Genomic DNA, 44,557 nt, shown 5'->3' with positions numbered 1-44,557 from the left:
CCGGGGCTCGTGCCAAGTTCCTGCTCGTCCCACGGATGCGTGGTGGGCTGTATGTGGTGGATGCCGAGGACGTCGTGCAGGAACTCGTCCAGTTCTGTGTCCGACAGCGAGCGATAGTTGGCGAGTTGTTCGCGGATATGGGGGGCCAGCGACTCGGCGAATCGGACAAGATCAGGGCGGGTGACGCTGATTGTGACGGCATCTTCTCGTCGTCGCGTGGCCCCAGGGACGACGATCCTGACCTTGTCTCCTTCGCAGTGGAAGACCACCCCTCGCCACGCGGGGCGGATGTTGACGATGTCAGGGAAAGCCCCACCGGCGAACTGCACACTGTGGGTAGAGGACGAGAACAGGTTGCGCAAGGTCACGTTGCCGGAGTTGGTGCCCAACGCCGCAGCGAGCGATCGAGTGGGATGTCCCGCGCAGTTCAGGTGCAGCACGTACAGCAGCAGACGCTGATCCTCGCTCAACACCGCCACAGCCGGCGCATCGGCCTCCTCGCCCGCCACGACGGCGGCCGTCGATGATATGGGTGCCTCGGCGGCGCCGACGTTTGCCGCGGGCGGCTCTCGGTGGGAGGCTGCAGTCGCAGCAGCGGACTGATCGCTGTCGCGCTGCGACACAGGGGCAACCGCTGCGGTCGCATCGTGGGCGCTGGTGGCGGTGCGGTAGAGCTCCGCTGCGGCGGCCGCGGTGACCGGCGCACGGTCAAGAACGGTCAGATCCGCCGGTTCGACCGTGAGGACTGGGCCGCTGTGTGTCTCGTGGTCAGCTACAACGACTTCCGCCCACTGCTGGGTCTCGGTGAGCGCGAGAAGATCGCAAACCACGCCCGCGTGTCCGGTGCCGAGGTCGAGAACCCACGCGCCGACAGGAGGTTCGCTGTGATGGCTGCGGCGCAAAGCGTCGCGGCGCCGCGCGCCGGCCTCACTGCAGATCACCTGTCTCGTGGCCGGATTGACGTCCAGGAACCCTGCCCGGCGCAGGTGCTCGATAGCGGTGTGGTCGGCGACGGCTGTCGCTGCGCCGTCGGCGGGCCCGATCAGATACGTGCCAGCACTGACCGTCGCGTGGATCAGGTGGTTCGCCGCCGCGTACAGCAGCGGGTAGTGGTCGCTGACGGTCGGCAGAGCGCTGGCATCGACCTCCGGTGCCGGCTCGGCAGGGCTTGGTTGCGTCTGCGAACCGGCAGAGGGTATGGGCGTGGTGTGTAGGTGTTCAGGCGACAGTGCAAGTGCGGTGTCGTCGGTAGCTGCGTCCAGCAGTTCGTTGATGCCCAGCAGTTCGCGCAGGATGTCTTCACGGGCGCTGACGCTGTCACGGTGCCCCAAGGCGTCACGGGTTGCGCTGGCCAACGTTTCAGCGAACTGCTCGAACTGCTCGCGTGTGATGGTGATCAGCGCTTGCGTGCCGGACGCAGGCTTGCCCTCGCGACGGCTGGACAACTGGAGGACACCCTCGTTGTCGCCGTAGATGTCGTAGCCCAGAGGTTGCCTCGCCCATTCCGGGTGCCGATGTTCGACTACCCCGGGCCGGACAGGCCCGAATGATCGGCCGTCGAACAACTGGGCTGTCGCGTACCCGGGGTCGGCGAGCGCTTCGGTGAGCTTCCAGACCGCGGAGTGATCGCTGATCAGCCACAGCAGCATCCGTTGGTCCCCGGACAACGCCGAGGGGCCGGTGGTTGGACGGTATGGCAGGGTCGATGGCACCGGCGCACCGGCGGCTCTGAGGATCATGCGCCGCACGGTGGCCAGCGAGATGCGTCCGGAGCGGGACGATACCGACGCCTTGATGACGCTGCCTCTGGAGGCATCCGAGTTGTACACGATCCCGTCGTCGCTGGCGTCCCACACCAGGCGCAGGTGGTGGCGGGCGCCGGTGTCGGGATCGTGGTGACGGAGCACGATCACCTCGGCGTGTGCGGGATCGTCGATGCGTTCCCGCGTCCACCGGGTGCCCCGCATCAGGTACATCAGTTGGCCTGCGGTCGTAGGGATCTCCGCGTACTCCGCGTCCCGGTCGAGCATCATCTGGTTCGGCCACAGCCGCTGCGGCTCGGCCTGCACCAGGTAGTGGTCGTCGATGACCTGCGCGAGTGTCCTCGCCTGCGGGTCGCGCGGGGCGAGGTGCTCGGCCGCGGCCAGCAGTCGGCGCGCTGGCTGGGGGTCGTCGGCGATGAGGAGGGCTTCCGCCTGTTCACGCAGACCGGCCGCGGTCGCGGTGCGGGCGGCGAGACGGGCGGCGCGCTGAGCGGGGGTACTGGCGAGGACTTCGTCGCGGCGAACGATTTCCGCCTTCACCGCCCTCCACACCTGGGTGCGTCCCAGGTCCGGGAACAGATGATCCAGATGATCGGTGGTGTAGCGGACGATCTCGTCGTCTGAGAACCGCAGGTGCTGCTGGGCGTAGGTGTGGGCGTGATCCTCTACTGTGCACCGTATTTCGGCACGGTCGGCGATGGTGAAGTCGGCGCCGATCCATGCGCGGTCGACGATCGCGGCAGTCAGAGCGCGTCGCGCGAGATGATTGTCACGTACCGATTCGGCTGCCGCGCACCGCTGTGGGTCCGGGTGGGCGCCGCGCGGTTGGCTGTCGAGAATGATCGCTTCGAGCGTCGAACCGATGGCGTCGGTGATCGGTTCGACGGCACGGTCACGGTAGCGGGTATACGCCTCCTCGACTGCCGCCCGCGGCGGCGCCGCGGTGAGCGCGGCGGTGACCACCTCGTCCAGCACCGCAGCCGCAGTCTCCTGCACCTGCGGAACTTGCGTGCCGACAAGACGGCCGATAGTGACCAGATCGGCGCGGTGTGGAGTGGCCGAAGACTGCTGGTCATCAAACGCCCAGGACTCGCCGCGGCGCTGCCACCGCAACCGGATGTCTTCGATCTGGTGCGCGGGCTGACCGGAGATCACCAGTTCGAACGCGACACCCCCGCGAACGCCTGGCAGGAACCGTCCAGCCACCGACCACCCGCTACTGCGCGCTCGGTCGGCAACGGTGCGGGCCTCATCGAGATCATCGGGGACCAGTGGCGGTGGTGGATACAGCATCGGTCGCCACACGTGCGCGTGTACGAACCCGGTGTCCGACGCCGCGGATTCCCGATACGCGTGCCCAGCGGCCGTTGGCGTGCCCTGTCCTCCGGTCTGGGCATCGACCTGCTGGGGGTTGATGTCGGTCGCTGCGGTGGCAGGTTCGCTGGCAGCGGAGGACGCCTCTGGGCGCGGATCAGTGTGATCGATGATGTCGGACGGTGCCGCCGCAGTAGAGATCGTCTCGCCGCTGGTCAGTTCTGGCGTGGCCTCGCCGCGGTTCGCCGCGACGGGTTCCGCCGCGGCCGGCTCGACGTCGGGTCGGCTCTGGACCGTCGTCACGCTCTCGAGGAGGTCGGTGATCTGCCCTATCGACGGCCCGGGAACTGGGCCGCGGGGAGTCTGCAGTCGCGATCGGGTCCTCTGGTAGACGTACTTGCCGCTGTCGGTGAGTTCCCAGTACAGCTGCGCTTCGTACCCGCCATCTGCGGTCGAGCCGGCCAGGCGCAATTGGTACAGACCGTCGACCGCGTAGCGAGCCTGCTCATCGAGCACATCCCACTGAGCTCGCTGAGCCGCCACAACAATTGCCGCTCCCGACTTCGGCGGCTGCGGCCGGGCCGCAGCGCTGTCGCCTTCCACGGCGTGGACGACAGGCGCCTGGATATGGATCGTGGACCCGCTGCGGATGTCACGGGTGCGGTGGAGTTCTCGGCCCTGAGCCAGGATGACGCGCGATCCGTCGGGAAGAGATTTGTCGTGGATGGTGAACGCGTACTGCTGGCCCTCGTCATCCACCGCGAGATGACGGAAACCGTGACCTCCCCGCAGATCCTGGCTCCAGGTGATCGTCAGTGCTTGAGGCAGCCTCAGCGGGCGCGGCACGCTGCTGCTGTTGTGCGGCGGTTCGTTGTCGGCGGTGACAGCAGGGAGATTTGATACCGGGGCAGTCGGGCGAGGTGCGGTGATTTCGTGCGCTGGCCCGCCGTGAATCTCGGGGATTTCCTCGGCGATATCGTGGTCTACCCCAGCGACGGCATCCACGGCAGGCTCGGTGAGGGAGTCGACGTCATAGTCCAGCGGTGACTCGGTGGATTGCTCTGCATCGTCATGTGCATCCCACCAGCCGTCGAGGAATTCCTGGCGGATCGCGTCACTGGCTGCGGTATCTCCGCACTCGGCGACCGCGTCGGCGACCACAGGGTTCGATTCGGGCTCTGGCGGTTCGCCCGCGGTGTCAGGATTGAATGCCACGTACCCGATTTCGTGGAAGTCCTGACTCGTGGCGGCGTGCACGGTCTCAAGGGCTTGCTGCACGACAGACTGCTGGGCGTCATCGGTCAGCTCGTGCAGTGGTGCCGCCGCGTCGAGGACCGCCTGCACCGCTTCGGCGGACGCGCCGAGGCCCGCGGCTTCTGCGATGCTGTCGGCCAGCTCGCCAACCAGCTGTGATTGTGGGCTGTTGCGCGAGAGTGAGCGCCGCGCCTGCTCGGCGACTTCGCGGGCGAGCCACGATAGACGGGTCGGGTCGGCGAGCAACGCGCTGACGACGCGCTGCAACTGTGCATCGTCAGCGGTGTCACCGAACTGAGACGCTTGGATGGCGTTGAGACGCCCGAGGATCAGGGACTCGGCTATGGCCGCTGCCCTGCTCAGCGACTGCGTACGCTCCTGGTGGACCGCGCTCCTGGTCAGCGCCGGGTTGGTGACCACGCTCGCGGCGACATGGTCGAGTATGGAGGCGCGACGCACTTCGTCGGACACCTCCGGCCCGGGCTGTGGGGAGACGGCGTGGGGCTGCGCATTCTGGATGGGCCCGGTCAGCCGCTCACGGCGCCGCGGCTGGCCAAGCGGCGCGGGCAGGTGTTGTTCATCATCGACGACAGAGGCGGCGTCAGCGGCCTCGGCCGCGGCATCGTCGGCATGCGGTGATGTCGTAGGTGTCGGACGCGCTGGCGGTGTGCGGGTACTCAGCCACCACTGGTAGGTCGGTTCGTCGGCGACGACATCGACGATGCTGCTGAGCACCACCGGTGAGCCGTTGACCTCCTCTACAAGTTCGACGGGCTCACCAGCCAGCAACGCCGATGCGACGCGTTCGAGCCGCACCAGTTTCCGAGGCGGCACCAACTGCGGGTTGGACCGCGCCGCGTGCACGATCTCGCGCACCCGCGCGGCGAGGTCGGGATCCTCCGCGTCGGTGCCGGCGCGCCGGCGCTGGGCGATGTCGTGCAGCGCGAGGTCGATGTCGGTGCTCACCCGGTAGCTGCCGGGTGCTGCACCGTCCTCGACGATGGCGGTGATCGGCGCCAGATCCGGTGCGTCGGCGAAGCCTGTGCCCACGGCGTCACCGAGCACGGCGGCCGAGCGGCCGCGCACCCACTCCGTGGCCGGCGCACTGCGGTGCAGAAGGTTGAGGCGCAGCTGGTCACGTGCGGAGCGTGTGAATTCGGTGGAGTCCTGTTTCCCCGCTCGCAGCACCAGCTTTTGGTTGAGGTGTTCGGGATCAGTGCCTGCGGACCGCAGCTGCTCCTCAAGGGTTTGCAGCTCGGTGTGGAGCTGACTCCAGCGGCTGCGCTGCTGCGTGAAGTCGGAGTTCAACCGCCCCAGGACCGCACGCAGTCGAGTCGATTGCTCGGTCGCACCGCTTGTTTCGGCGTCGGTACACGCCGATTCCGTCGAGGCGATCGACGCCATGAGCGTATGGCCGCTACCGCGAATGACCTCCAGGTCGTGGACGGTGCGTGCCCACCGGTAGATCAGGTCGTTGAGATCACCTGGTTGCGGGCCTGCCACTCCTGGTCGATCTGCGCTTGCAGGCCAGCTGCCAGCGGATCGGCTGAGGTCTTCGGTGTCGGCTCCCCGTCTTCCAGGCATTGCGCGATCCGTGCGGTCGCCAAGACCTGCCAGGTCAACTCCGCGGCTCTGCCCCACACTCTGGCGACGATGTCGGCCGCCAGCGGATTGTCCATCACGTGGCATCGGCGCCACCGCTGCGGATCCCGTGCCTGCGTCGCGGCGGCGGTGTCGGCCTCCACCAGCACCGCCACCGGATTCGAGTCGATGCTGGCCTCCCGGTCGCTGATCGGTCGACTGCTGCCCGGGACCGCGCTCATCGGTTCCATACCGTTCACCAGAATCAACCTCTTCCACGGACCAACCCCTTCGAGCACCACGCCCGTGACGGTCCGATCCGGATTGTCACGGCAAGTCAGTGCCCGACCATATCCACGGAATTCGACCGAAATACCGCCGAACACACAGCGTGTGGGAGTTGGAAGACAGACAGCCTGGGTGTGAGCGCACCATTCTCTGTGCGCTCACACCCAGGCTGTCGAATTTCCTGGCCGATGATCCGCTACACGGACCGCACGGCTGAGCGGATGACGAGTGCTGCGATGATGGCCGGCCACATCACGCCTCTACCGAGCGCCTTCAAGCCGTGAGTCACGCTGCCGGCCAGCAGCCCGGACACCCCCGCGAACACTAGGATCCCGAGGATCCACAGATTTACCACCCACATCATGTCGCCTCCCCTCAGGTGGATGTACAAACCTCAATTCCTCGCCACCGTACAGCATTCGCCATGATCGTCGCGAGCAGGAAACAACTACAGTGCAAAGTAAAACGTCATATGCGTGATAATGCTCGGGTGACGAACGTTGACGCTGAGGCTGCGACACTCACCGCCGCTGAGGCGGCCCAGGTGGCATCGCAGACGGCAGGCAAGCACATCAGCGCGCCCGCGTTCCGGTCGGCGGTCAGAAGGTCCAAGGATCCCACGGTGCAACCGGTGATCCAGGATGGCCAACTCCTGTGGCGGAAAACAGCAGCACAGGCAGTAGGCGCGGCACAGTCGAGGCACAAGGCGGAGGAATGGGGTGCAAAGCATGGCTTCATGACCGCATTCCAGGCCGCAGCCGCAGCTGACATGTCGGTCGGCGCATTTCGCCGCGCGATGGTATCCCCGACCCTGAGCAATCCCCCACCCGATCCACTGTCCCCACAGGAGACAGAGCACCTCATTCCGTCCGAGTTCCGCCGATGGGTCTGGTATCGAGCCCAACAGGTCGAGGAATGGAAGCAGCGAAGGCCCGACCGAGGTAACCGTCTGCCGAAACGAGTCACAGCCGACAAGCTCGGATCACATGAATGGACGGCGCGTGCCTGCGCTGATGCTGCCGGGTGCGACGACGTGTATCAATGGCATCGTCACTGCCGGACAACCCCAGACGCTCCGCGCCCACACCGTACGGAGGGATCAACCTTTCTCTGGCACAGGGAAGAGGTCGAAACCTATCTGAAGCGGATTGGCGGCAGACTGCGCTGACTCCAAAAAACTCCGAAGCTGGGTCTCCGACGAATCCGTGTCGCGTGGACCGTAGCTGTCCCCCTCCATGTCGACACTCGCCGCATGGAGATCTACCGGTCACCCCGTGCTGGGACCTCAGCGCCGGAGCAGGCCGCCGGTGGCACATGCCTGGAAGTACCGATATCGGTTGCTACCCCAAGTACGTCCTCGGCAATACGCGCAGGTGGCCGACATCCATCGGCTGCTGCTCACGGGTAGCTGCACACCATTGCAGCGGACGGAAAAGCGATCCCCCACGTCAAGTCGGAATTGCTGCCGGAGCTGGGCATCGGGGGCTCACCTCAGGCCGAGGGCACCCAGCCAGGCACCTGTGTACGCGGCGGTTATCACTCTAGACATCGATGCCGGCAACCAGTGAGGACGATGCGTAACCAGCATCATGAGAGCAATAGGCTGGTTCATGCGACAGGCAGAACGCTTGGCCGCTTGCCCCTACCCTGCCAGGCGCGACGCTTCAGATCTTCCGATAGCGGCTTGGTCTAGCAGGGTAGGCGACTCACCAATAGGAGATCACACCGCAGCGGCTTGTGCGGTGTTGCCGGTGTCCTGTTCAACTGCCCCGAACGCTGATGCAGCCTCGGCGGCCTCCTCGCGCAAAATCTCCTCGATTGTGTCGGCCAGTTCGAATTTCAGTGCCTGGTCGACGAGTGCGCTGCGGCTACCAGCACCGCAGTCGATCGCAAGTTCATCGAGGCGCTGGACGTCTTCATCGATGATCCCGCTCAATGGAATCTTGACCGGCGCAACTGAATGCCGTCGACGGCGAGGTCGAGAAGTGTCGACTCGCTTGAACAGCCTCCTACCCTTGCCCTCGGATCCGGATTGGTTCTCTTGAGCTGTGAAGTAGCTCTCGATTGCATCCACGTGCTCTTCGATGGCGTCCAGGACCACTTCGCCGTAGCTTCGCCCCTCACCTCGACGTTCCTTCTCCGCGTGAGTAACCCGACGGATGGCTTTTGCCACAACCGGATCGACGTGCGCTTCTGGCGTGGATGGCGCCGAGGCCTTGGCTCTCGTCGCGGCCCTGCTCCGTTTGTTGCCAGCTGCGCCGTCAGCTGCAACCGACCTGGGCCGCTTCGGCTTTTTCTGCGTAATTGAACCGATACTCCGGTCGTCGTCAGCTTCGGTCGTCTCCTGGTCGATGCCGAGGCCGACGTCGACCTCCTCCGCTTCGCGTGCATGTGGCGTGGCCGACTCGGCTGTTGGCGCAGGCTTCGTCGAGACAGGTTTGGGGGTTGCGCCCAGCATATCGCCGATATCGCTGAGGTCGTCAGAACCTTCACTCGTGTCGGCGAATCCACCTCGTCTACCCATCTATGCGTCCTCCTTCGCGCGCTCGCCGGCCGCCAAGCGCCCGACGACCTCTCGAGTTAACTGCTTGTGATCTGAAGCCAGAGGGCCGGGGTTTCTTGACCACATCCTTTTGGGCTCATCGTCATCCTCGGTCTCCACGTCGGGCACCCCATCAGCCTCTACTACGAGCTCCGCCTTGCGTTTGGGACTGAAGTTGAGGAGTTCACTCGGAGTCAAGTGCAGCTTCCGGGCATCAACCGAGGTGGCCTTATCGTGCCGAATCGTGCTTCTGAACGGCTCGATGCCAGTCCCTTCCAGAAGCTCGTGCACGGTCTTAAATGTGGCCTCATTGCGCCTTGTCGCTCGGGGATCGCAGTCGAAAAGCACCATCCCCATCAGCTCGACTACGGCCCCGCGCCTTCGAGCCCGCAGGTATCTTTTGGCGAGCTCCTCAGCACCATCCAGCCCGGCCTCATCCTCTTTGGTAGGGACGATGAGCCATGTCGCGATCTCCAGCAGAACATCAAGCAGTTGCAGCTCTCCGGGCGCTGAATCGATCAGAACGAGGTCGTACCCCTCTGTGTCGACCAGTTCGGTCAGTGAGGTGGACAGGTTGGCCGCTGGGTCAATGCCGTGGTCGCCACTGTTGGTGATGATGGTGGTCGCCATCGAAAGAAGCGCTCCCCCAGCGATAACGTCGAGGCCTGGACGAACGTCACGAACAGGCTCCAGCGCAGAGCCATACTGAATCGCCATCGCCAACGACTTACCGTTGTCGCCGTTCTTGACGCCGAGATCACGTCGGGTGCAGTTGCCTTGAGGGTCGGCGTCTATCACGAGAACCCGTTTTCCTGCCATGGCGACCAACACGGCGATCGCGGCCACGATCGTCGACTTCCCTACGCCCCCCTTCCGGTTCGCCACCAGAATCGTTCGTATCACGGCGTGGATACCGCCGGGCAACCCTCGAGCTGTCACGCCCAGGGACGCTACCTCACTATGGGCATGGATCCAACCACCCCAGCGCGCACATGTCGTGGCAGCTCATATGCGCATGATGCTCCCAATGCAGACTGTCATGCATCCTAGCTCATCAATGACCTATCATAAGCCACGCCAGAGGCCGTTCCAGACGACCTTGTCACTCGTCTTCTACTCGCCCCATGCACCCACCCAGGCTTTGGTCGCAGTGAAGGCCGTCCGATCCACCATTCGCTCGGTGATCGCATCGCCCGTATAAAAGACGCTATCGCGCTCCCATTCAAAGACTCGCCAAGTTGCCGTACCCAAGGGCAGAAATGATGGTGCTGCGTCGAGCCTCCTACTGACAGTTAGGGCCATCGCTTCAATGCCCCCCAAATCGGCAGGCAGGATGGGCGATAGAACGGTTTTCAAGGTGATCGAAGTTCTGGCGTCGTTGCGTGTCATTTCAGCGATCGTCACAGTCGGCCAAGGTGTCCCCTCGCCCAGGGTGGTTACAAGTATCACTCGTCTGATGCAGTAGACGGCCAAAGGACTGCTGTTCCACATGAACCGCGTATTGACCCTTTCACTGGTCGCTGAATGCGGCTTTAAGTAGGCCCTCCATTGAGTGCATAACAGGGTGCAACGCATGACTGTTTCTCTGGGCTTAAGACAAACCATCATTTCGACCCAGTAGATGATCGTTTCTACCGGTAGATGAGGGGTGCCTTGTGCTGCCAGTACGTTGACGGCAGGGAGCACCCTGGGCTCGCTCTTCTTATCGACCTTATGCAGAGTAGTGTCAAGGGCCAGGCAGATCTTCGTATCGAAGGCCATCCAATGTACCAATATTTTGGCATTTGATGTAGGGTCTGGACAGATCAGTAAGCGGGTTTGTTCGCAAACCTTGTACCGGGCGATAAGGTTGCTCATCGAACAGGGAATGAAATAGACCAGATCAGAGGGTTTTGAACCGGCTTTCTGGAAGATCACATGACAGATAATTTCGATGCCCTCGTATGTAGGCGTCAGAAAAGGCCAACAAAGGACGTTGAGACGAGCCTTTTGACCCATCGAGTACATGACCCAAGAGAGAGCTACCGCATGGGTCTTGATGTCACTGTGTAGATGGGGTATCTGAGAGGTCAAAGGTTCGAGTGTCTCTAGTGTCGTACCTACAGTCGCATCTAATGTCGTATGCATGGTCGTAGGTACGACTTTAGTGACGACATGCGCCACCTCTCCATCAAAGATCCTGATCAAGGGGCAAAGCCGAATGCTCCATGCGTACTGCACAGAAGCGGTCGGCACTAATCTTTCAACTTGTGCGACGCAGGACAGCGAGTCCGCTGAGAATCCCCGGCAGCTCGGCGCATGAAGCATCGACTCGCGAGGCGAGTGGAGCTGTACGCCAGCCATGTCCGGCTCCTCCTTCGGTGTCCGCCGCAGTGCGATGATCGGCTCGATCGGGCCGAGCCTTCGTGGTGTGATCCTACGAGAAGTGTGCAGTCTATCCAGTGAAGTTCGCTGTGGTCCCGGAAGGACAGTCACGTTGTGGACCTAGCATGGACGGGCGCAGGAAAGATCGTCGGCACCTGGACTGCGGCTCGGGCAAAGTGCATGCGGGAGCACACATGCGGCTCTGCCGCTGTGGTGCGCGTGACACTCTATGCAGCCCTCTGCTCCATCTTCGACGGGGGCCACGTAGAACGGGCCGACAATTGGGTCGGCAGGGATCCTGCAGAGGGCGAACTAGGCGGCAACTGATCCGAGATGGATCTCAGACTGCTGACGAGACAGCTCGGCCCTTCCGGGCGGTGCGGAATCTCTGGCTGAAACTCGATCCTTCAATTCTCAGGGCGTCGCGCGACACTCCCAGCAAGCCTCGTCTCAACCGATTCGAGAGTCGAACCTGGCTTTGGATACTTGCTTGCCCAGGGGCCGCGGCTTCGCAGTCACGCCACGCATGCGGTGTGTGAACCAACCCGGGTCTCGCCATGTTGCTTCGTTCCCATGAGGCAACCGGATCAATCGCGAGGAGCCAAATTAGTGAGTGCAGCTACTTGCGGTCGGTCGGTGCCCCGCGGGCAGGATTGACCACTGCAGTTAACCGCGGACCGCTCTCGCGCGCTCCTGTGCGGGGTTGCGACAGTGCACAGCAAGTGGCAATGCGCGAGGATCGAAATTTTCGCCTTGTCGTGGATGGTTTCCATGGGGTCTTGAGTTCGGTGATGGGGGCCACTCCGCCAACCATTGACTCGCCTTCCCGCTTCATTTGAGGTGAGCTTCAACCACACCGCAGTGTTGGTGTAGCCGAGTGATTTGGCGGACTTGTCCAACGGAGCGACTTTGAATCATGTCCGCGAGTACAGTGGCTGGCGCCAGAGTGCTTACGGCGGTCGATGAGTCGGGCCGACGCGGCGGGCCACACCCCACAACGCAAGCCGCCGGGAGAGGAAACTACGCGGCCAGACAGCACGGGATGTGCCCGGCGAAAGCTGATGAGCCGTAGGCCGGTGCCTGCCTTGCCACAGTTTGCGCCCGGGTTGCCGACCAGCACCGTTGTAGGCCCAACTGGGCACCACCTACACCCCCCCAATTTGGGTGAAAGACCCGGATTTGGGCCCTAGCGGGCCCACACAGCGACTCACTGGCCGTTCTGCCGTCATAACCTTCGGAAGACTCGAATCGTCGCTCTACGTGGCTGCTAGCCGATGCACCCGCTCTGACCTGGGCTGCAAGTAGATGGAGTTGCATCGGGGTCCGGTTTCAATGTCTCGATGCACAATTCGGCGCGGAGTCGACGCTCGCTCTCTCGCGGTCGGCCGGGAGCGCGCGGGTGAACCCGATGTTGTCGGGTGTGTGCTTCGCCGCGGGTTCGACCAGAATCGCCGAGTCGGGGACACCGAGACGGAGGGCGTGCTCGCGGAAGTGCACAGCTTCACCGCGGGGAAAACGTTCGACAGTGGTCGGTACGTTCGCGCCGGTGAACACGATCAGAGGAAAACATGCCTCGGTGGAAGAGGTGCGCGGCGTAGGTGGCTACGCCCGGGTTTTGTCCGCCGAGGCCGACGTCGACGGGGGCGTACCGGGTGGTCCATCTGGCTGTAGCGCCACAACGTTTCCATGTCGGCGCGCAACTCCTCGGGCAAGGTCGTTGCAGGCATGGGTGCGTGTCCTCGGGGTGGATGGACCGTAAGGTCTGTTGTGTGACCGTGACCTGACGACTGTAGGTGAGAGTTGATGTGGGCGGGCGCATGTTGCGCCGCCGCCGGATACCTGCGGAAGCGCGAAGCGATTTGCGCGACCATCCGAGGTCGCGGCCGAGACGTCGCTGACCAATGGTGGGTAGAGGGGGTGCGGCCCGTCGGTCCAGGGGCGCGCATAAGTGCGGTCACCGTAGGGATTTCAATCCTCCCATGCACAAATCTGTCCGCGTATCGAGCGAGATCCGGAGGAAGCGGCATGCGACGCTCGCATGTTCATGCCCGAGGCATGACCCCATTCCTGGGCGGAGGGGCCCGCAGTGGCCCCTCTAATGTGCTGCACCTGCTGATGCCGATCCGCCGGACGTACCTGTCCGGCTCGGTAGTCCTGGCCGAGACTCAGCCGACCAGACCAGCGGCTCAGCAGTTCTTGCCACTGGCTCACCCAGTCTGGCGAATCAGCTGGTCGACGCACCGGCCCGCACGGCGCATGTTTTCCCCCGTTGGCCAGATCATTGCGCCGCTCGCAGATCACATGTCTCAACGGAACTGGCCAACCTCAGGTCGGAGCGCCGGCCATTGGCCAGATTCATTGCGACGGAACAGTACCGCCCACGCCGCGGCCCCTACTGAGGGCCCGCACTGTCATCGTGCCGGATCCCTCGGCCGGCTGCGCCCCTCAGTGACTCCTCTAATGCGCCGATCAGACGACTCTGGTGATCCCTCTAATGCGCCCCCGAACGAGGTGGGTGACCCAAGTAATGCGTCCCCCAGGCCGAGCTGGTGACCCAAGTAATGCGCGATCAAGCCGGGCGGGGTGACCCCTGAAATGCGCAGAGAACTCCCAGTTTCTCCGTCGGCTCAGGCGCTGTGCGCATGTGGATAACCTGCTGTGCCGATGAGTTATCCACAAATTAGAGAGGTCACCACTGTAATGCCGTTTCTGCAGGAAGCGCCGCATTAAAGAGGTCACCATTGCGCATTAAAAGGGTCACTACGACACGCTGAAAGCGCAGGTCAAAGCCTATTTTTGAAGGCTGCCTGTAGTTCTTTCCCTGTATGAGAATCACCTGTAGTAGGCTCGCTGCGGCTGTGGAAATCACAAGAGTGCAATTCACCAGCACGCAGTCGAACAGGGATCTGGGTCTGGAGACAGACCCGCGCTACCAGCAACCGCGAGCGACAGCCGTTGCCCCCCGGGTTCTTGGCGCTCTCCTGGGCATCGGGCAGCCGTCGAGATCCGGAGCCATCTCGACGGCTATCACGACCAAGTCCGTGCACTCACCGTCCAGGTCTTGATCGCTTCGACTAATCAGTCGAGCGCTCGTGACCCAGAGTTTGGTCAGATTGCATCGACCACAGACCGGATATCTCCTCTAGGCGGCCACAGCCACCGAGTCCTCGCCGACTGCGTTGACGCAGGACCTGAGCTCAGACCGTCTCGCGTCGCGCGATGCGCATTGGTAGGGTCACCAAAAGCGCCGCCACAGACGGGATCACCATAATCCTCTCCAGCCTGGCGGTAGTTGTGCCCTCCGCTGCGGCGTTGGCTCGATAACCCCACGAGCAGAATCGACGGTCGGGGGTAAGTTGATACCCAGTTGGATGGCTTCCGCCGGCCGACTGACAGAGAGGCAGCAGCCTCTCTGGGCAGGGCAGTCGACGCCCTTCCTCTACGTCTGCAGTCGACCTGGTCTTCAATGATCACCTTTTCCTGCCCTGTGCACTTTCACCGTTGCCGCCTTCAGCGATACAGCCACTCACCGGCCACTGCGGCCGCCGGCTCCGATGCTGCCTGCTAGCGGCCTGGATGTCGCCCTCCCAGCAGCTACCACTGGCGTAGAGGCGGAGGCTGCACTCGACTCGGTCTACGTAGTCAAACGACAGTTTTGACTAGCCAGCAGCCTCCTTCGGTGACCCTTGTAATGCGTTGGTCGGTGACCCTTGTAATGCGCTGCACCGGTCACTTGTTCCTGGCTCGCTACGGGGCAAGGTCTCGTGGAAAACTCGCCAGCGGTTCAGCAACTGCATGCCTGGGGCCTAGTGGCCATCGCTAGAACGGGCGGTCTATCCCACTGGGAGGCGGCCATAAGTGAGCAGTTGATCGCATCAACTCCCGAGACACTTGCCCCGCGCCTCATAGTTGGGCGTGGTGACCCCTCTAATGCGTCCCGAAGTCAGCGCAAGGCATCGGTCGCCTCGTTCCGGCCTGGCTCATTCACTGGTCTGCTGCTCAATCTTTGCGGGTCGAGCCCGATGGATCTGACTCGGGAACTTTAGGCGCCGATCGAGAGGCCCGAGGTTCCGCGCGGCCCAGGTTGACCAAGGTACGGAAGCTGTCGCTCCGACTCAACCGATCTGGTCCGGCATAGGTCAGCGATCCAGATCTGGACCAGATCGACTGAGTCGGGCAATACCAGCGACTCGACTTCAACCTGACAATTGATAGTTCCGCATCCGAACGAGTGGTACTCGTCATGCACCTCCCGCGGACACCAAGAAACCGTCGGTGAATTCTCCCAGCTCTGGGCCGCAAGTTCCTGACTCCCATGTCAGCCGAGGACAGGGTCCTGGTCGGTGCGCGGTGACCCCTCTAATGCGCGGCGGCGTGTCGACGGTAACTCGAAGCGGTCGTCGCTGGCATAGTGTCATGCCATGGCGCGCCCGAAACGTGATGAGCTGGCGCTGGCGCGCGCTGCCGAGGCGCTGGCAGAGTCCGCAGCCCAGGAGTTGGCGTTTACAACTGGATTTTTGGCACAGGTGTGCCTCCCATACCGGAATCCCGGCGACGTGCCGGTGTGGCAGCGCCGAAACGGCAATCTCCTGCTCACGGTCCAACCTGGATACACAGACGACCCAGGAACAGGTAAGCCCCGCTCGCTTGGCTACCCATCCGGCGTCATCCCGCGGCAGCTGATGTTCTGGCTGATTACCGAAGCCAAGCGCACGAAGTCCCCGACGCTCGTCCTTGGCGACGGTGTGGTGGAGTTTTTCCGGCAGTTGAACCCGGACGTGAAGGCGACCGGCGGCTCGACAGGCAGCTTGACCCGCTTGCGCACACAGTCAGAACGGTTGTTTCACGCCAAGATCAGTGTGCGGTCCGAGCACATGCGCGCCGACGGCGAGCGGGCTGTACTCACCCAGAACTTGTCGGTCGCCCACCGAGTCCTTCTATGGGGCGCCGAAGACGACGACCGTGCGGTCGTGCAGTTGTCAACCGACTTCTACGAGGAGATTTTGGACCGCGCTGTGCCGTTGGACCTCGGCGCATTGCGCTTGTTCGGCGACAACGCATGGTGCATCGACTTGTACGCATGGCTGACCTATCGGTTCTCCTACCTGCGACATGAAATCACGGTGTCCTGGGACGAGCTGAACGCTCAGTTCGGGTCAGCACGCAAATTGGACACCAAGGAGGCACGGTACAAGTTCAAGAAGGCAATCGAGCGGCACTTGGCGCGGGTGCTGACCGTGTACCGCGACGCCAACGTCGAATCCACCGCCGCTGGCTTGGTACTGCGGCCAAGTCTGACGCATGTCCGATTCAAGGGCCTGCGGGCACTGGAATCCGGGGCCACGGCGAATGGGCAGTTGACGTTGGACGGCAGCGTGGCCTGAGGCGCACCGGCTATACATCGCGGCGAGGGAAAGCTACTGGCGTATGGTTCACCTTGTTCGGCTCGGCACGCGATCGTGAACCTGTGATGCTGCCGAGCGGGGCCGCTGTAGTCGACCTGCGGTCATTCCCTGCCGTAGCGCTCTCCCCGCGGTGTCGCCTTGCTCCGCGGCGGAACCGCAGGGCGAACTGCTGTCGAAGTCTCTGTTCGCATCTCACCCGGTACTCGGCGATGTCCGCGTTCATGCGTGCGATCCAGCAGGCGAGCCGGAGCCCCCATATCCGGACGAGGAGATCCGCCGCCTGCTGGGCGGCCAGGGCCTCTGTGCTCGTTCAGCCCATGTGACGGACCCGGAAGCGGGTGGGCTCGGCGGGGTCCCGGTCGACGACCTGGACGGGCCGACCATACCCCTGTTTGTGCCTCGCTGTGCGATCGATGCTGCGCAGTGTATTTCGTGTTGTAACCCGCTTGCAGCAGCGCGAGGCCCGTTTGCCGCCGATCCGTACACCGCAGTCGTCAAATCAGCTCTTGCGGAAGTGCCAATGACGGGACAAGAGTTGCCAAGTCGATCAATTCGATGCGCTTGCCGTGGACGCGAACGAATTCCGCGACGGTGAAATCAGTTGCGGGTCCGAACCGTTGGTCGAACCGGGCCCTGGTGTGAGGAGACGATCGAGCAAGAGCCCACGCGATCGTCGACGTGGAGGTCTGGAGAAACCGCACTGGCTGTGCACCGACCACGAAGAGCTGAGCACGCCGACCGCTTTCATCGAGCGCCAAGTGAACCAGATCGGAGACGACACCGCGCTTGCGCATAGTGTCGGCGCCCTTCCACTGCGCGACTTTGAACTCGGCGATCCGACGATCCGTTTCCAGATCGAACGGTCGCGACTGATCATTTCCCGCTCCCAGGGAGGGCCGTCGAACGACGACCTCGCCTTCGTCCAAGATGGCGGGTAGCACGCGCGCGATGACGGTCGCGTGAATGACGTCGTTGAGGCGCCCGACATGTCCGCGGACAGCCAGTGCTGCGTCGAGCAGGTCGTCGCTGAAGCCATACTCGATCGTCACCGCACGGCTCGTTGCGGATCCCGCATGATGGAAGGCAGCCTCCGCGGCAGCGAGGTGCGCTGTCAGGTCGTGGTCGGTAAGAAACCGTGACAGCGTCGCGAACGACTCGGCCAATCCATCGTTGCCGAAGGACTCCGCTCCGACAGCTTCGGTCCGCAGCGGCGTGTAGACGCTCGTCGACAGCCCCAACTTGCGCAATTCGGCGAGGGCCCGATGCGATGTGTACGCCGAGCGCGGCAATCCGGTGATCAGTTGATACACCTGCTTGGGTGGATAGCGTTTGTCGGCGACGACCACCCAATGCTCGCGGATCGGCTCGGGTTCGACCTTACCGATCTTCTCGAACACCGAAGACTCGACTACTTCCTCCATGCCCACGAGGTTTCCCTACCGCAGGCGGGCCCAGCAACCACCGGCGGTGATAGGCAGGCCGGAATCCGTTGACGCAAGATGCTCGAGGATTTCTGACGGTCTGACCAGCGGGCCCGCGGCGGGCCTGCTGGCCGGGTACAGCTGCACGCAGTTGCTCAGATCCGGTGACGCCACCGTGAACCCTGGGAGCAAAAGTTCGCCACGGTCGGTCACGATCGCGCGAGGCAGTCCGCATCCGACGGATGCGTCAGCGCGTCGGCGTTCCAGCACTGATCGCATACCGGAGTTCGCAGCGGGAGCTCGTTGCGGACAACGGCGGGTGCAGAGCAGGCCACGCATGTGTCTGTTGCCGCTGTGGCGAGGTCTTCGGACACGCTGGTGACAGATGGCGGGTAGAGGCGATTAGTGCCTTCTGAACGGCCCGCAGCGGCGTGCATCTCACCGCCGGCAGGACGCGCCCAACTGGTCCGGCGCTGTGCGCTGAGCGGCGTCATGCGTGCGCGTCTGACCGATGCAGGCTCGGCTGGGACCTGGTTTGTCCAGTCCACCTTCGCCAGCAAGGAACGCAGGAAGGCGATCGGCGCGCTGATCCGATCAGGCCAATTCAGGCCTCGCTCGATCGTGTAGCGGGTCAACCGCTCAGCGATGGCCTTGCCGTCGAAACGGGTGGTGTCGATGCCAGCCTCGATCAGTGCCTCAGCCACCCAGCCGATGTGCCAGCTCTTGTGGCGAACATACCGTTGGCATCCGATGTGGACCCACTGGCCGCGGTCCATGCCGTGCAGGTGGTGGACGACCTCAGCTGCCGCTCTCTGCAGGTGCATCGGCCGCGGGTCAGCGGTCGTTCGTGGCTTGCATCTCGCTTTCCTGGGAAGTTTCGTCCTCGCGTGCGCGCGTCGCGCGCGCGTTGGTGATTTTTCGCGATCGAGAGACGAGAGATGAAAAGAACTACTTCTACCTACGTTACGTTCTTCCCCTACTCCAGTAGGGGAAGATAGGTGCCCGCTGCGGCCGCGGGCACGACCCTCGGCGACACGCACGGCGGGGGAAGCGCTGGGTGTGTCACGGCCGGTTCTCGTGGACTTCTCGCGGGGAGGCGTCGACGAGAGAGCAGGCCGGGGAGCGGTCAGGTGCCAGACGCTGGCGGCGTTGGTCTGGTGGCCGCCGTGATGGGCTCGGGCAGCGGCAATCTCGACGCCGGACAACCGCCGACCTGTCCGCATGTCCTTGGCGAGGCCGAGGTCCCGCAGGACGTAGCGCACCTTCCGCATCGTTCCGGGCGAGCATTTCGCGCGTCTCGCCATGGTGGCATTCGCCGCGGTGATTCCGCGGCCGGTGGCTGAGTCGGCGAACGACGCCACCGTGGGCGCGTGGTTCAACACGGCCTGGGCGCTGGTCTGGTGTCGAGCCACCAGCGCGCGGCCGGCATCGGTGTCGAGCGCTGGACCCACCAGGGGCAGCCAGTCCTTCACCGCGACCACCGGAACTCGTGCCGCGAGGCCATCCTCCAGCGGCAAAGCCCATGACGCGCCGACTTGGCCAGCGTTCAACCGTGCGATCTTCTCGACGACCTCGGCGGATGCGGCCTCGACGGTTGACGAACCGGTGAACTTTCCCTGGCTTCGCCGACCCTGACGAGGGCATGACTTACCATGGGATCTGCTGTGCAAAGCAGTCCTTTCACAGGGGACATCAGCAGTCGGCTCGTCAGCGCATGAGCATTCAGAGGGCGGTCGGGCCCTCAACATCGAATTCCTTCGGTCGGGAAGGGGTTCGATGCTGCTCGAAAACAGCTGGCCGCTGCTGGTGCGGGTATGGGGTTAGGCAGCCATCAGGCACTCTCGTGCGGCAGCATCACCCCCTTCGCATCGTTCGCGACGAAGGCTCCTGCAGACGGACGGCGATCCGCCCCACAGCAACCGGTCACGGCGCCCTCAAGTCGAATGCCGGTTGAAGCGACCCTGCGGCTCGGCGAAGGGACCGGTCGCGGGCGTTCAGACCTCACCGTCGACTGGAGACCGGGCGGGTCAGCGCGTGAGCGGTTCAACCGTGGGCTGGATGGGGCTGCAGTCGAGGCGATGACGGCGCCACGCAGCTGCCGCGATCCAGGAGGTGACGCGACACGACGAATTCTCACTGCCGATCCGGTGACGGAATCGTCACGAATCGGAGCGAATGGCCGGCCTTGCGGCCGAGCTGTCTGAGGGTATGCAGTAGCCTGGGAGCTGCCCACCACGGCAACACCTTTCTGAGTACGCAACGACATGTCGGGGACCGAGGTCCAGTCGGTTCCCCACGTCGAGCCGTTGAGGGAGTCTCCCTCTGTGCACCGAATCCTCTTTTGCGAAGAGGATTCCGTGCTGCTCGAATGCCGGTGCTCGGCGGTATTGACTTAGCTGTCGGCGCGATCAGCGCAGGCTCCACCACCCCCTTCGGCAAGCGCGCAGGAGTCGCTGAGCTGCGATTGGCGTCCGGTCAAACGGCACGCCGTTGTCAGCGACGGGGAAGTCGGGAGGTAGCAGGATGCGTGCGCGGCCGTCGGCGGGGGAGTGGGCCTTCGGTCGGCCGCAGCCGCATGCGTTGTGGCGCGGTATTTCCGCAGATGGCAGCCGACGTCGAGGCATTGTTGCACGCTGTTTCGGCGCGCTGCCTAGCAGATTTGTCGGCGCATGTTCTACACTCGGGTCAGGCACGAAGCCTCCCGAGGCGTGAAGGGGACATCAGTTCCTTCAGGTTCTCGTTGGTCAGGAAGCGTTGGGCCCCCTACTGTTGGTCGCGGCGGGGGGCCTTCCGCTGTTTCTGGGTCAGGTACCGGTCGGTGCCAGAGGCAACTCCGTTTGCAGTGGAACATTCACGCTCGTGCTCGATTCGTGCGCCAGTCCGCGGTGCAGCATTTCGATCAAGCACTGGGTGATCGAACGAAAGGCTCTCGCGGCCATCAGTGCCTCGATTTCATCGCCGAGAGCGCGCGGAAGATCGATAGGGCCTATGTAGCAGAGCTCGCCGGTGCACATGACACCCAGCGGCTTCTGCGCGCGGTAGGAGTCGAGGCCATCGCGCACCAGTGTGACCACACGCGCCTTGAGTGTGGGAAAACCGTCTGTACCGATGGGTGCCTTGATCAGATTCGCCAGCGACGCTGGGACTTTGGCACCCACGGTGCGATAGTCCGGACCATCTTCTCTCGGTGGGCGGCCAGGACGACGCTTTCGCTGCTCGACCTCCATGGGTGCCATCATGCTCCCGGGTTTTATGAAACGCTCGGCGGCGCGCCGGGGGATGCTGGACACGAACGGGCTCTCGTCGGAGGTCTCGTCGGAGGTCTCGTCGCGATCTTCTGAGTAGGGCAGCAGTGGGGGAGTTGCCTGGATTGCTCGGCTCGCTTGACTGGATGTGTCCACGGCCTTGCCCCCATTCCCTTGTCTTTCTGCCTGGTGTGATCTGTCGTCGGAGTATGTAGTCTTCGCGGTGCACCATCGGGATGTCAATCGCATCCACTCACACCAGATGTGCCAAATACTGGCTGCTCCTGGCGGATTCGGTCTGGTTTCCACGATTCGTGGAAACCAGACCGGGACTGACACCTGATGTGTGTGACGCGCGCCGCTGTCGACGTGGATCTCATGGTGCTGGCGCACGGTGCTGGGCGTGGTGCTGCCGAGAAGTTTCACTCGGACGAGCCCGGGTTGAGTTCGGTCAGTGGGTCGGCGTTGATGTAGGCGCCAGCGGTGTGACCGGCGGCGGGCTCTTTGTCATCAACGTCGGGGCGCGCCAGAGGGTCCTCATCGGGTGGCACTTCTTTTGCTGCTTTGCCGATTGCCTTGCTGTATCCGCTCGACAGGGCGTGATGGATCAGCAGCGCCACACCGATCATGACCGGCGCGACGGAGTGAACAAGGACTTGGAACCCTTCCCTGGCTTGAATGTAGGGATAGGTGTTGAGCACCACGGTGAAGGCGAGCAATGCCCATTCGGCCGCCGTGATGTATTCGGGTTTGACCTTGTACTGTTCCAGCTTCGGTGCACCGATCATGATTGCCAGCACACACACCGAAATCATGCCTTCGAGCAGGTAGCTGAACCAGAACAGTGCGTCTCCGGCGTCGAGTCCGCTCGCGATGTTCTTCTGGACGTTGGTGGCCGACCAGATCATGCCTACGGCAACCACGCTGCCGAGCGCGAGGGTTGTCGCCCATTGGAAGTTGAACAGGCTCGCGAGCTGAGCGTGCGGACTTGTCCGCCGCCGGTGAGCTGCCAATGCCTTCCGGGCGGTTCGCTGGTCCCGCAGGTCGGCCCGCCGCAGCGCACCAGCGGTATGCAGGTCATCTTTCTCCGAGTCCAGCCTCGCCTTCCACGCCCTCTTGCGCGCTTTGCGGCGCTGGCTGCGGATCCATTCTGCGAGTTCGCGCTCTGCTTTTGTCTCCGCCTGGGACCAGTCTTGGAACAGATTCGGATCATTCTGAATCTCGCGTGCCGCGGCTCCCCGCGCAGCCAGCTCGTGTAGTGGAAGCGGCCGCTCAGGCATGTTGTGTGCTGCAGTCACGTCGTCGTTCATCGTGTCCGGTTCGGTCGGAGGTTCGGTCACGCTGGCGGGCGGCGCGTCGACGTGCGCCAGCTGCTGTGCGTCGCCCCTGGTGTGGTGCTGGCGCGGGGAGGGGGCCTTGCGCACGCCGCTGGTTGCGGCGCTGTGCCTGGTGACCTCCCTGGAGGAAAACCAGGGGCTGGTGGTCATCCATGAGGGCAGTTCACGGTGTAGCGAGACCGTGCGATAGACGTCGTCGAGCTCGGAAGCTTGCTTCGGACTGACCTTGGGCGGCATTTCCGAGCCGTCCTTGCGAGCGCTTACCCATTCGCGCCAGATCGCGATCGCTTCGCTCACCCTGTTACGTGGGGGGAGTTCGCCGGTCAGGCGCTGCAGCCACTCCATGATGGGGGCGGGTTTGAAATCCTTCAGCGGCGCTTCCACGTCGCCGAGGACCGCACACGCGTAAAAGAGCTTCGGCTGACGGTGGTCGAGTTTGGCAAGTTCCGCGCGGTGGAAATCATCGTCGCTGGTGCAGGCCGCTTCCTCGTCGATGTCCGAGGCATCGGTGCTGTCGAATTGCTCCTCGCTGTCGGTCGTGTCGTCGTTCTCTGCTGCGACAGCGGGTTCCTCGGCGTGGGTGGTGAACTGGCCGGTGACGAGACGGGGCCCGATGGGCGTGACCGAAGCTGGGGCGGCGAAGACCGCTGGTGTGAGGTCCGCATCGGGGGTGTCGAAGTTGCGTTCCGCGGGGGTGGTCATCGGTTCTTCTCGCTTCTCGCCGGGGTTGGCTGCGGTCGATTCAGCTGCGCCAACGGGTGTGGGGTGAAGCTGGTCATCCCGGCGGCCACCGTGGAATCGGGGTCCGAGAGGAGGCGGTGCAGCCCCACAACCCAGAAGGCTATCATGCGATCATGATAGCATGAGCGGCGTCTGTATCCCCGACGCGTCCCGGTGATGGCCACATCGGCGCAGCCGCTCGACGGCGAGCACCCACCACCCGAGAACCCTCCGAATGGCCACGGCATCAACAACTCGACGACGAGAAGCCCCCGGCTGATGGGTTCATTCGGGGGTGGCAGTGAGCTGCGAGTACGGGCTACTCGTCCGATGGCATGCCACCTTCGGTGAGAGCAGCCAGAAGGAAGGGGCGTGCCCGGGCCAGTTCAGCGCCCCATGCACGCCAGTTGTGGACACCAACCGGAGGGAAGCTGTAGGTCGCGGGAATGCCCAGACTGTCCAGCCGAGCGCGGAACCGGTGCGTGGCGGTTGCCGTGACCGCCTCCAAGCCCATTGCGCTCACGAGTGTCCCGACAGCTTGTACGCTGTCGATCCCATCGTCTGCCGAGGGGATGCCCGGCGCGGCGGCGATGTACAGCGGCAGCCCAGCCAGTAGTGGCGCGCAGGTATAGGGATCCAGTCGGTCCCACGCCGGAGTGCCCGGCACAGCGAGATGATCGAGGTGGTGTCCGGCGTGCCAGGTGGCCACGCGAATCGCTTCCTGCATCTCTGCGGTGTGCCAATCCAACGCGCCGCTGAAGGCGGCGGCCGCGAGGAACTGCGTCCGGTGATGGGCAGCCAGGGTGATCGCGGAGCTGGCGCTCATCGAAAGTCCCACGACGGCGTTCCGAGTCGGGGAGACCCCGTAGTCGGCGAGGAACTGGGGAAGTTCGCTGGTGAGGAAGGTCTCCCACCGATACACGCGACTCCGTCCCCGGTCCAGGACCGGCTGAAGCCAATCGGCGTACCAACTGCCGGGGCCACCGACTGGCATCACCAACGTGACATCGGAGTCGGTGAACAGCTCGAGGGCGTCTGTCTCCGCGACCCACCCGTTTGCATCGCCCCGAGCGCGCAAGCCGTCGAGCATGTATATCGCTGACGAACCGCAGCGCCGAGCCCACCGCACCTGCACGACAACCTCGCCCATGCTCGACGGCACCGCCAGTTGCTCGAAACGCCCCGACGGCATTCGGCACCTACCGTTGTCCGAGACCGCGGCCGCGGGGGATGCGACCCCGACTGCGGTGAACGCAACCGCGAGTGCGGCTACGAACAGGTCTCGCAACCGAAACAGGCAGTCGCGTGGTAGGGGTTGTGGCGTAGAGGTGGCGTACATGGTCCGTATCTCCAAGGCCGGGGGAGGGGTCGCCAGCGGCGGGATCGGAGCCGACGGCTCACTGCCAGAGGCGGAAGATGTCGACACCCGAGGTGCGGGTGCCGGCCGAACGCTCCCGGATTTCGATCTGTATTGAATCCGCCCACGACGGCGCCCGGCGCGGCTTCACCCACAGCCGGTGGCTGCACACGCTGTCAGAGGTGTTCGTATCGACGACTTCTGTTGCTGCAGAGCCTAGATCGAGGCCTGTGACCTGTGGCGGCAGGGCACACCGCCTGTGTGACATCGGCTATCGGCAGCCTGCCGCAGTGGCTACGTTGGCCCCGGGCGGCCGACGGAGCCGCAAACCCGGGGCCGCAACAACTCCGGACCGGGGGCCACACCAACCATTTGGGAGTCAAACCGATGCGTATTCGTACTGCAATCGCACTCGCCGGCCTGACGCTGGCGGGCGTGGCGGTCTCAACGGCCCCCGCGCAAGCGGTCGTGCCGGTCAACGCGCCTGGCGTCATCGTCGGTGTCGGTTTCAATCACGAGGAAACCGTCGCGCTGGCCAACAGCCCTGTGCCCGCGGTGTTGGGGATCGGATTGTTGGCCGGCGCGACAGTCGTCCATGTCCCCTCGGATTCGCCGCTGGCGCAGCCAGGCGGCAGGGTGAACGCTGACATGCCGACGATCTTCCGGGATGCCGCGAACGCCCCTAACGGGAAAATTGTTCTCGCACTGGTTAATCCGCCGCAGTGGAACAACAAAGCCATTCTGGTCGGTTCATTCCGCTGATCGGTGACCCCCGATCGAGGGTCGCGGTTGCCTCCGAGCGTCCGCGCACCTGATCCATGATCGGACTGGGCCCTGAATACTGCCGTTTACGAGGGCGGATCAACGCCCCTAAGGTCACCGGCGAGGCGTACGTCGACTCACAGCTCCATGCCCGCATCTGATCCTGTGAAGTCCAGATCGTGGATGGGAACCGCTGATGCCGGTGTGGTCTCCGGCGCTTCACCGATCTCGTCGCGGAGGCGATGTTCCATCGCGGCAACAGCGGGGTCCAGTCCAGCTCGGCGGCGCTGCTCTTGTACCACGGCGGCGAGTTCCGAGCTGCTGCGCGCCGCGCGGGCCTCAGCCTCTTCCCGCAACTGCTGATCGCGACGGTCAGCCTGTTCCGCGGCGGCGAGTTCGCGGGCCAGGGCGTCGGTGTCGGCGGCGCGCATCAGCAGCGCCGCCCACCGATGCCGGGGTGCGCCGATGGCCGCGGCAGCGGCGACTGCGGCGTCGGCCGCGGCACGGGCGCGGTCGTCGCTGGATTCGCGTTCGGCGGCGGACAGGGCGCGTTCGGCCGCCCGGATCGCAGCGACCTGCTTGATCAGGCGTGCATGCAGACCCCGCACCTCTACTGCATGCGTTTGCGCTGTCTCGATGTGTTCCGCATCTGCGCGGTCCGTCGCCTGCTTGAGCGACTGCGCGAGCGCATCGAGCTCGCTGTCGCTGTGCAGTCGAAGCGGATCCGACCGCAACTGGTCGAGCAGAGACTGCTCGTCGATGACCTCCTGGGCCGCGCCGCCGGCGGGGCGTGAAGTTGCGGCCGCGGCCACGCGGGCCCGATGCAGGTAGGGCGGTAGGCGCCGCAATTCGGCGCGGGCGGCGTTCAGTTCGTCGATGGCCAGCTCGTCACCGAGCAGCCGCATCTGGTGGACGTCGGATTCCTCCACTACGCCGTAGGTACCCGCGGCGGCGTCGAGTTCGCGTTGTGCGGTGTCGGCTTCCCCCCGCAATCGGTCGGCCCACGCGCGGGCATCGTCGGCGAGCAGCCGCGCCTGGGCGATGTCGGCGTCCACTTCCGCGGCAGCTCGCTCGATCATCGCGGCACGATACTGATCGAGCATCTCTTCGAGTCTGGCGCGCATGCCCGGGTCCTCAGCCGCCGCCACCGCCTGACTGTGCAGGAACCCCAAGAACTGGTCGTCGACCTGCTCCGGCTGCTGTTGCAGAGCCTGCTGATAGGCGCCCTCCGCCGCCGCGGCATCCAGTTCGGCTTCTTCGGCGCGCAGCTGGGCATCGCGGAAGCTCAGCAGTAGTGGCCTGAGCATGTCGACGCGTTCACGGCACTGCTGGACCAAGGGAGCGATCGCGAGTTGATGTTTGCTGCGTCCCTCGGCGATGGCCTCCCGCAACTGCGTGACTCGAGTTCGCAGCGCCGCGATGTCGGATTCGATGCGGATCACCCGCGCGAGGGGGTCCAGCTCCGGGTAGAGGTGGTCGGTGCGGGCGTCGGTGACACTGATCCAGTCGTCGCTGTCACCGCTTGCGGCATCACTGTGGCCGGAGTGTGCGCCGCGTTCGACCTGCCACAGGTCGGTGCTCACTGCGGGTGGAAGTGGTCCCGGCACGTCGGCAACGTCGCTGCCGTCGTTGTCGCCGCTGGACAGCAGTGTGGCGAGGCGGGTGGGATGCTGGGGCCTGGCGCGCCAGTCGGGTTCAGTGGCGGGGACGCCCAGCAGCTGTCGCCGCAGCTGGTCGGCGTAGTCCGCGGTCGTGGTGTCCATCCCCGGGTGCAGCGGTGGGATCGGTCGAAGCGCATGTGGTCGCGGCAGATCCCGCAACGTCTGAAATCGGCTGGTGCTCGGGTTGTCCAGCAGCGTGGTTGCGCGGCCGCCGACGGCGGCGTGGATGCGCTGCGCACCGCCGGCGCTTCTCACGGCCGCGCCGAGGTGCTCGGCGATCCACGCGTCCGCGCGAGCACGCAGAACACCAGCGGCGTCGCGCGCATGAAGCAGGCTCACCCAATCACCTGTCGTGATGTGCGTTACCAGGGCAACAGGGTCGAGGTGGTGCCAGTCGGCCACTGCGATGGTGTCCAGCAGTTGCGGCCACGTCCGGCCGGATTGCACGTGCCGCAGCAGCGCTACCGGGAACGCGCGGTCGAGCAGATAGTTCGCGTGATCAAGCGCCAGCTGCCGCGTGTAATGCTCGTAGTCGGCACGCATCCGAGCGTCGGTGTCGGTCGCCACGACGGCGTCGTCGACTTCCTGCTCATCTTCGACCAGGACGCGCGCACCCACGTCGCGCAGCTCGGCGGCGGGGGTGGCCTGCTGGGCGTCCAGCAGGCGGATGCGCAGCCGCAAGGCGCAGTCGGCGAGTTCGGTGTCCATTCCGGGATGCCTCGGCGGAAGCGGCGCCGGCGTGGTGAAGGTGACATCGTGGGCAGCGCGTATCCGGTCACCGGTGGTGGCGATGTGGATGTGCGGATGGTCGGTGGTGTTCGCGCGCGCCGCGGCGAGGTGCTCGGCGATGAGCCGGTCCGCGCGTTCGCACAGCAGGGCCGCGGCGTCACGCGCGGTCAACAGTGTCTCACCACGGTCGTCGGCGCCGCTGTTGGTGACGATGTCGCTGACCAGAGCGACGATGTCCATGCCTGTTTGACCGGCAACGGTGAGCGTGTCGGCCAGCAGCGCGAACGACGGCGCGTTGCGCACCTGGTGGAAGAGCACGGCGGGTAGGGAACGGTCGAGCAGTTCGCTGGCGAGATCGGCTCCCAGTATTCGGCACGCTTCGCTGTAGCGCTCCGTCAACCGTTCCCGGTCGTTGACGCTGTCGAGTTCTCGGCGCATCACCTCGGTCGCGGAGAGGTTGTCGTCTTCTCGCGCCAGTACGCGCGCGAACATCTCGGCGGGGTCGACCGGCTCGTCGGGGGCGCGGTCGAGCGGAGGGGGCTCTGGGAGGGTGTCGGTAACGAGATACAGCAGGTTCAGGTGCTGCCCCCGTGACAGCCCGACATACGCCAAGGCGCGGCCCAGGCTGGTGCCCATCAGCAGGTGGGCGCGGTCCACAGTGAGGCCTTGCGCTCGGTGGACGGTGCAGGCGTATCCCAGCTCGACGTCCTCGGCTACGTACCGTCGTGGAAGGTGCACCCGGCCGCGGTGATCGGCGCCGACGACCGTCAGCGAGCCGTCGTCGTGGACGCGCAGTACGCGCCAGCGGTCGCCGTTGGTGACCGGGCTTCCGGAGCGGCTGCCGCCGGTGATCCGGATGCGCCGTGCGTTGCGGCGGGTGACCACGATGTCGCCGACGTATCCGCGGTGACCGTCAGAGAGGGCACCACTGCTGCCAGCGAGGTCGATGCTGCCGCGTTGGGCGTGCGCGGCTTGCGCGGCGCCGTTGAGCCGGTAGACGTCGTCGACGGTGGCGGCCATCATCAGCGACGACGCGCCCTCGTCGAGATCGTGCAGGTGCGCGGCGAGCATCTGCTCGCGTAGTTGCACCGCCAGCCCTGAGCGGACTCGGCTTCGGCTGTCGTAGAACTGCCAGGCCTGCTTGGGGTCGCCGTTGCGGACGTGCAGGGTGGCTGCGGCTTCCTCCAGGTCGGTGAAGCGCACTACCATGTCCAGCTCTGGGCATTTGGTGTCCGCGGCGATGAGCCGGAGGGCGCCACCTGCTTCCACGGCAGACAGCTGCCACGGGTCACCGACCCAGCGCACTACAGCGCCTGCCTGGTCGGCGAGTCGTTGAAGGGCGGCCAGGTCGGCAGTGGAGGCCATCCCGGCCTCGTCGACCAGCAGCATTGCCCCCGATGGGATCGTGGGGCCGCGGCCGTTGCGGTGCGCCCACAGCACGGAGGCGATGGTGTCGGCGGGAATTCCGATGTCGGCGGCCAGCACGCGGGCGGAACTCTTCTGGGGGCTCAGGGCGATCACGGCGCGTCCTGCGTCGCGCCACGCACGCACAACCGCCCGCAGCGCCGTGGTCTTTCCGGCACCGGCCGGTCCCACCGCCACCGCCAGCCTGGTGCCAGTGGTGCACAGGTGCGCGGCCACCCTCCGCTGGCCGATCGTCAGCCGGCGAGGCGCACCGCGATGGGTGTCGGCTTGTTCGACCGCGGCAATCGCTGCCGCGACTTCGTCGTGCGTCAAGAACTCGGGAGTGGGTTGTTGGGCGGCGTCCTGTAACTGCGCTTCGCGGTCGAGCACGGCGGTGCTGGTGTAGCGAACTGTGGTTGCCGACGGGCCAGCGAAAACGCTGTCGCCGTTGCGGCGCTGCATCGCTGCTGGCACCGGCTCCGGATCGATGGTCAGTCGGATGCTGTGCGCGTCGAGCACCAAAGCCACCACCTGCTCCACTGCTGCCCGATGGGCGGCGTCATCAGGAAACTCGCACAGCGCCAGCCGGTCCTCGGTCTCGGCGCGAACGTGGGTTTCGGTCCAGGTGGTCCGCTGTGCGGACACTCTCTGCACGACCTCGCTGGCGATCCGATCAGCGACGAACACCCGGCGCGTGGCCTTTTGCACCTCAGCGACCACGTTGTCGGGGTGGCTCAGCGACAGCAACGCCAGCGCCTCGCGTTGTGCGGCTGCTCGCGCGGCGGGTGAGTCGAAGCGGAACCGCCGCAGCTCGGTGTCCACCGCGGCGGAGAGAACAGGCAGGTCACCGGCCTGGATCGCAGCCGGTCCGGCGGCCACACCAGCGTGGATGGCGACGATTCGAGGTCGGTACTGCACTACTGGAGAAGACGCTCGCGTCACATCCTCCACGAACTGGCGGCCACTGCGGCTGTCGCCGCCGGAGGCCAGCAGTTCAGTGGCGCGGGCATCCCACTCGTCGAACATCTCTTCCAGCGGGCGAGGCAACGGCTTGCTGCCGCGGGTGGCCAGCGTGGCCTTCTTCGCCAGCTTGATCTGGGTGACCTTGTCCGGCGAGTGCCCGTTGCAGCGCTCGAACTCGAGGACCAGCTGCTCGGTGGCGGTCTGGATTTCCGCGCGCCGCTGGGAGAACAACTGGATCAACTCATCGGGGATGCCGACGATTTCGAGAGTCGGCTTCTTCCCTCGCCCGCGAGAGCGTTCCTCGAACTGCAGCCCCAGCCGCCGTTGCAGCATCCCGATCAGGGTGGCGTTGTATCGGCACGACAACGACACCGCTGCCTGGTGCAATGCGCGGGCGTCGAGGCAGCTCCATCGCCCGTCGACGCCGAGCACCTTGTTGGGGATGACCATGTGGGTGTGCAGAAACGGGTCGCCGACACGGTTGTCCCAATGGGTGAACAGCACCGCCGCGAAACCGTCTGCGTCGATCTTGCGCACACCGCCACGGCCGCGGCGGGTGATGGCGTAGTGCTGTTCAGCGAAGTGCACTGTTTCGCGGATCGCGTCGAGATGTGCCTGCCACAGGACTTGCCGAACTGCTGGGCTGCCCAATCCGAAGAGCACTTTCGATACCGACGCCGGACCGGCGAAGGCGCCCTCGTAGCCTGCGACTGGTTTGCGCATCCGGCGTCGCTCGTCTGCGAGTGCCTTTTGCATCTCTCGCGGGGTCGGCTGCTCGCCGTCCCGTGAAAGATGCTCCAGCGCTGCCGCGCGACGCAGTGCCGCCCAGTCCCGCCGCGAAGGCGCTCGTCCGTTCATGGCCGTGAAGTTCGCGATGAGGCGTGCGTGGATTTCGCTGATCGGTGTCGTCGCTCCGCCGAGGCGGTAGAACGGTGACCCCAGTCGGATGGAGGCCGAGAGTTCCTTGGGCGGGATCCCCGCGGCCGCGCCGGTGGCGAGGATTTCCTGGGCGTTGGGATGGAGGCCTTGGCCGAACAGTGCACGCATCTGGGCGGTGGTCACCTGGCCGGCGACTCCCAGGTGTTCGGCTCCTCGACCGCACCACAATCCGGGCGGTGTTCCTGAGAGGCGGGCGAAGTCGGCCAGGTTCTGTTCACCCGACTGCCGCACGTCAGCGGTGGCGACGGTCCGGGTCAGGTACCGGTATCCGTTGCCGCCGTGCAGCACATGCAGCGTCATCACCGGCCCGAACGTATCTGCCGATCACCGATAACGGGCTGCTGGTCAGACAGGCGGTGTGACAACAATTTTCATGCCGGAACGATCACGGAGGCCGGGTTTCTGTCACCACCGGCCGATACCGTGAATTCGGACAACAGAGGCGTAGGGGACGCACGATGAGCGACTTCCGGACCTGGGTGCGACTGGATGGGCGAGCTGTGCTCTACAGTGCGGTTCGCGACGACCCGGATGGCTATGTGCCGCTACTGTCGCGCGCGTGGGCGGACAAGAGCGCTGAATGTTTGTGCTGTGACAAGCTGTTGCGGCTGGTCACACGCCGCCGCGGTGGCAGCTACTCCTTGGCGGTCTGGCCTCATGGCGGGTATGCCCACCAGGCGTGGTGTGCTTTTCACAGGCTCGATCCGGAATTGAGCGGCCAGAGTGCCTACACCGATGCCGCGATCCGCCGCGGTGAGGACGGCACGACGACGATCCGGTTCGCGGCGCCGCTGGTGAGTTCCCCGGTGCAGGCAGCGAGCACTCCATCCACTGCTTCCTCGGAACCAGGAGTCAACCGCTCACGGCTGGGGCTGTTGGCCCTTCTGCACTTCCTGTGGGAGGAGGCGGCTTTGAACGCCTGGCACGGCGGTACCCGGCGCCGCCCATGGCAGGAGGTCGTGAGCGCGTTGGGTGAACAGCTCGCCGACTGCGTGATCAACAACCAGCCCGCCGCCGAGTTCCTCTACCTGGTGCACCGCCGGTCGAGCATCGGCGACTTCGACCGCTACCTGTCGAGGTTGCGCAGCGACAAGGCACGGTTGCGTCGTGGCTTCGTTCTGGGGGAACTGAAACAGACCCACCTGGCACGCGACGGCGGACGCACGCGGCCAGGCGCCGGCCGCCTCTACCGGTATGAACTCGAACATCAGCGTGCTCGGCAAATCTTCATCCGAGAGTCCCTGCACGAACGCCTGCAATCGTCCTACCGTCATGCCTTCTCGCAGGCGGCCGTGGACGCTGGTGGACGGCGCGTCATGCTGGCCTACATCGAACGCTCCCGCGACGGCTACGCGGTCGCGATCGATGCCGCGGTGATGCTCACCAACAGGGATTGGATCCCCTCGGACTCGTCGTATGAGGTAAGGGCCGCCGACGAACTCGCCAGAGTCGGACGCCGCTACATCAAACCGCTGCGCTACGACGGGAGCGCGGTGTTCCCGGACTATATCCTGACCGACGAAAATCCACCGGCCTACTTCGAAGTATGGGGTAGACCGGGATTGCTGGATTACGAACAGAGGAGACGCGAGAAGCGTCGACATTACCGCAACAGCGGGGCTCGGCTGCATGAGTGGACCGTCACCGAGCCGATGCCGTCACTCGCTCTCTGAGATTCGCCACACCGGTGAATGCTTGTGCCGCCACCTGCGTGTTTCTCCTGTCACTCGATGCTCCGTAGCGGTTCTGCGGTAGCGGATCAGCGTCGCTTTCCCGCTTGCAGCAGCGCCCCCGCAGATATTATCGCAAAAATTACCTTATGCTGTTGCAGGCGTGCGGATCGCGGTGATAGCTTCGGTTGCAAGCCACAGTCCTGCTCCGTGATGAGTTACGCCTCAACGAGTTTCGAGGACATGTGGCCTCCCAGAAATGCCGCGGGCCTCATATCGCTCTCCGGTCAAGAGTCGTGCGATACGAGGCCCTGACCCGCCAGAGAGGACTACATGGAATCCACAACGGGTCGCGCTCAGGATAGCGCGCGCCCTACGAAGTTTCGCAGCGGTATAGCCATCAGGACCCGCAAGCCAGCCGGATCGTGCAGCCCATTGGTCCTGTTCGACGGTGACCCCGTCAGCTGGGACGACATGATCGAGCTCCTCGTGGCCTATGCGGCCGACCCGCGCGTCGGCGCGATGTACTGGTTCGATATCGGCCACGAACGCGACGGCGACGAGTACCTTCCTGGCGTCGAGAAAGCTCACCTGCTCGATCACGACGGCAGCTGGGAAGACATCCTCGGCCAGATCAGAGCTGTCCGTGATCTGGCCACCGCAGCTGCCGTCAACGGAGATCCCGCCGTAGTGCTGGTGATCAACTCCATCAGCCAGTTGTCGGCCATCAACCGGGCCGGTGCAGTTGCGCAAGCCCTGTGCGCTGGCACGACCGCCGACCGACTCGCCGATGACCCGGCCGCCGACATCGAGCCAGCGAGAGGGCACTGGCGGCAGGCAAACGCACGCTGGCAGACCCTGATGGAGCTACTGATGGAGTTCCCCGGCGTCGTGCTGGCCACATCCCGCGCCGAACTGACGGCTCGCAACGGGGCCGCAGACGACGGCGCGACCGCGGTCCCGGTCAAGGACTTCACAGACCCGAGCAGGACATTTCGTCGGCGGGATCTGCCGCTGGATCTGCTGAACCAGGTCACAGCGTGCGTGCAGATGCGATTCGGTGAGGCGCCCGTGCTCGCCGTCGCGCACAATCGACACGCTCGGGGTGGGCTACTGACGACGCTGCCGAATCTGACGGTCGCAGACCTGTTGCATGAGCATCTGCGTCTGAACCACGATGTGGTCGCGACACGGATGCTGCGCACGGCGGTGGACACGATGATCGTGCAGCTGTTCACGACCACCAGCCTCGAGGAACTCGAGATCCTGATGGCCGAATGCACACAGCGACTCGGCGTGCCACACCCCAAACTCGCCTTGGCCTACAAGAAGCGCTACGAGCATATGCGGCTGGTCAGCAGGGCCGACGAATTGCGCACCATCGACGACTTCTCCGAACTGGACCGCCGCTACAGCGAGATCATCGAGGAAGTCGGCAAGGACAAGGAAATCGTCAACAAGGCTTATGAGGCACGCCGCTACGAGCTGCGGATCAACCAGGCGATCTGGTATTTGAACGAATCGGCCGATCCCGACCAACTGACGAGCCGACACGCTGAGGCCACCACCCGGCTCGGTCACCATCCCCGGTTCGATCACGTCGTCCGCCACCGGATGGAGGAGTTGCAGCGACCAGCACCGGGCTCCGCACCGCCGGTCGGCAATCAGCCGTCAGATGCTGCGACCGGTGACGCGCTCGCTCTGTCCGCCACCAGCACATAGCAGCCGACCCCGACGACGGCTGCGTTGCATCAGTTCGAGCTGCCGACTCGGCGAGCCGAGCTGATGCAACGCAGGTCGGGACGTGTTCATATCCGGTCTCCGTGCGAGCGGCGATGGACTCTCACCGCGCCGGGCTACCGGTGTATTCGTCTCCTACATCCCAGCTACGACAGCGGGCTGCGCGAGCGCATCGCTTCCGACAACAGGGCCGGGCTCAGTGAGTGTGTCGTCGGCGGCGGTGGCGACCATGGGGTGCGGCTGTGCGCACGAGGCCGCGGTCAAACTCGCGTCGACCTGCTCGACGGCGTGATCGGCCCCCGCTGCGGGCCGCCGCTGGTCGATCCACATGTCGAAGGATTCGTCATCCAGCGCCATCAGCGCCCGCGGATCGTCGGTGAAGTCGATGCCCCGGTGGGTGTCGCGAACGATCTCTGCGGTGATGAGCAGGGCCCGATCCTGCGCTTCCACCGGCAAGCCCTCGAGGTGGCGATTCATCTCCGACATGATGCGGCTGACCGTGGGGGCCGCCCCACGCTCATCATTGACCCGGTTCGGTAGTCGGCCCAGCCATTCGATCAGCTCGCCCTGCCGTGCTGTGGTGCCCTGTTCACTGGATGCGCGGTCGGTGCCCTGATCTGTGGCGCTCGTGTGGTCCTGGCCCGCAGTGGGGGATGTGTCGACGTGCTCGCCGACCGCCTGGATCGTCGCGGCGCGCAACTGTGACCAGCTGTGTCCAATCTTCAGCCGCAGGGCATCCAGATGGAAGCGCAGCACGTCCATCCGTAGTTGAGGGTCGGGCCGGAACACAAGGCCTGTGGGGCTGTTGGTGTAGACGGCGATCAGCGCCTGCGTTCGGTCGGCAGGAGAAAGTCGGCGATCGTCTCTGATCTCTTGGGCGAGCGCCTCGCGTTGCCCGTTGAGATACTGGTGGTCTGACACCTTGATCCGTGCTGGGACCTCGGGTGTCGTGCCGTCGAGCGCTGCGTTGATGTACGACTGGTCGCGCTCGGCAAGTCTGGTCTCGTACACCATGGCGTGAAAGTGGCGTACTCGGGCGCTGATGGAGTCGCGGGCAGCCGCGCGCTCGACAGCCTGTGCGCGGCTGTATCGACGGAGCTCGCGGCTGATCTGTTGTCGCACGCTTCTCGGTGGGGCATCCGCCTCCGGATCGTCTTCTCGCCACCGGCGCAGGAGCGCCTGAATACGGTCCCGCGCCGAGCCGACCACCAGTTCGTGGTCTTGCCGCAACGCGACGTCGAGCAGACCGGCGGGCCGGGTGGTGGGTTCGTTGGAAGAGGTTGTGTCGTCGGCCATGGTGGTTGTCTCCGGACTCGAGTCTGATGGGCGGTTGGTCGGTTATGGCGCCGCGTCGATGGCAGGGGATTCGTGGAGGGTCGCCTCGGCGGCACCGAAGGGTTCGTGTGGCGCCGCAGCCAGGTGAGCGATCGGGGCGTGAGACACCGATTGGGGGCGGCTCAACACGGCCTCGTCCAGCGTGGGTGCGTCGCCATCTGCGGCTGCTGTCGTCGTCGAAACCTGATCGCTCGCGTGAAGGGCGGGGCCGGCTTGGGCCCACATGGCAAAGCGATGCTGGAAGACGATGAGCGCTCGTGGGTTGTCCGGGAACGGAAGTCCCCGCGCGGTGGCATGCACGGCGGCAGCGACGACGATTCGAGCGCGATAGGTCTCGCTGGGGCTGAGCGCTCCCCGAGCCAGGTGGGTGCGGATCTTCTCAGCAAAGCCGATTGCCGTGGTTTGGTTCCCGGCGGAAACCATAGCGCCGAGGTCGTCGATCCACTGCAACACCGCGGTACGCTCGGCCGTCCGATCGGCTGTGTGACCGGCTGCCCGCGGTAGCCCGGCTGAAGCGATGAGGTTGGCATCGCCTCGAGGGCGCTGATGCCGAACTGGCAGCGACTCCGGAGCTTCGGTGCCAGGGCTGTTGGTGAGCTTGCGCCACCGCGCGGCGATTGATGCTGTCAGCTGTTGCCACAGCGAGGTAGGCAGCGGCTCGAATACCGGTCGTTCGGGGTATTCGAGCCGACGAGCTCGCGCCAACGCCGTGATCGCTTGTTCGCGTTCACGTTCCGACAGGCCTGCGACGATCTGAATCTGTAACTCGAGTGCGCTGTGCTCGCTGTCAAGCCACGCTTCGTCACCGCCGGATCCGTGTGTGGCGGTGTGGGTGTAGACCAACGCGCGGAAGTTGGTGACCCATTCTGTGATCTGCTCTCGTGCCGCGACGCGCTGGCTACGAGGTACCCGCCCGTCCCCGACGGACGGTCGGCTGTCTATCGGAGACCCTGGTTGCCCGGGGGCGCGGCCTGGTTCGGTCATGGCAGCTTCCTTCCCTGATCACAGGCCAGCGGCAGGTCCTGGACCGCTGGCCTGGCTGCCGGGTGGCTGGACTTCGCCGGCGCAGTCCTCGGTGCCTATGGCCTCGCGAGGCTGGTGGCGCCCCTGCGCGGCGGCGTGCAATCCGTCGCTGTCCGCGGCGGGCGGATGGAATGCGCTGGAGGAGCCGAATAGGCGATCGGGCGAGACGAGTGGCGCCGCTCCGGGCGCCAGATGGTCGAGCCAGGATGGGTTACCCGCGAGATACAGGCGTGCGAGGTCGGCGAGTCGAGGCCGTGGCGCGGGGGTCTCGACCGGATGGATAGGGCGGCCGAGGATTGTCCTGTAGTGGGCGTTGCGCAGAAGATCGCCCGAATCGTCGTCATTGGTGATCATCCCGACGCGGAAACGCCTGGCTGGGTAGTGGTCGTTGAACCACGCGGGATCGAACTCCGGTGGTGGTATCACGGTCACAGAGGCCCTGCCGCGGCTGAGGCCGGCGACCCGCAAAACGTTGCGCCACACCTCGGCGCGGTCTGTGGCAGGGGTGACTGATGTCCGCAGGCGTGCAGCGTAGAAGTCCAACTGCTCGTCGGTGGGACGGACCTGCGCGACTTGGGGCCGCGCACGGTCGTCAACCACCGCGATCTCGACGTGCGGGTACTGCGAGGTCAAGTCTTTGATTGCGGTGAGATCCACGGAAGTGACGACGTCGAAGTCGTCGAAGACGACGATGTCCTGCCTGTTGCACGCGATGGCGAGTGGATCGAACGATGGGTCTGGAAGCTGCCGCCATAGGGATTCGTCCATGACAGGGCGTGCCGCGGCTCGTGCCTGTACCAGATCGCCGGACCATTCCGGCCGCATCCGGGTGGCCAGTGTGCGATAGAGGAGGCTGTATGCCTTGCTGTACTCGTTGTTCCACTGCTCATGTGACAGGTCGTCGATGACTGCGCGGGTCGGTCGGGAAGGATCCGCGGCACCATAGTGTCCAGCGCTGAAGTACGAGCCAGCCGGGTAAAGACCCCAATCGCCGAGTCCTCGTGTAACCGCGCTACGGCGGTAGACGCCGATCCGGTGGATTCGTTGGTCAGCGTCGAGCCAATCAGCGACGGTCCGCACATGCTGGCGACTGGCTTCGTACAAGTCCGGGTCCGGCTCGATCCCCGACCAACTTCCCAGTCCTTCGTAAGACCGTTGCCACAGCGCTAGGCCCTCCAGCTGAGTTTCGCCAGGATGCGCGGCCATGAGGCCTGCCTCGATCCGCAATGGCTTCGCGCCCGCAGGAGTGGATGCCAATCGGGTCAGGACGGTGTCAAGCGCGTCGCGGGTGGGAAAATCGCTGATCACGACAATGTTGAGCCGACGTCGAACTGCCTCTTCCACGGCCATGCTCAGCCAGCGCTCGGTATCGCGACGAACCTGCCGTTGTGCTTCCTGCGCTCCCACTGCCATTGCCAAGCCGAGATAGGCCGGGTGAGCCTGGGCCAGCACCGCACCGTCGAGAACAACAGGGCAGGAACCGGAATCGAACTCGTATTTGACGATGCTCGTGGCCAGCTCGGCCGTGCCGGCGCCCAGCTGGTCGACGAACACCATCGCGATCGGCTCGTTCTGTGGACTCGCGGGCCTGAGCAGCCGCGGTTCGATCTGAGTGCGGAAGATGTGATCCGCCTCGTACTCGGTAGGCAATGCGCGAAGGTGCCACTGATCGAAGCTGGTCACGGCAGCAAGCTCCGCAGGAAGGACAGGTCGACGTCCAGCACATAAGCGACCGCGTCGATGTCACTCGAGGTCAGAGTGTTCAGTTGCTCCATCCACCTGTTGCGGCGAACCGCCCAGTCAGGATCTATCGCCGCGCGGGACGACGAATGCCCGATCAGCATCGCCAACACGTTTCGGGCGAATTCGAACTGCGTCACCGTCTCCAGGCTGAGACCCTGACGTTCGTTCATCACTTCTCCAAATCCAATGTCGGTTTCTGCCGATGGAGCCGGAGGCGGGAGGCACCGAGCACGTAGGCGTCACCGACCGCCGAAGCGGCCTCACACCCTGTTGCCTGTCAGCGCCAAGGCATGGGCTTCATACGCAGGGAAGCTCCACGGAACAATCGCGCGGTGTAAGACCAAAGCCCCGGGCAAGAGTCGGTTGCCTGTGCGGCTCGGGCGACCACCGACGGTGAAACGGTTGCGACGCCCCACATCCAGCATTGGTGATGGGCACGCGGTCAGACAACAGGTCGCGGGCACACCGCGTGGGGGTCTCACCTGGCTGATCGGGTCGACAGAAGGCCGGACTTGCAGACGCATGCGGTGACGGCTGAATCGGGGAGGGCATCGGTCAGCTCACCGGCGTCATCATGAACAGCTCCCAGGTGCCTCGTGCAGCGGCGCGATACGGGCTGGTGGTGTGGGGGATCCATCGGCTGCGGGAGCGGTCGAGGACGGTGAGTTCGGTGTTGTGAATGTCTTCTGTCGTGACGTCGGTGGTCCACATCGTGTGGAACTCTGTTGCCCGGTTACAGGAGGCTACGAGCGCTTCGATTTGATCGTGGGCCACAACGCCCGGCGCGAGGATTTGCAGTGCGTTGACCAGGACGTGTGTGTGTCGATACCAGTCCTGGATGATGCTGCGAGCCAGCGGTGAGAGCACCATCCATTCGATGATGTTGGTCGGGCGAGCCGCCGTCGGCGGTGCTGGTGCGAGCCCGGGGAACAGGCGCCGGAACGCGCTGTTGGCCGCGATGAGGTCGTAGGTGGGCAAAGTTCGGACGCAGGCCGGGAAGGGAAGTAGCTCCAGTTGCCGGATCTCGGCCGCGGTGGGCCCGAACCGGCGAGCGCCGGCGGCCAACTCCAGTTGCAGCTCGAACAGCGCAGGGTTGGACAAGCTCAGGATCTTCTCGCGGTACAGGTCGTTGGGCCTGAGTGCGTCGAACCAGTACTTGAGTTTGTCCAGCGTGGGCAACCTCTCGCCTGATTCCCATTTCTCCAGCGCCGAGGAGGTAATGAACGCTTTCGGCGCCAGCTGATCGCGCGTGATATTCGCGCGGTTCCTGCATTGTCGCATTGTCTTTCCGAGCAGCGACAAGCGCTGCGGAGTGACGACTATCGTGCTACCTTCCCCCGGCACGTTCGCTCCCTTTCCTGGGCTTCTACCGAGGCTCCGCCCGGCCACGACTCTGCCGTGCCTGAGAAGAATGCGAATAGTCTGCCTCGAATACCGTCATCGAATTCGCGTGCCGTGCGGATGCCTGGTCTTCTGATCTTCTCGGTACCTTAGATCGGACGACGCAGAGTTGAACATCAACGATTCGTTGATGAGGTCACCCTGACCGGTCCGGATGATCGGTGGGTGGGTGTTCGGCGGGTCGGCGGCCGCGGGGCACCGAGCCGCATCTCATCCGACAGTCATTGAGACACACAGCAAGTGGGAGTCGGAACCCTTCTGGTGTCGACCATTGACCGGTAGAGTTCGTGCCAGCGGCGAACTCGTCCCCCCCGAGTTGCGTCGCGCTGTGACCGGCTGTTCCCGCCATTCTGTTCGCGGCGTCGAGTCACATTTCCTGGGTGCGGTGGCCGTGGCGGAAATGTTCCGTTACGGCCACCGTCGTCTGTAGGGTCATCCAGCCACGCAAGTCACGGGCATTCGGCCGCGCGATCGCAGGGCACACAGGCTGTGTGGAATCCATTGACCACTTCGACACGGGTCGCCAGACTTCAACTCGGTATTTCCGAGGATTGCTCGAAGCGGCAAGCGGTAGCGCGCCACTCGAAGCCATCAACGGCGATATCCGGAGAAATCTCGGCTGTGGCCGAGCTGATCGACACGAGGGGGCGAGATCGTTTTCCCGGTGCCGTGACCAGTGCGCAGTTACCGATGCGCACAGTTCGAATCGGCCCTGGTCGTGATCTTCACTTCCTCAGCACGACCCGCCGACGACCGCGCCACCGGTGGGGGGTGCCCACGCACCCCACGCCAGGCGGCTCCTTCCATAACCGCCGACCGATGACCGCAGCGCCCCGCTGCGGCGGCGGGAGTACAGGAACGGCAGGCGGACCTACCGCCCGCCGAAGAAGAAAGGAACCTCTCTCATGGGCCAGATTCTCTACCTCGCCGACTTCGTCGTCCGGCTCGCGGCGAACGCCTCGGTCGTGGTCGGCAACGTGATCGCGATCGTGCAGAGCCTGATTCCCCGCTGATCGGCACGAACCGGCCGCCGCAACGACGCGACCGGCCCGGTATCTCGGCGACACGAGGGCGACACCGGCGTCGCCACCTGTGCACGCCACATCCACCTGCTCGGCTGGGCGGAGGCGACCAAGCCGCCCAGCCGAGAAGGGCTCAACGACCTCCCGCAACGCGGGGCCACCTGCCCAGCAACAACTTCACCCGAACAATCGAGGGGGAACACTTCGTGCGACGGACCCTTTGCGCTGGCGTAGCCGCGCTCGCATGCGGCTTCAGCATCAGCATCTGGGCCGCCAACTCGGCGATCGCCGCACCGGTCGCGATGCCGGTGCCAGTTGCCGACCACTTCTTTGCCGCACCTGCGCACCTGGAGGCCGCGGAACCCGGTGATGTTCTGCGCGCCCGACAGATGCCGCCACCGTTTGCGGTGGTGGCTGACGTTACTCAGCTGATGTATCGCTCCACCGATTCCTTGGGTCGGCCGATCGCCGCGACGGCGACGGTGCTGTCCCCGGTAAACCATCGCCCCGACAATCCGGTGCTCGTCTACCAGCACAGCATCAACTCACTCGGCCTGCGATGCGCACCCAGTCAGGCGATGTGGTCAACGGACCCCAACGTCCGGATGAACGAAGCCCCCGTCTTCGACGTCGCGTTGGCGATGGGCTGGACGGTTGTGCTGCCGGATCATTTGGGTCCCCGCGCCGCCTACGGTGCGGCGCGCATGGGCGGTCAGATCACTCTGGACGCGATCCGCGCCACGCAACGGCATCAACCGCTTGCCCTCACCAACAGCCCGATCACGATGGCCGGCTACTCCGGTGGCGGGATGGCCACAGCCTGGGCAGCCGCCCTGGCACCCTCATACGCGCCCGACCTGCATATCAGCGGAGCAGCGATAGGCGGCGTGCCCGCCAATCTCGAAACGATGGCAGAAGCTTTGGGCCATCACCCGCATCCCGCTTTCGGTATCGCGGCGGCCGTCGCGTTCGGGCTCGAGCGCGAGTACGGCGACCAGCTGCCCATCAGCGACTACTTGACCGATGAAGGACGCCGCTTCCGTGGCGCGATCAACGACGCCTGCGTCAACGAAATCCTCGCCCTCGGAGCCGGTCGCAGCGTGGCAGGACTCGGCACCTCCTTCGACCTGTTCTTCCAGCCACAAACCCGAGCCATTCTGCGGGACAACAGTGTTCAGTTCGCTCCCGCACCGGCAATGCCGATCTACGAGTGGCATTCAGGCACCGACCCCCTGTTGCCCTTGGCGGATCTGGACGCCACGATGGCACGCTGGCGCGCCGAAGGAACCCCCCTCACCACGGTGCTCACCCCCGCGCCAGAGCATCTGTCCGCCGCGGTGATCGGCATGCCCGCCGCAGTTCAGTGGCTGGCCGGCCTCGTTTCCTCCGGACGCTGAGCACACCGGTCATGGCAGGCATCCACTTCGACCCGAAACCGCAATGGACGCACGACAACACCATCGCATGCCAGCGCCCGGTCACCGCCGCGCTGTGCATGCGCGTGGGCGGCGGAACGGTCGTTGCTCCCCTGGACGAGCACCACTCGAGGCGTCACGCCGCGCCACAGGAGACGCCATGGCCGTGAACCCCGACTACACCACCGCGGCGGCAGCGGACCACTCCGGTCATCCGGTAGCGGTGCTCGCTGTTGCCTGCGGCGCGACGTTCCTGGCGTTCGTCAATGTCGCGGTCGTCAACTTCGCTTTTCCCGCCATCGCCTCGAATTTCCCCGACGTCGGGCAATCGACACTGACCTGGGCGGTCAGCGGGTACGCCATCGCCTTCGCCGCCTGGCTCGCTGCTGGGGCCCGGTTGGCAGATATGTGCAACCATCGCCGGGTCCTCACAGCCGGCGTGACCGGATTCGCGGCAGCGTCGCTTCTGTGCACACTGGCACCCACGGTCGGCTGGCTGATCACCGGCCGAGTCCTGCAGGGCATCGCCGCCGCCGCGCTGCTTCCCACCGCGCTGGGGGCTATGCTCACCACTGTCCAGCCGCAGAAAGTGGCCGCGGCGATCGGTGCATGGTCTGCAACCGGCGCTCTCGCCGCCGCGGTCGGTCCTACCGCAGCAGCGCTGCTGGTCGAATGGCTCGGTTGGCGCAGCATCTTCACCATCAACCTGCCGGTGTGCGCCGTGCTGGCCATCGCGGTGCGACGCACAGTGCCCGCGACGCGCACCGCCGCCAGGGGCGTACCCGACCTCTTCGGTGCGCTGCTGCTGACCGGGGGAATTGCAGCTGTTGTCGCGGCCGTCACCAACATGCATGCCTGGGGTGTCGCCAGCCTTGTGACGGTCATAGTCGGCGTTTGCGGAGTCCTTGTCATCGCCGCGGTGGTCGTGCGCGGCTACCTGCACCCCTATCCCACGCTGCAGGTTCGGCTGTGTTCTTCCCGGGCGTTCGCCGCCGCCAACGTGGTCTCGGCTGCTTTCGGGTTCGGCCTGTTCGCCTACCTGCTGGCCGCCCCGATCTGGTTGATCCGCGTGTGGGGACTGACGTTGGTGCAGGCCGCCGGATGTGTCGGTATGGCAGCCGTCGTCGCGATGATCGCCGCCGCCACCACCGGCCGCCACGTGCACGCCGGTAACGCCCACTGGTTCGGCACTGCCGGGATGGCAGCGCTGGCAGGCGGATTCGCCGTCGTCGCCAGCGAACTATTCGGACCGCGATGTAACAGGCCACTGTGGGTTGTGCTGGCGGTGGTGCTGGGAACCGGGATCGGATTGGCGGTCACTGCCCTGTCGGTGATCATCGCAGACAGCGTGCCCTCCAGCGGTTTCGCCGCGGGGATCGGCCTGACGATGACCGCCTGCCATATCGGCGGTGCCCTCGGGGTGGCCGTCCTGGCAAGCCTTCTCGCCGACCACGATTTCCTCTCGTCATTCCACCGCCTGTTCACCGTGCTGGCAGTTGTGTCCGCCGCCGGTGCGGGCCTGGCGGCGCTGCTCTCGCGCCGCATTCCAGAGACCACCCCGGCCAGATCCGGTCGTGGAATGAACCAACCTAGGACCCGGAGACTATGAGGACATTTTCCCTGTTCGCGCCGTGTCGCAGCGGCGAGCATCGCACATCGGCGGTGCGCCTGGAGATCGCCGCCGCCGCACATTCGATGCCGATGACTCACCCCAATACCGCCACGCGGGCCGCGCTGTCCGCGCTGGACCTGGTCGCGTGGCCGGTAGCCGCGGTGCCCGCTGAGAAGCCGCAGTGATCGCGACACGACCCAAACCGAGAGGAGTACCGATGAATGCTCACGACGACAGGACTGGTTCCCGTGGCCGAGTTCGACGCCTGCTGCTGACGGGGGTGGTGCCGGTGGTGATCACCTTGGCGGTGTCCGCGCCGGCGCTGGCCGCTCCCCAGGCGGGTGTTACCCCACCGCCGTCACCCGGCCAAGCCGGTGTCACCCCCCGCGGCGGGGAGCAGCCAGGTGTCACCCCCGCGCCGGCACCGCCCACGCCGCCCGCTGACGCCGGGTCGACGCTGGCGGCGGTGTTGCCGGATCCGCCTGCGCCTCGCGCGGATCGCCCACTGGCGCAGTACTGGGCCGATCCCAGCTGGCCGCAACCAGCT

25 protein-coding genes and 1 pseudogene are annotated in these 44,557 nt (G+C 65.0%); 10 read left to right on the top strand and 16 right to left on the bottom strand.

What is annotated here, in order from left to right; genetic code table 11:
* Together ON27_RS36275 and ON27_RS40535 are read right to left on the bottom strand one after the other, a co-directional pair.
* A partial coding sequence (locus ON27_RS36275; RefSeq protein ID WP_157227795.1) for a hypothetical protein occupies positions 1 to 5,834 on the bottom strand: 5,834 nt, incomplete at its 3' end.
* Positions 5,798 to 6,172, bottom strand: a complete 375-nt coding sequence (locus ON27_RS40535; RefSeq protein WP_157227793.1) for a hypothetical protein — start codon at positions 6,170 to 6,172, stop codon at positions 5,798 to 5,800. The genes ON27_RS36275 and ON27_RS40535, both read right to left, overlap by 37 nt.
* 452 nt (positions 6,173 to 6,624) lie before the next feature.
* Here ON27_RS40535 and ON27_RS43655 point away from each other — a divergent pair, with 452 nt between their 5' ends.
* Positions 6,625 to 7,368 (top strand): hypothetical protein, encoded by a 744-nt coding sequence (locus ON27_RS43655; RefSeq protein ID WP_157227791.1) that lies wholly within the window; start codon positions 6,625 to 6,627, stop codon positions 7,366 to 7,368.
* 552 nt (positions 7,369 to 7,920) lie between these two features.
* Here the strand turns inward: ON27_RS43655 and ON27_RS43650 are convergent.
* The 3 genes from ON27_RS43650 to ON27_RS43645 all read right to left on the bottom strand — a co-directional run bounded on the left by ON27_RS43650 (position 7,921) and on the right by ON27_RS43645 (position 11,085).
* Entirely contained in the window at positions 7,921 to 8,724 is an 804-nt protein-coding gene (locus tag ON27_RS43650) for a hypothetical protein (RefSeq protein WP_157227789.1), read from the bottom strand.
* Positions 8,725 to 9,681 (bottom strand): ParA family protein, encoded by a 957-nt coding sequence (locus tag ON27_RS36255; protein WP_245560529.1) that lies wholly within the window; start codon positions 9,679 to 9,681, stop codon positions 8,725 to 8,727.
* 174 nt (positions 9,682 to 9,855) lie between these two features.
* Positions 9,856 to 11,085: a hypothetical protein gene (locus ON27_RS43645; RefSeq protein WP_157227787.1), complete on the bottom strand. Its 1,230-nt coding sequence runs from the start codon at positions 11,083 to 11,085 to the stop codon at positions 9,856 to 9,858.
* A gap of 4,442 nt (positions 11,086 to 15,527) precedes the next feature.
* Between ON27_RS43645 and ON27_RS36245 the strand changes: the two genes are divergently transcribed.
* Entirely contained in the window at positions 15,528 to 16,490 is a 963-nt protein-coding gene (locus ON27_RS36245; protein ID WP_063711442.1) for a replication protein RepA, read from the top strand.
* A 515-nt stretch (positions 16,491 to 17,005) separates the two neighbouring features.
* On the opposite strand, the gene ON27_RS36240 is transcribed toward ON27_RS36245, so the two are convergent.
* From ON27_RS36240 to ON27_RS36215, 5 genes are all read right to left on the bottom strand, one after another.
* The gene (locus tag ON27_RS36240) at positions 17,006 to 17,932 is read right to left on the bottom strand and encodes a hypothetical protein (protein WP_506330640.1); all 927 of its coding nucleotides are present in this window, start codon (positions 17,930 to 17,932) and stop codon (positions 17,006 to 17,008) included.
* Between the two features lie 209 nt (positions 17,933 to 18,141).
* Entirely contained in the window at positions 18,142 to 19,482 is a 1,341-nt protein-coding gene (locus ON27_RS44530) for a hypothetical protein (RefSeq protein WP_157227783.1), read from the bottom strand.
* A 1,254-nt stretch (positions 19,483 to 20,736) separates the two neighbouring features.
* Positions 20,737 to 21,159: a hypothetical protein gene (locus ON27_RS36225; protein WP_157227782.1), complete on the bottom strand. Its 423-nt coding sequence runs from the start codon at positions 21,157 to 21,159 to the stop codon at positions 20,737 to 20,739.
* A gap of 440 nt (positions 21,160 to 21,599) precedes the next feature.
* Positions 21,600 to 23,216 carry a hypothetical protein gene (locus ON27_RS40525; protein WP_051047405.1) on the bottom strand — a complete coding sequence of 539 codons (1,617 nt, stop codon included), beginning with the start codon at positions 23,214 to 23,216 and terminating at the stop codon, positions 21,600 to 21,602.
* Between the two features lie 337 nt (positions 23,217 to 23,553).
* The gene (locus tag ON27_RS36215; protein WP_245560528.1) at positions 23,554 to 24,426 is read right to left on the bottom strand and encodes an alpha/beta hydrolase; all 873 of its coding nucleotides are present in this window, start codon (positions 24,424 to 24,426) and stop codon (positions 23,554 to 23,556) included.
* 552 nt (positions 24,427 to 24,978) lie between these two features.
* On the opposite strand from ON27_RS36215, the gene ON27_RS36210 reads away from it, so the two are divergent.
* On the top strand, positions 24,979 to 25,353 hold the full coding sequence (locus ON27_RS36210) for a hypothetical protein (protein WP_157227780.1): 375 nt from the start codon (positions 24,979 to 24,981) through the stop codon (positions 25,351 to 25,353).
* A gap of 137 nt (positions 25,354 to 25,490) precedes the next feature.
* Here ON27_RS36210 and mobF read toward each other — a convergent pair whose 3' ends face one another.
* Positions 25,491 to 31,349, bottom strand: a complete 5,859-nt coding sequence (gene mobF / locus ON27_RS36205) for a MobF family relaxase (protein WP_043738046.1) — start codon at positions 31,347 to 31,349, stop codon at positions 25,491 to 25,493.
* A 200-nt stretch (positions 31,350 to 31,549) separates the two neighbouring features.
* On the opposite strand from mobF, the gene ON27_RS36200 reads away from it, so the two are divergent.
* Positions 31,550 to 32,722 (top strand): DUF1173 family protein, encoded by a 1,173-nt coding sequence (locus tag ON27_RS36200; RefSeq protein WP_157227776.1) that lies wholly within the window; start codon positions 31,550 to 31,552, stop codon positions 32,720 to 32,722.
* Between the two features lie 471 nt (positions 32,723 to 33,193).
* Positions 33,194 to 34,441, top strand: a complete 1,248-nt coding sequence (locus ON27_RS36195) for a hypothetical protein (protein WP_157227774.1) — start codon at positions 33,194 to 33,196, stop codon at positions 34,439 to 34,441.
* A gap of 153 nt (positions 34,442 to 34,594) precedes the next feature.
* Here the strand turns inward: ON27_RS36195 and ON27_RS36190 are convergent, their stop codons facing one another.
* The 5 genes from ON27_RS36190 to ON27_RS36170 form a co-directional block, all read right to left on the bottom strand.
* Positions 34,595 to 35,473, bottom strand: coding sequence for a hypothetical protein (locus tag ON27_RS36190; protein WP_157227772.1), 879 nt, complete (start codon positions 35,471 to 35,473; stop codon positions 34,595 to 34,597).
* 324 nt (positions 35,474 to 35,797) lie between these two features.
* Complete coding sequence (locus tag ON27_RS43635) at positions 35,798 to 36,637, bottom strand: hypothetical protein (protein ID WP_157227771.1); 840 nt, start codon at positions 36,635 to 36,637, stop codon at positions 35,798 to 35,800.
* A 159-nt stretch (positions 36,638 to 36,796) separates the two neighbouring features.
* Positions 36,797 to 38,500, bottom strand: coding sequence for a zeta toxin family protein (locus tag ON27_RS36180; protein ID WP_043738038.1), 1,704 nt, complete (start codon positions 38,498 to 38,500; stop codon positions 36,797 to 36,799).
* The gene (locus ON27_RS36175) at positions 38,497 to 38,730 is read right to left on the bottom strand and encodes a hypothetical protein (RefSeq protein WP_043738036.1); all 234 of its coding nucleotides are present in this window, start codon (positions 38,728 to 38,730) and stop codon (positions 38,497 to 38,499) included. Before ON27_RS36175 ends, ON27_RS36180 begins: the two co-directional genes overlap by 4 nt.
* Before the next feature lie 385 nt (positions 38,731 to 39,115).
* Complete coding sequence (locus ON27_RS36170; protein ID WP_157227769.1) at positions 39,116 to 39,862, bottom strand: MmyB family transcriptional regulator; 747 nt, start codon at positions 39,860 to 39,862, stop codon at positions 39,116 to 39,118.
* A gap of 1,327 nt (positions 39,863 to 41,189) precedes the next feature.
* Here ON27_RS36170 and ON27_RS36165 point away from each other — a divergent pair.
* The 5 genes and pseudogenes from ON27_RS36165 to ON27_RS44525 form a co-directional block, all read left to right on the top strand.
* Positions 41,190 to 42,380: a lipase family protein gene (locus ON27_RS36165; RefSeq protein WP_043738032.1), complete on the top strand. Its 1,191-nt coding sequence runs from the start codon at positions 41,190 to 41,192 to the stop codon at positions 42,378 to 42,380.
* A gap of 11 nt (positions 42,381 to 42,391) precedes the next feature.
* Positions 42,392 to 42,568 carry a hypothetical protein gene (locus tag ON27_RS43630; protein WP_157227767.1) on the top strand — a complete coding sequence of 59 codons (177 nt, stop codon included), beginning with the start codon at positions 42,392 to 42,394 and terminating at the stop codon, positions 42,566 to 42,568.
* Positions 42,559 to 44,007: an MFS transporter gene (locus tag ON27_RS36160; RefSeq protein WP_051047403.1), complete on the top strand. Its 1,449-nt coding sequence runs from the start codon at positions 42,559 to 42,561 to the stop codon at positions 44,005 to 44,007. The genes ON27_RS43630 and ON27_RS36160 overlap by 10 nt, the downstream gene beginning before the upstream one ends.
* Positions 44,004 to 44,195 (top strand): hypothetical protein, encoded by a 192-nt coding sequence (locus ON27_RS36155; RefSeq protein ID WP_043738030.1) that lies wholly within the window; start codon positions 44,004 to 44,006, stop codon positions 44,193 to 44,195. Before ON27_RS36160 ends, ON27_RS36155 begins: the two co-directional genes overlap by 4 nt.
* Positions 44,196 to 44,227: 32 nt before the next feature.
* A pseudogene (locus ON27_RS44525) lies at positions 44,228 to 44,557 on the top strand (hypothetical protein); the annotation flags it as partial.

The sequence above is a fragment of the Nocardia asiatica NBRC 100129 genome (assembly GCF_000308415.1).
Classification (GTDB): Bacteria; Actinomycetota; Actinomycetes; order Mycobacteriales; family Mycobacteriaceae; genus Nocardia; species Nocardia asiatica.
This window is presented reverse-complemented; position numbering and strand designations above follow the sequence as displayed.

Bases quoted from the DNA above. Each gene is read 5' to 3' on its own strand.
- ON27_RS43655 (WP_157227791.1), top strand. From the start codon at position 6,625: ATGATCGTCGCGAGCAGGAAACAACTACAGTGCAAAGTAAAACGTCAT.
- ON27_RS43650 (WP_157227789.1), bottom strand. From the start codon at position 8,724: ATGGGTAGACGAGGTGGATTCGCCGACACGAGTGAAGGTTCTGACGAC.
- ON27_RS43645 (WP_157227787.1), bottom strand. From the start codon at position 11,085: ATGGCTGGCGTACAGCTCCACTCGCCTCGCGAGTCGATGCTTCATGCG.
- ON27_RS36245 (WP_063711442.1), top strand. From the start codon at position 15,528: ATGGCGCGCCCGAAACGTGATGAGCTGGCGCTGGCGCGCGCTGCCGAG.
- ON27_RS36240 (WP_506330640.1), bottom strand. From the start codon at position 17,932: ATGGAGGAAGTAGTCGAGTCTTCGGTGTTCGAGAAGATCGGTAAGGTC.
- ON27_RS36225 (WP_157227782.1), bottom strand. From the start codon at position 21,159: ATGGAGGTCGAGCAGCGAAAGCGTCGTCCTGGCCGCCCACCGAGAGAA.
- ON27_RS40525 (WP_051047405.1), bottom strand. From the start codon at position 23,216: ATGACCACCCCCGCGGAACGCAACTTCGACACCCCCGATGCGGACCTC.
- ON27_RS36215 (WP_245560528.1), bottom strand. From the start codon at position 24,426: ATGCCGTCGGGGCGTTTCGAGCAACTGGCGGTGCCGTCGAGCATGGGC.
- ON27_RS36210 (WP_157227780.1), top strand. From the start codon at position 24,979: ATGCGTATTCGTACTGCAATCGCACTCGCCGGCCTGACGCTGGCGGGC.
- mobF (WP_043738046.1), bottom strand. From the start codon at position 31,349: ATGACGCTGCATGTGCTGCACGGCGGCAACGGATACCGGTACCTGACC.
- ON27_RS36195 (WP_157227774.1), top strand. From the start codon at position 33,194: ATGATCGAGCTCCTCGTGGCCTATGCGGCCGACCCGCGCGTCGGCGCG.
- ON27_RS36190 (WP_157227772.1), bottom strand. From the start codon at position 35,473: ATGGTGTACGAGACCAGACTTGCCGAGCGCGACCAGTCGTACATCAAC.
- ON27_RS36175 (WP_043738036.1), bottom strand. From the start codon at position 38,730: ATGAACGAACGTCAGGGTCTCAGCCTGGAGACGGTGACGCAGTTCGAA.
- ON27_RS43630 (WP_157227767.1), top strand. From the start codon at position 42,392: ATGGCAGGCATCCACTTCGACCCGAAACCGCAATGGACGCACGACAAC.
- ON27_RS36160 (WP_051047403.1), top strand. From the start codon at position 42,559: ATGGCCGTGAACCCCGACTACACCACCGCGGCGGCAGCGGACCACTCC.
- ON27_RS36155 (WP_043738030.1), top strand. From the start codon at position 44,004: ATGAGGACATTTTCCCTGTTCGCGCCGTGTCGCAGCGGCGAGCATCGC.